We start from the raw sequence: 56,497 nt of genomic DNA, 5'->3' as shown, positions 1-56,497 counted from the left end.
CAGCATTCCGAACTCCGGCATCGCGGTCACGACGAGCGGGATTCCGAGCCCGACCGCACCGATCAGCCACCACACCCATGCGTCGATGTCGTTCACATGGTCATGGTAGGTCCGCGGGTCCTGTCGCCGACAGGGCGCCGATCAAGTTGGCACAGGTGTTATGGGTGTTGTGGACTGTCAGGACAGCGGCAGGCCCTGGGCCGTCCAGCGGTCGCCGACCTGTTCGACGACGAGCGGCAGCCCGAAGCAGAGCGACAGGTTGCGCGAGGTGAGTTCGAGCTCCAGCGGTCCGGCGGCGAGCACCTTGCCCTGACGGATCATCAGGACGTGGGTGAAGCCGGGCGCGATCTCCTCGACGTGGTGCGTGACCATGATCATCGAGGGCGCGATCGGGTCGCGGGCGAGGCGGCCGAGGCGGCGTACGAGGTCCTCGCGGCCGCCGAGGTCGAGGCCGGCGGCGGGCTCGTCGAGCAGCAGGAGCTCCGGGTCGGTCATCAGGGCGCGGGCGATCAGGGTGCGCTTGCGCTCGCCCTCGGAGAGCGTGCCGAACCTGCGTTCCAGGTACTCGCTCATGCCGAGGCGGTCGAGGAAGGCGCGGGCGCGCTGCTCGTCGATGTCCTCGTAGTCCTCGTGCCAGCCGGCGGTCATGCCGTACGCGGCGGTCAGTACCGTCTGCAGGACCGTCTGGCGCTTGGGGAGCTTTTCCGCCATGGCGATGCCGGCCATGCCGATGCGCGGGCGCAGGTCGAAGACGTCGACCTTGCCGAGAGTGTCGCCGAGGATGGTGGCGGTGCCCTGGCTGGGGAAGAGGTAGCTGGACGCGACATTCAGGAGGGTCGTTTTCCCGGCGCCGTTGGGGCCGAGGATGACCCAGCGCTCGCCCTCCTTGACCGACCAGGAGACCTGGTCCACCAGAGCCCGGCCCTCGCGGACCACGGATACGTCCTCCAGCTCCAGAACATCGCTCATGAGCGCGCTGTCTCCCAAATGCAGTCTCGGCCGTCGCCTGCGCCTTGTGGACGCAGCCCCCAGGGAAATCTACGCCACCGGTCGGCCGGTCCATTCCATCGGTCCGGTCCTTAGGGTGGGGGCATGCTTTCGGAACCACGCTCAGGACGGCTGGCAGCATGGGGAAATGCCCTTTTGGCCGGGCTCGTTTCGCCGGACGACGCGGTCCTCGCCATGGTCGGCGAGGACGCCCTGCACCGGGTGGAGGGGCTGCCCGGCGAGACGGGGCCCGTCGGGCTCACGCTCGCGCTGGGACGGTTGCGTGCCCTCGGCGTGACGGGTCTGCGCGTGGCGCTGCCCGCGCCGGGGCATCCACTGGGCCTGAGCGGGCCGCCCGAGTTCAACGCTCGCGCCCTGGACGCGGAGGAGGCGGTCGTCTGCCACGGCGGCGCGCTGGGTCTGGTGCCGGAGGTGTCCGAGGCCGGTCCCGAGGGCGACGTACATGTGGAGGTCGTCTGGCACTGTCTGGAGGTGCGCGAGGCGCCGCCCGCCGATGTGCCCTCGCTCGGCGAGGCCGAGCGGGAGCTCGCGGAGGCGCTGCGCGAGGCCACCGATGTGCTGTCACGGCTCGACGTGGCCGGTTCGGGTCCGGTCGCCGAGGCGGCGGTCGACGCGTACCGGGCGCGGGCCGAACGGGGCGGCGAGGTACTGGCTCCCGGCTATCCGCAACGTGCGGTACGGGTCCTGGAGCTGGCGCAGCGCGTCGGGCTGCTCATCTCGGTGGCGTACGAGAACGGCCACGGCGGAGCCGTGAGCGCCTCGGAGATGGCCGCGCGCTCCGAAGCCCTGCGCCCGGTCGAACGCACGGCCAGGCGAGCACAGGTGGCCGCGTACAACGCGTTCGTGGAGGAGCGGGAGCGGGGCGCGCGCTGAGATCCGGTCCGCGCAAGGGGAAGGCCCCGCGGACCGGAAGGTCCGCGGGGCCGGTGGCCGGTGAGGCCGGTGGCCGGTGGCCGTGAAGCCTCAGCCGTTCGTGACAGAAGCGCCGGACACCGGGTTCAGGAGTCCGATCACGTTGGCGGTGTTGCCGACGACGGCAGCGGGGACGTCGACGGGAACCTGGACCACGTTGCCCGAGAGGACCCCCGGAGACCCCTCGGCCGCGCCGTTGGCGCCCGTGTCGGCGACAGCCGTACCGGCGGAGGCACCTGCGGCGAGTCCGGCGACAGTGAGGGCCATGGCGGCCTTCTTGGCGATGTTCATAAGAAGCATTCCTCCTGCGTTTGCGTATCCGACCCGGCCGCGGGTCGTACCCTGAGCAACGCACGGAATGCCTGGACGGCACGGGAAGCCGTGCCCGTTTTGCCCGTTCGGGCCAATGACCCGACGAGTCGACAACCGGACCGGCCCCCCAAGGCGTCCTGGGAGGCCGGTGGTCGCCGCCGATCCGGGCGTACGTCAGCCGTTGAAGCCCTGGTTGCCGAACGTCGGGTTCAGGGCGCCGACCACGTTCACGGTGTTGCCGACGACGTTCACCGGTACGTGGACCGGGGTCTGGACGAGGTTGCCCGAGGCGACGCCGGGCGAGCCCACGGCCTGGCCGCTCGCGTGCGCGCCGTCGGTGGCGGAGGCGAAACCGGCACCGGCGACCACCAGGCCACCGGCCACCATCGTGACGGCAGCGGCCTTCTTCAGGTTCTTCACTTCTGAGCTCCTCCTTGCGATCGCTGCGGCAAGGCGCCGCAGCACGCAATGGAGAACGGCGCGGATCCACGATGGATGCGCCGACTGGGGGACATTCCCACGACGGTATGAATCTCGGCCCGGAAGGGAACCATCCGTGGTGCCGCCGCGGTACAAGTGCGGGGCCCGCGGTCAGCCGGTCACACCATGACGTACGGCCCAGAGCGCGGCCTGCGTCCGGTCGGCGAGGTCGAGCTTCATCAGGATGTTCGAGACATGCGTCTTGACGGTCTTCTCGGAGAGGACGAGGGCGCGGGCGATCTCGCGGTTGGACCGGCCATCGGCGATCAGGCCGAGGACCTCACGCTCCCGTTCGGTGAGTGAACCGCCTCTCCCCTGGCCGAGGTTGGCCTCCTCCTGGGACAGCAGCGCGTCGGCGACCTCGGGCTGCAGCAGGATGTGTCCCGCGTGCACGGAGCGGATGGCGCCCGCGAGCGCGTCGGGGTCCACGTCCTTGTAGACGTATCCGGCGGCGCCGGCGCGCAGGGCCGGGACGACCGTGCGCTGCTCGGTGAAGCTGGTGACGATGAGCACGCGCGCGGAGTTGTCGAGTTCGCGCAGCTTGCGCAGCGCCTCGACGCCGTCCATGCCCGGCATCTTGACGTCCATGAGGACGACGTCGGGCTTCAACTCCTGGGCGCGGGCGACACCTTCGGCACCGTCGGACGCCTCTCCCACGACCTCGATGTCGTCCTGTATCTCCAAGAAGGTGCGCAGACCGCGACGGACCACTTGGTGGTCGTCGACGAGCAGCACCTTGATTGTGTCAGCCACCAGGGACCTCCATCTCGATGGTGGTGCCCTTCCCGGGCGCCGATTCCACGGTCAGCCGGCCGCCGACACCGCTCGCCCTGTCGCGCATCGACACCAGCCCCAGGTGACGTCCCGCGCGGCGTATCGCCTGGGGCTCGAAGCCGCTGCCGTCGTCGGTGACGCGCAGGACCGCTCCTGGGCCGCGCCTATCGAGGGTGACGTCGACTCGGGCCGCTGCGGAGTGCCGCAGCGCGTTGTGCAGGGCCTCCTGGGCGACGCGGAGCAGGGCCTCCTCCTGGGCCGCGGGCAGTGCGCGTACGCCTCGGCCGGTGAAGGTCACGCGGGCGGAGTGGGCGCGGTCGAGGACCTGTATCTGGGTGCGCAACGTGGCCACCAGACCGTCCTCGTCGAGGGCCGCGGGGCGCAGCTCGACGACGGCGGCGCGCAGTTCGTCGGCGGCCTCCGCGGCGAGCGCGGCCACCTGCTGCAGTTCGCCCTTGGCGCGGCCCGGGTCGCGGTCGACCAGGGCGGCCGCGGCCTGGGCGGTGAGCCGCAGGGAGAACAGCTTTTGACTGACGGCGTCGTGGAGCTCATGGGCGAGCCGGGAGCGTTCCTCGACGATCGTGAGCTCCCGGCTGCGCTCGTACAGGCGGGCGTTGGTCAGGGCGATCGCGGCGTGCTGGGCGAGGATCGTCAGGAGTTCCTCGTCGTCCTCGGTGAAGCCGCAGGTGCCTTCCGGCTTGGGGCATTTCTTGTTGGCCAGGAAGAGTGCGCCGATGGTCTCGTCGCCGTCGCGGACGGGCAGGCCCAGGAAGTCGGACATGTCGGGGTGGGCACTCGGCCAGCCCTCGAAGCGGGGGTCCTTGCGCACGTCGGCGAGGCGCTCGGGCCGGTCCTCGTGCAGCATCGCGGCCAGGATGCCGTGCTGACGCGGCAGCGGGCCGATGGCCTTCCACTGGGCGTCGCTGACGCCGTCGACCACGAACTGGGCGAAGCCGCCGTGATCGTCGGGGACTCCGAGCGCCGCGTACTCGGCGTCGAGCAGCTCGCGGGCCGAGGCGACGATCGTCTTGAGGACGTCGCGCACCTCGAGGTGTCTGCTCATGGCCAGCAGTGCGGAACTCACCGCGGCCAGGCCCGACGGGGTTCCTTGGCTCATGACCTCACGGTACCGGCGGGGGGTGACAGCGCGTATCGGACCTGTGGTGGGCCCCTGCCTGGGACGGAGGGCCTAGGTCGAAGGGCCCCGCTGCTTTGCTGCCCGCGGACGAGGCGTCGTGGCGAGCCCTGTCCTTACGTTGAAGTCACTGCCGATCGCGGCAGCCACGCCCGACGGACGTGAGGGACGAGGGGACGGATGTCATGCCGGTAGCGATCATCACGGGGGCTTCGAAGGGGCTGGGGCGGGCGCTCGCCGAGGCCCTGGCGGGGCGCGGCTGGGATCTGGTGCTGGACGCCAGGACGGCGGAGGTTCTTCAGGAGACGGCCGCGGCCCTCGGCAAGCACGGAACCCGGGTGGAGGCGCTGCCCGGGGACGTCTCGGACGCGGCGCACCGTGCCGCGCTGGTGGCGGCGGCACGGCGGCTCGGTGGCGTCGACCTGCTGGTGAACAACGCGAGCGCGCTCGGCGCGGAACCGCTCGTACGGCTGGAGAACCTGGCGCTGGACGGGCTGAGGCATGCCCTGGAGGTCAATGTGGTCGCGGCGCTCGGGCTCGTCCAGGAGGCACTGCCGCTGCTGCGGGAGTCGGCGGCGGGGACGGTGATCGACATCAGTTCGGACGCGGCCGCCGAGGCATACGAGACCTGGGGCGGCTACGGCGCGTCGAAGGCGGCGCTCGACCATGTGTCGGCGGTCCTCGGCGCGGAGGAGCCCGGGCTGCGGGTCTGGGCGGTCGACCCGGGCGACATGGGCACGGACCTGTACGCGGCGGCCGTACCGGACGACGACGATCCACGGCCGGCTCCTGCGAGCGTCGTGCCGGCTTTCCTGCGCCTGCTCGACGAGCGCCCGGTGAGCGGCCGCTATGCGGCACCGGCACTCCTGGAGGTGGCCCGGTGACCGGCGCTCCTGAAGGCGGTCCGAGGGCCGGAGCCCCTCACTGCGGAGCCGGAGCCCCCACGCCCCTGGAGGGACGATGAGGACTGCCGTGAGGGTTCCGGAGGAGCTGTCGGCGCGGGTGCCGGCCGAACAGCGAGGGACCGGGCTCGACCGCGACGCGGTGCGGCTGCTGGTCTCGCGCGGTACGGAGGTGTCCCATCACACGTTCGCGGATCTGCCGGGGCTGCTGACGGCCGGGGACCTGCTCATCGTGAACACGTCGCCGACGCTGGCCGCGGCGGTGGACGGCAGGATCGGGCACGCGCGCGTGGTGGTCCATTTCTCGACCCTGGGCGATGACGGACGGTGGGCCGTCGAGGTGCGGGACCCCGACGGAGCGGGCACCACGCGCGCGCGTGCGGGCGGGCCCGCGGGTACGGAGGTACGCCTTCCCGGGGACGTACGACTCGTCCTGGAGGAGCCCCTCACTACGGGGAGCCTCCGGCTGTGGTGGGGGCAGGTGTCGGAACCGGACGTCCTGGGACTGCTGCGGCGGTACGGCAGGCCCATTCGTTACTCCTATACGGAGAGGGACCAGCCGCTGTCCGTGTACCAGACGGTGTTCGCGCTGCCGTCCGCCGACGGTGCGGGCAGCGCGGAGATGCCGAGCGCCGCGCGGCCCTTCACGTCTCGTCTGGTGGCGGAGCTGGTGAGCCGGGGGGTGCAGTTCGCGCCGGTCAGGCTGCACACCGGGGTCGCGTCCACCGAGGCGCACGAGCCGCCGTATCCGGAGCGCTTCGCGGTGCCGGAGGCGTCGGCGCGGCTGATCAATGCGGCGAAGGCAAATAAAACAAGGCGCGCAGCGCTTCCTTGGAAGGGTGGTGGTGGGCGACGGGAGGGCGGCAAGGTCATCGCGGTGGGGACGACCGCCGTGCGGGCCGTCGAGTCGGCCACCGGTGCCGACGGCGTCGTACACGCCCGTCAGGGCTGGACCGATCTCGTGGTGACCCCGGAGCGCGGTGTGCGGGTGGTCGACGGCCTGCTGACGGGGCTGCACGAGCCGGAGGCCTCGCATCTGCTGATGCTGGAGGCGATCGCGGGACCGGCGGTGCTCGGCCGCAGCTATGGCGAGGCGCTGCGCGGCCGCTACCTGTGGCACGAGTTCGGCGACGTGCACCTCATCCTGCCCGCCGAGGTCTCTCACGCAATGCATTGCTCCAGCAACTACCGGTGAGACCTCCACCCCCTCGATGTGAGCCCGGGCATAGGACCCACATCACGTACGAAGGCCGCTAGGAGACAAAGGGCTCCCGATGAGCGGGGCAGACGTGCCATTCTGTCACGTTTTGCCCTTCCTGTGTCCACTACCTCGGGTCGTACGTCACACCTTTGCCACAGGATTTTGCGGCCGCTAAGAATGGCTCCCGTCGCTCGGTGCCGTGGGTTCTCCCGCGGCGTTTGTGCCGGAACCCCCCAAGTCCGCATCCGGCTCGAGAGCGGCCTCCGCGCTATTCGAAGAGGTCCTTCAGCATGCCCCTGAACATCGACGTTTTTCGCCGCTATCGCCCCAGCTTCACCAAGAACCACAAGCACAAGATCGGTGTGGCCGGTGTCGCCTCGGTCGGTGCCGCCGCCCTCGCCTTCTCCCTCGCACCGGGCAACTCCGAGGCGGCGAGCGCCGAGTCCGTCCCCGCCGCTCCGGTCTCTTCGGTGGCCTTCGGCTCCGAGCAGGTCAAGGACGTGAAGGCCGGCATCAACGGTCAGCTGGCCGCCGCCAACGTGCAGGCCAAGATCGACGCGGCGAAGAAGAAGGCGGCCGACGAGGCCGCCGCGCAGAAGCAGGCCGCCGCAGCCGCCGCGGCGAAGAAGAAGGCAGCCGAGGCCGCCGCCAAGCAGAAGGCCGAGCAGGCGCGCAAGGCGAAGGAGGCCGCGAGCCGGGCCGCCCAGCGCGCCCAGGTCAAGCCGGTCCCGAAGAAGTACGCCAACAACCTCGACGGCTGGATCCGCGAGTCGCTCGACATCATGAAGAAGCGGGGCATACCGGGGTCGTACAACGGCATCAAGCGCAACATCATCCGTGAGTCCTCCGGCAACCCGAACGCCATCAACAACTGGGACATCAACGCCATCAACGGTGTGCCGTCGAAGGGCCTGCTGCAGGTCATCCCGCCGACCTTCTCCACCTACCACGTATCTGGCACGTCCTGGAACATCTACGACCCGGTCGCCAACATCACCGCCGCCTGCAACTACGCGGCCGACCGGTACGGCTCCATGGACAACGTCAACAGCGCGTACTGAGACTCGCGCGGACCTCTGGGTCTCAGTACGAACGCCGAAGGGCGGCACCCGACGGGGTGCCGCCCTTCGGTACTTGACCGGAGTACCGCTACTTCCGCATGACCTCGGGCTCGTGGCGGCGCAGGAACCGGGCCACGAAGAAGCCGCAGATCACGCCGAGGGCGATCAGCGCGGCCATGTCCATGCCCCAGGCCGAGGCCTCATGGTCCCACAGCGGGTCCGTGCTGCCCGGGTCGTCCGTGTTCGGGCTGATCTTGTTGAAGTCCAACGTGGTACCGGCGGCGGCGACCGCCCAGCGCGACGGCATCAGGTACGAGAACTCGTTGACGCCGACCGTGCCGTGCAGGATGAACAGGCAGCCGGTGAACACGACTTGGATGATCGCGAACATGACCAGCAGCGGCATCGTCTTCTCGGCGGTCTTCACCAGCGAGGAGATGACCAGGCCGAACATCATCGAGGTGAAGCCCAGCGCCATGATCGGGATGGAGAGTTCGAGCATGACGGCGGTCTTGCCCGTGCCGAAGATCAAGCCCTCGTCGGGGATCGTCCTGCTGGAGAAGCCGATCGCGCCGACCATGGCACCCTGCAGCACCGTGACCACGCCCAGGACGATCACCTTGGACATCAGGTACGCGGAACGTGACAGGCCGGTCGCCCGCTCCCGTTCGTAGATCACCCGTTCCTTGATCAGCTCACGGACGGAGTTCGCGGCGCCGGCGAAGCACGCGCCGACCGCGAGAATGAGTAGGACCGTGGTGGCCGTGCCGTTCGGGACGGGGATGCCGGTCTTCGAGTTCGGCGGGTTCACCAGCAGGGTCTTGTCCGCGTCGATGAGCAGGCTCACCGCGCCGAGCACCGCCGGCAGGATCACCGTCAGCGCCAGGAAGCCCTTGTCGGACGCGATCACCGACACATAGCGGCGGACCAGGGTGATCAGCTGCGAGCCCCAGCCCTGTGGCTTCGGTGGACGCATCGACTGGACGGGCGGCATCTGCGTCGATTGCGGGGCGACCGCGTCAATGTCCGCGGCGTACATCTGGTAGTGCTGCGAGCCCTTCCAGCGGCCCGCCCAGTCGTAGTCGCGGTAGTTCTCGAAGGCGGAGAAGACGTCGGCCCATGTGTCGTAGCCGAAGAAGTTCAGCGCCTCCTCGGGCGGGCCGAAGTAGGCGACTGAACCACCGGGCGCCATCACGAGGAGCTTGTCGCAGATCGCCAGTTCGGCCACGGAGTGCGTGACGACGAGGACCGTACGACCGTCGTCGGCGAGGCCGCGCAGCAGCTGCATGACATCGCGGTCCATGCCCGGGTCGAGACCGGAGGTCGGCTCGTCCAGGAAGATCAGCGAGGGCTTCGTCAGCAGCTCCAGGGCGACGGACACGCGCTTGCGCTGACCACCGGAGAGGGAGGTGACCTTCTTCTCCTTGTGGATGTCCAGCTTGAGCTCGCGCAGCACCTCGTCGATCCGGGCCTCGCGCTCCTGCCCCGTGGTGTCCGCGGGAAAGCGCAGCTTGGCGGCGTACTTGAGCGCCTTCTTGACGGTCAGCTCCTTGTGCAGGATGTCGTCCTGCGGGACCAGACCGATGCGCTGGCGCAGCTCGGCGAACTGCTTGTAAAGGTTCCTGTTGTCGTACAGGACGTCGCCCTGGTTGGCGGGGCGGTAGCCCGTGAGCGCCTTCAGGAGCGTCGACTTGCCGGAGCCGGACGGGCCGATGACCGCGATGAGCGACTTCTCCGGAACGCCGAAGGAGACGTCCTTGAGGATCTGCTTGCCGCCGTCGACCGTCACCGTCAGATGGCGGGCCGAGAAGGAGACCTCACCGGTGTCGACGAACTCCTCGAGGCGGTCGCCGACGAGGCGGAACGTCGAGTGGCCGACGCCGACGATGTCGTTCGGGCCGAGCAGCGCGGAGCCGCCCTTGGCGATCGGCAAACCGTTGACGTACGTGCCGTTGTGCGAGCCGAGGTCACGGATCTCGTAGCGGCCGTCGGGCGTCGCGTGGAACTCGGCGTGGTGACGCGAGACCTGCAGGTCGGAGACGACCAGCTCGTTCTCCAGGGCACGGCCGATGCGCATCACGCGGCCGAGCGCCATCTGGTGGAACGTGGTCGGACTGCGGTCACCGTAGACCGGCGGCGCCCCCGCGCCACCACCGGGCACTTTCTGCGCGTACGAATCGGCCGCGCCCTGCTGCTGCGGAACCTGCGCCTGTTGCGGTTGTTGCTGCCAGCCCTGCTGCGGGTTGGCCTGCTGCGGCGGTGCCTGCTGGGCCCAGCCGGCCGCTCCCGCGCCCTGCGCGGCGTACGGCTGCTGCTGGGGCTGTGCCTGCGGAGCCGCGGCGGCGCCCGAGAAGCTCAGACGCGGGCCGTCGGTCGCGTTGCCGAGGTGCACGGCCGAGCCCGGGCCGATCTCCATCTGATGGATCCGCTGGCCCTGCACAAAGGTGCCGTTGGTGCTGCCATGGTCCTCGACGACCCAACTGCGGCCGCCCCAGCTGATCGTGGCATGACGCCAGGAGACCCTGGCGTCGTCGAGCACGATGTCCCCCTGCGGATCACGTCCGAGGGTGTATGGCCTGGACGCATCGAGCGTCCAGGTCCGTCCGTTGAATTCCAGTACGAGTTCCGGCACTCCATGCCCCACTGAGTTGTCCCCCGAGTTACCCCCATCACAGGGAGTCTAGGGATGTCGAACATCGTGGGGAACTATTTCAGTAGGAGCCCTCTGACCGAAAGTCGGGCCTCGGGACGCCTAGGTACGGGTGTCTTGTCCGTTTCCGTTGACGGGGTTGAAACCGGCCCGGAGAGTGGTAATCCCACGCGAGGGGGACATCCGCGGTGGAGACGTCGCGGCGCGCATCCGGGGGGCTGAGGATGAGCTACGAGACCGCAAGGGGCGGCAGGCGTCTGCCGGTTGGCGAGGTGCTCCTGTCCTCGATCGCCGCCGTGAGCTGGGCGTTGATCGGCATGGCGGGCGTGGCGGCGCTGGGGCTGCATCTGCTCGAAGCGGACGCGGCGGGCTCGCTCGGGTCGATGACGGCGGCGGTTGTGGCGCTCGGGGCGGGTGGTTCGGTGACACCGTCCGGCGATGTGTCGGCTTTCGGCCTGGAGGGCGCACAGGCCGACACCGCCCTCCAGATCACGCCACTGGGCGTGAGCCTGGTGGGCGCGCTCCTGCTCTCCTGGTTCTTCCTGCGTTCCTTGCGCGGAGCGGGAGTTGTGATCCCGCTTGGCGAACTCCTCGCGCGCGCGGGCACGGTGGTGGTGCTCTTCGTCGCGATGCTGGGCGGGCTGGCCTGGGCGGGGCACGATGTGATCACGATCGACGGCGGTTCGCTCGGGCTCGACGAACTACCCGGCGGCGGGCTGCCGGACGGCATCGAGGTACCCGGACTCGGTGACGTCGGCGGGCTGCTGCCCGACCGGCTCGGGGATCTCGCGGACGTGAACGCGAAGGTCGGCTTCACGGTCGACACCGCGCCGACGCTGCTCGGTGGCCTGGGATGGGTGCTCGGCGTGCTGCTGATCGCCCTGCTGGCCTCGCGCCGGACGCCGTTGCCGCGCGGCTGGGCGGGGGTGCACCGGGTGGTGCGGCCGGCCGCCTCCGCGCTGGTCACGGTGGTACTGGTGGCCGTCGTGGCGGGGCTCGCGGCAGCGGCGTACGCGGCGATCGGAGACGACCATCCGAAACGGATCGCGGGCGCCGCGCTGCTCGGGGCGCCCAACGGGGTGTGGCTGGGCATCCCGATCGGGCTCTTCGTGCCATGGGACGGCAAGGCCACGGGCGAGCTCGCCCAGCTTCTTCCCGACCCCCTGGACGAACTGCTGCGTGTTTCCTCGGACCAGCCGGTCACGCTGGGGCGGTTGGCCGAACTGGACGGCATGGTCTGGTTGTTGGGGGTCGCGGCCGCGCTGATGATGCTGTACGCGGGCGTACTGACCGCGGCACGGACGCCCTTCGTACGCGCCGTACACGCCGTACGCGAGCAGGGAGCCGTCGGCTTCGCCGGGCGCTGCGCGCTGCGGCTGGGCGTCGTCACGGCGCTCACGCTGCCGCTGCTCTCCTGGCTGACGGAGGTGTCCGTGGGCGCCTCGCTGTCCGTCCTGGGTGTCGACGCGTTCGGAGCCGGCATCGAACTCCACGGACAGCTGGGCATGGCGCTCCTGCTCGGCGCCCTCTGGGGTGCCGGTGCGGGGGCGGCCGGGGCCCTGCTCGCGTATGCCTGCGGGGCCGCCGGACGCCGCGCGGCACCGCTGGCATGGGGTGACGCGGACGCCCACGGCGCACCGACCGCGGAGCCGTCGGCGGAGACCTCCGAACAGCCGGGGCCCTACAGCCCCGCCGCCCCGTACCGACCGGCGAACCCCGACACGAACCCGTACCTGCGGCTCCCCCACGACCTGCGGGATTCCCGGGACGAGCGGCGCCGCCCCGGCGTGCGGCCGCCAGGGGGCGCACCGTCCTCCGGCGACGGGCGGCCACCCGACGTGTACGGCACCCCCACCGTGGCCGGCCCCCTCCCACCACCGTCGGCTCCGCGGCCCCGGCCGAGGCCTGGGCCCTCCCAGGACGGGCCCCCTCCCCCACCGGACGAACGACCACCCCCGCCACCCCCTCCGGGGAGGCCTCGGGGAAGGCGGTGAGCCAAGAGCTCGGGAGCTCCCGGCCCTGTCCGTTCCCTGTCCGTCAGTCGGACCACAGGGGCGGGAGGCACTCGGTGCCGGATACGGTGGGAACACCATGAGTGCTTCGCAGACCTCAGACGTTCCCACTCTCCTTGTCAAGATCTTCGGCAAGGACCGCCCCGGCATCACGGCCGGGCTCTTCGACACCCTCGCCGCCTACTCGGTCGACGTGGTCGACATCGAGCAGGTCGTCACCCGTGGCCGGATCGTGCTGTGCGCGCTCGTGACCCAGCCGCCGAGCGGTGTCGAAGGCGAGCTGCGGGCCACGGTGCACAGCTGGGCGGACACCGTGAAGCTGCAGGCCGAGATCATCTCCGGCCGCGGCGACAACCGGCCGCGCGGCCACGGACGGTCGCTCGTCACCGTGCTCGGACACCCGCTCACGGCGAAGTCGACGGCCGCGATCGCCGCCCGGATCACCGCGACCGGCGGCAACATCGACCGTATCTTCCGGCTGGCCAAGTACCCGGTGACGGCGGTCGAGTTCGCCGTGTCCGGTACGGAGACCGAGGACCTGCGGACCGCCCTGGCGACCGAGTCCGCGGCACTCGGCGTCGACGTCGCCGTCGTCGCGGCCGGGCTGCACCGGCGTGCCCAGCGCCTGATCGTGATGGACGTGGACTCGACGCTCATCCAGGACGAGGTGATCGAGCTCTTCGCGGCCCACGCCGGCTGCGAGGACCAGGTCGCCGAGGTGACGGCGGCCGCGATGCTGGGCGAGCTGGACTTCGAACAGTCGCTGCACGCGCGCGTGGCGCTCCTCAAGGGGCTCGACGCCTCCGTGGTGGACAAGGTGCGCAGCGAGGTGCGGCTGACGCCCGGCGCGCGCACGCTGATCCGTACGCTGAAACGACTCGGCTACCAAGTCGGCGTCGTCTCGGGTGGGTTCACGCAGGTGACGGACGATCTCAAGGAGCGGCTCGGGCTCGACTTCGCCCAGGCCAACACGCTGGAGATCGTCGACGGGAAGCTGACCGGCAAGGTCACCGGTGAGATCGTGGACCGGGCGGGCAAGGCGCGGCTGCTGCGCCGGTTCGCCACCGAGGCGGGCGTACCGCTCGCCCAGACCGTGGCGATCGGGGACGGCGCGAACGACCTCGACATGCTGAACGCGGCCGGTCTCGGCATCGCCTTCAATGCCAAGCCGGTCGTACGCGAGGCCGCGCACACCGCGGTGAACTTCCCCTTCCTGGACACGGTCCTGTATCTGCTGGGCGTCACCCGCGAAGAGGTCGAGGCGGCGGACATGCACCTGGACTGAGGCCTGCCGGAAGCAGGCGGGACCGATGCCCCGCCGGCAGCGCCCTCAGAAGTCGTCGGCAGCCCCGTCAAGAAAACGGGCCCGGCACCGCGCGGTGCCGGGCCCGTCCACGTAGGGGTGAGGTCACTCGGTCGGCGCCCAGTAGTCGAGCAGCGTGCCCACGCCGGGCTCGAGGCTCTTCCAGGAGGTGGTGAAGGAGACCACGGCGAACGCGGCGGCGGGGAAGCCGTGGCGGCTCATCCGCTCCTTCGTGTCGCCCTCCGACTGGCCGGACAGGATGTCGGCGAGGCCCTGAACGCCGGGGTTGTGGCCGACCAGGAGCACGTTCTGGCTGTCGTCCGGGGTTTCGTTGAGCAGGGCGATCAGCTCACCGGGCGAGGCCTCGTAGAGCCGCTCCTCATAGACCGTTTTCGGCCGGTGCGGAAGCTCCTGGACGGCGAGTTTCCATGTCTCGCGGGTACGGGTCGCGGTCGAGCAGAGGGCCAGATCGAAGGGGATGCCGGTGTCGGCCAGCTTGCGTCCGGCGACGGCGGCGTCCTTGCGGCCCCGCTCAGCGAGCGGCCGCTCATGGTCGGGTACCTGGGGCCAGTCGGCTTTCGCATGCCGGAAAAGGACAATCCTGCGGGGTTCTGCGACGCTCATGGGTCCCAGCTTCGCATGAAAACACGCCACGGGGCGCAGGGAGTTGACCCGCCGTCCCGACACGGGGCACGGGAGCTCAGGAGCCCTGGCGCAGCACCGTCTCCTGGATGCGCTCGAAGAGGTGACCCACCGCGGGGTCGCCGCCGGTCGCGTGAGCGTCCGCGGGGTTGAGGATCACCAGGAGCAGCATCGCGAAGGCGAGTGCGGGCAGAACGAGGGCCCACCAGGGCAGCCGGACCTCGACGCCGCCCCTGATCGCCGAGTGGGGCCGGGTGTGCGTAGGGGCCGACATGCCGCCTCCGTGGGTCTTCGAAGGGTTCGTGATCCGCGTCGTCGCGGCCACACTTCGAAGCTACGGATTCGGGAGCCCTCAACCCATCCGGTGATCCACCCACTTGACCCTGACACTCACCCCCTAGGGGATGGTGGGGCTAGCCCCACCATGCCGTGGCGGAGCCACGCACCGGGTCACGGTCACGGCGAAGCGATCGTCGCGATGATGCCGATGATCACGAATACGGCGAGAAACGTGCCGAAGACGAGCAGCATCTTCTTCTGGCCGTTCTGGGGGTTCGGGTCGAGCACGGGCATACGGCCAGTCTCGCACCCTTCGTCCGCCCCCATCCCGGTGGGGTCGGTTCCGGGTCGGTTCCCCGCAGGTCGCTCACCGGGGGGTGCGGCGCGCGGCCTCGTCCTCCACGGTGCGGTCACGCCCGGCCAGGATGCCCGTCACGATCTGCGGGATCATCAGGGCAGCCATGAGCGCGATGGGCAGCCCCCAACCGCCGCTGTGCTGGTAGAGCACGCCCACCAGGAGCGGGCCGGGGACCGAGATCAGATAGCCGGTGCTCTGCGCGAAGCCCGAGAGCTTCGCGACCCCCGCACCCGTCCTGGCCCGCATGCCGACCATGGTGAGGGCCAGCGGGAAGGCGCAGTTGGACACGCCCATCAGCAGGGCCCAGGCCCAGGCGCCGCCCGCCGGGGCGAAGTAGAGGCCGGCGTATCCGGCGAGGCCGCAGACCCCGAGGGCGATCACGATCGGTCCCTGGTGGGACAGGCGCGTGGCAAGCCGCGGGATGACGAAGGCCAGCGGCACTCCCATCGCCATCGTGACGGCCAGGAGCACTCCGGCCGTGCCCGCGGCGACACCCGCGTCACGGAAGATCTGCGCCATCCATCCCATCGTGATGTACGCGGCGGTGGCCTGGAGCCCGAAGAAGATGGCCAGCGCCCAGGCGGTACGGCTGTGGGCGATGCGCAGCGTGTCCTGCTCCGGGCGTGCCACGGGAGTCGATGCCTCACCGGCACGAGAAGCCTCGCGGGGCGCCGAAGCCTCGCGGGGCGCCGAAGCCTCACCGGCAGCCGAAGCGCCGCCGGCAGCCGAAGCCCCACTGAGAGCCGAAGCCGCTCCCCGTTCCCGTATGAGCGGGAGCCACGGGACCACGGCCACGGCCGCGATACCTGCCCACACCGCGAGGCCGGACTGCCAACTGCCGCCCAGGACCTCGGCCGCGGGCACCGTGACGGCGGCCGCCGCGGAGGTGCCGAGCGCCAGAGCCATGGAGTACAGGCCGGTCATGGAGCCGACCCGGTCCGGGAACCAGCGCTTGACGATCACCGGCATCAGGATGTTGCTGACCGCGATGCCCATCAGCGCGAGGGCGCTGGCGGCCAGGAAGCCCGTCGTACTCCCGGTGAAGGGCCGGATCGCGAGCCCCGCGGTGATGGCCACCATGCCGGCGCAGACAACGGGGACGGGCCCGAAACGGCGGGCGAGACGCGGTGCCATGACGCCGAAGACCGCGAAGCACAGCGGCGGCACGGAGGTGAGCAGTCCGGCGACGCTGCCGCTCATACCGAGGCCGTCGCGCACCTCTTCGAGGAGTGCCCCGAGGCTGGTGATGGCGGGGCGCAGATTGACGGCGGTGAGGACGAGACCGACGATCACCAGGCGCGTCATCCACGCGCGCGTGGCGGTTTCCTGGGAGTCGTCGGCGGTTCCGGATGAGCTGCGTATCGATGTGGATGTGGATGTGGACTTGGGTGCGGACCTCGTCCGGGTTTCCTCGCTAACCATGCACCCATCATAGAATCATGGGATGATTGATTGTCCACCGCCCCACGGAGGAGCAACATGCCGCTGAGCCACCCCCGCCGATCTGCGCTGTCCGAGCAGGTCATCGCCGAGCTGCGGAACCAGATCACCTCGGGCGAGTGGCCGGTCGGCTCCCGCATCCCCACCGAGCCCGAGCTGGTCGAGCAACTGGGCGTCGCCCGCAACACGGTCCGGGAGGCCGTGCGCGCGCTCGCGCACAACGGCCTGCTCGACATCCGCCAGGGTTCGGGGACCTACGTCGTGGCGACCAGTGAGCTGGCGGGCGTGATGCACCGCCGCTTCGCGGACGCCGATCAGCGGCACATCGCCGAGCTGCGCTCCACGCTGGAGTCGGGCGCCGCGAAACTGGCCGCCGAGCGTCGCACCGAGCGCGACCTGAAGCAGCTGGACGCGCTCCTGGTGCGCCGCGAGGTGGCGTGGGAGTCGGGCGACGCGGAGGCCTTCGTCACCGCCGACACGTCGTTCCACATGGCGGTGGTGGCCGCGTCCCACAACGACGTCATGACGGCGATGTACGCGGACCTGAGCGAGGTCCTGCGCGACTGGCTGCGCGACGATGTGGGCGAGGAGCTGACACCCGAGACGTACATGGACCACATGCGCCTGGTGGACGCGATTCGCGCGGGCGACACGGAGGCGGCCGCCACGGAGGCCGCGAGCTATCCGTTCCTCTGCCTCCCGAGGCGGTCGGTCACCTCTGGTGACTGACCCACGCCCCGTCACCTCCGGTGGCTGACCCACGCCGAACGGACCTCCTGCCAGCAGCGGCCCGTGAGGCGCACGGTCTGTGCGGGCCCGGCCTCGACCGAGCCCCCGTCGCTGTCGATGTCCCACCATCGCTCGCACTCGATGTGCAGGCCGACGCGGTCGACCTCGGGGTACGGGTTGTGGCAGTACGCGGTCACATACGAGCCGTCGACCGCGATCCGGCACTCGGCTCCGGAGGGCCTGTCGACGTGCACGCGCGCGTGGGGCGCCGTTTTCGTGGGGTGCGAGGCGGCGCGATGCGGAAGGGCGAACACGAGAGCGAGCGCGAGAACGAACACGAGAAGGAGCGCGGCCGGCAGCGGGGCGAAGCGCGGGGACAAGCGCACAAGGGGGACCTCCTCGGCCGTGCTGGGGAGGGGAACTCCTCTTCCAGGGTGCGCAGTTACCGCCTCTCACCGCCCGGCCGGTGGGCCGAACGGGTGACGCCCCGCCGCCCGCAGTGCGGGAAACGGGGCGTCGGGAACGTAAGACACGTGAACGCAAGACGCGTGAAGGTGCGAACGTAAGTCCGATCAGACGTCAGTCCGAACCGGCATCACGCGCCGATCGCGTGCAGACCGCCGTCCACGTGGATGATCTCGCCCGTGGTCTTCGGGAACCAGTCGCTCAGCAGGGCGACGACACCGCGGCCGGCCGGCTCGGGGTCCTTGAGGTCCCACTCCAGGGGTGCGCGGCTGTCCCACACGGCGGCCAGCTCGCTGAAGCCCGGGATGGACTTGGCGGCCATGGAGGCGAGGGGGCCCGCGGAGACGAGGTTGCAGCGGATGTTCTGCTTGCCCAGGTCGCGCGCCATGTAGCGGCTGGTGGCCTCCAGGGCGGCCTTGGCCGGGCCCATCCAGTCGTACTGCGGCCAGGCGTACTGCGCGTCGAAGGTGAGGCCGACGACGGAACCGCCGTTCTGCATCAGCGGCATGCAGGCCATGGTCAGCGACTTCAGGGAGTACGCCGAGACATGCATGGCGGTGGCGACGGACTCGAACGGGGTGTTGAGGAAGTTGCCACCGAGCGCGTCCTGGGGGGCGAAGCCGATGGAGTGGACGACGCCGTCGAGGCCGCCGAGCTCCTCGCCGACGATGTCGGCCAGCCGCCCGAGGTGCTCGTCGTTGGTGACGTCGAGCTCGATGACCTTGGTGGGCTTGGGGAGCTTCTTGGCGATGCGCTCGGTCAGCGTGGGCCGCGGGAACGCGGTCAGGATGATCTCGGCGCCCTGCTCCTGGGCCAGCTTCGCGGTGTGGAAGGCGATGGAGGACTCCATCAGCACACCGGTGATCAGGACGCGCTTACCCTCGAGAATTCCGCTCATGGTGATCAGTGACCCATGCCCAATCCGCCGTCAACCGGAATGACGGCTCCAGTGATGTACGAGGCGTCGTCCGAGGCAAGGAACCGCACGGTCGCGGCGATCTCCTCGGGCTGCGCGTACCGGCCGAGCGGCACCTGCTTCACGATGCCCTCGCGCTGGTCGTCGCTGAGCGCCTTGGTCATGTCGGTGTCGACGAAGCCGGGCGCGACGACGTTGAAGGTGATGTTGCGCGAGCCGAGCTCACGGGCGAGCGAGCGCGCGAAGCCGACCAGGCCCGCCTTGGAGGCGGCGTAGTTCGCCTGCCCGGGCGAACCGTACAGCCCGACGACCGACGAGATGAGCACGACGCGGCCCTTCTTGGCGCGCAGCATGCCCCGGTTGGCGCGCTTCACCACGCGGAAGGTGCCGGTGAGGTTGGTGTCGAGAACGGACGTGAAGTCCTCCTCGGACATGCGCATCAGCAGCTGGTCCTTGGTGACGCCGGCGTTGGCGATCAGCACCTCGACCGGACCGTGCTCGGCCTCGATCTCCTTGTAGGCCTGCTCCACCTGCTCGGCATCGGTGATGTCGCACTTGACGGCGAGGAAGCCCGCCGGGGGCTCCCCCGAGCGGTACGTGATCGCGACCTTGTCGCCCGCGTCGGCGAAAGCGCGGGCGATGGCGAGGCCGATGCCCCGGTTTCCTCCGGTGACGAGAACCGAGCGGCTCAACGGATCACCCTTTCGATAGCCGGTCTGGTACCTCGAAAACCTATCGGTCCGGCCCGCCCCGCGGAGAATCCACCATCGACAGTGGCTCCGCCCGGCTCCTGTCGGGTCTCTACAGTCGAGAGCCGCGCCTCGTCATGTGAGAGCCGGGTTCCCACAGCACTTCTTGTACTTGCGCCCCGACGCACACCAGCAGGGGCCGTTGCGCGGCGGCGGCCAGGCCTCGGCCCGTCCGGTACGCACGAGTTCGGCGGCGTATGCGGACCGTGTGCCCGGAAAGTCCGGAGATCCCCCGTTCGTCGCCGCGTACGCCTCCACGCCCCGCACCGTCGCCCGGCCGACCGCCAGCTGGGTCGCTCCCTCTTCCGACAGGTCCCGCAAGGTCCGTTCGACCTGCCGCAGATGACCGGCGTGGTCGTCGCCGTAGGCCTCGGCCGCCTTGGGCCAGCGTTCCAGCAGTCCGGAGAGCTCGTCCCGTGGCCAGTACAGAACGCATGTCGCGCGCGGACCGGCACGGACGGCATGGTTCTCCGACGACGCAGGGTCCAGCGCCTCGCCGATCTCGCGCTCCAGCATGTCGGGGCCATGCCCCTCCAGCCGCTTGAGCCGCAGCGGGTCGTGGAGTTCGTCGAGCGGGCGGACGCGGCCGAGCAGCGCGGACGCCCGGCGCTCGTGCAGTGCGTCGGCCACCGCGTCCCAGTCGTCGTGCGGCTCACCGAGCAGCCGCCGTACCCGGTGGCGGCCGGTCAGGAGCGTCTCCACGTCGTAGCCCTGGACGTGCGCCTCCACCACGTCCACCGTCACGGCGCTGCCCGCGCCGAGCACATGCGTCACGCCGGCCGTGTACCACTCGGCGGCCGTGGCGGTCGCGTCCTGCGCCTCGAAGGCCTCGGCGACGAAGGTCCAGGCGCCGGCGTGCCGCGGGTGCCGCCTGCGGAACCCCGCCGCCGCGGCGCGCGCCTCTTCGTCGCGCCCGGCGTCCCACAGCGTGCTGATCCGGTAGGCGTCCACCAGATCCCGTTCCTCGACGGCGTCGTCTCCGCCGCGCTCCAGCAGACGCTCGTACAGGGCCAGCGCGCTGTCGTACTCCCCCGCTTCGTTCCACGCGTCCGCTGCTTCCAGGAGCAGCTCTTCGCGATCCTCGGGGTGGCGTCCGGCCAGCCGCTCGTACTCCTCGGCGACCTGGGCGGGCTCGGGCGGAGGTGCGCCGGTGTGTCGTGCGGGAGTGGGCCCGTTCCCGCGCGCGCTCTTGCCGTTCCTACCGGCCGGGCGAGGACGCTTGCTGGACATGGGTTCACCGTATGAGCCCGGTGTGCGGGCCGCAGCCGCAGCGCGAAGTCCCGCCCGGACGCACGCCGGTGGAGGACCGCACGTTTTCCCGGGAAACCGACCGACGAGTCATGATTCACTGCCCGTGACGGTCAATAACAGGAGAGCCCTCCCACTCCCGAAGGGACCCACCCGTGCCCCACGAAGTCGATCAGTCATTCCTGGCACTACCCCTGAGGGCCCTGGCCGACGCCGCGCTCGCGCGGGCCCGGGCGCTGGGCGCCGAGCATGCGGACTTCCGGTTCGAGCGGGTGCGCAGCGCGGCCTGGCGGCTGCGGGACGCCAAGCCCGCGGGGTCGTCGGACACGACCGATCTGGGGTTCGCGGTGCGGGTGGTGCACGGCGGGACGTGGGGGTTCGCGTCCGGCGTGGATCTGACCATGGACGCCGCCGCGAAGGTCGCGTCGCAGGCCGTGGCGATGGCCAAGCTGTCGGCCCAGGTGATCAAGGCGGCGGGCTCCGACGAGCGCGTCGAACTCGCCGACGAGCCGGTGCACGCGGAGAAGACCTGGGTCTCCTCGTACGAGATCGACCCCTTCTCCGTGCCGGACGACGAGAAGGTGGGGCTGCTCACGGACTGGAGCGCGCGACTGCTGGCGGCCCAGGGGGTCAGCCACGTGGACGCCTCACTCCTGACCGTGCACGAGAACAAGTTCTACGCCGATACCGCGGGCACCGTCACCACCCAGCAGCGCGTGCGGCTGCATCCGCAGCTCACGGCTGTCGCGGTCGACGAGTCGAGCGGCGAGTTCGACTCCATGCGGACGATCGCGCCGCCGGTCGGGCGCGGCTGGGAGTACCTGGTCGGCACCGGCTGGGACTGGGACTCGGAGCTGGGGCGGATCCCTGAGCTGCTCGCCGAGAAGATGCGGGCGCCGAGCGTCGAGGCGGGGGTGTACGACCTCGTCGTCGACCCGTCCAACCTGTGGCTGACGATCCACGAGTCCATCGGGCACGCCACCGAGCTGGACCGCGCGCTCGGTTACGAGGCCGCGTACGCGGGAACCTCCTTCGCCACCTTCGACAAGCTCGGCAAGCTGAGGTACGGCTCCGAGCTGATGAACGTCACCGGCGACCGCACGGCCGAGCACGGGCTCGCGACCATCGGGTACGACGACGAGGGCGTCGAGGGGCAGTCCTGGAACCTGGTGAAGGACGGGACTCTGGTCGGCTACCAACTGGACCGCAGGATCGCCAGGTTGACCGGGTTCGAGCGGTCCAACGGGTGCGCGTACGCCGACTCCCCGGGCCATGTGCCGGTGCAGCGCATGGCGAACGTGTCGCTCCAGCCCGATCCCGGCGGCCTGTCCACAGAGGATCTGATCGGCGGCGTCGACCGTGGGATCTACGTCGTCGGCGACCGGTCGTGGTCCATCGACATGCAGCGCTACAACTTCCAGTTCACCGGGCAGCGCTTCTTCAAGATCGAGAACGGTCGGATCGCGGGCCAGCTGCGGGACGTCGCGTACCAGGCGACGACCACCGACTTCTGGGGCTCGATGGCAGCGGTCGGCGGTCCCCAGACGTACGTCCTGGGCGGCGCCTTCAACTGCGGCAAGGCCCAGCCCGGCCAGGTCGCGGCGGTCTCGCACGGCTGCCCGTCGGCCCTCTTCAAGGGCGTCAACATCCTCAACACGACCCAGGAGGCCGGGCGATGAGCACCGCTTCGTCGACGACTACGAACAAGCCGCACGAAATCGTCGAGCGCGCCCTCGAACTGTCCCGGGCCGACGGCTGCGTCGTGATCGCCGACGAGCACTCGACCGCCAATCTGCGCTGGGCCGGCAACGCACTGACCACGAACGGGGTCACGCGCGGGCGCACGCTGACCGTCATCGCCACCGTCGACGGCCGCGAGGGCACCGCCTCCGGGGTCGTCTCGCGCTCGGCCGTGACCGCGGAGGATCTGGAGCCGCTCGTACGGGCCGCCGAGGCCGCGGCGCGGGGCGCGGGCCCGGCCGAGGACGCGCAGCCGCTGGTGACCGGGGTCGCCCAGTCCCCCGACTTCGCGGACGCACCCGCCGAGACCTCGTCGGCCGTCTTCACGGACTTCGCCCCGGCCCTCGGCGAATCGTTCGCCCGCGCGCGTGAGGGCGGGCGCGAGCTGTACGGCTTCGCCAACCACGAACTCGTGTCGAGCTATCTCGGTACGTCGACGGGGCTGCGCCTTCGGCACGACCAGCCCAACGGGACGCTGGAGTTGAACGCCAAGTCGCCGGACCGGATGCGCTCGGCGTGGGCGGGCCGTTCGACGCGCGACTTCAAGGACGTGGACCCGGCGGCGCTCGACGCGGAGCTGGCCATGCGCCTCGGCTGGGCGCAGAGGCGTATCGAACTGCCCGCCGGGCGGTACGAGACGCTGCTGCCGCCGACCGCCGTCGCGGACCTGCTGATCTACCAGATGTGGTCGTCGTCGGCCCGGGACGCGGCCGAGGGCCGGACGGTGTTCAGCAAGCCCGGCGGCGGGACGCGCGTCGGCGAGAAGCTCACCGAGCTGCCGCTGACGCTGCGCAGCGACCCGAACGAGCCCGGCCTGGAGTGCGCGCCCTTCGTGCTCGCCCACTCCTCCGGGGACGACTCCTCGGTGTTCGACAACGGGCTGCCCGTGCGGCCCACCGAGTGGGTCCGTGAGGGCGAGCTCGCGCATCTGACGAGCACCCGGCACAGCGCGGGTCTGACCGGGCTGCCGGTGGCCCCCGCCATCGGCAACGTGATCCTCGACGGCGGCCAGGACCGCTCGCTGGAGGAGATGGTCGCGGACACCGAGCGCGGGTTGCTGCTCACCTGCCTCTGGTACATCCGCGAGGTCGACCCGGCGACGCTGCTGCTGACCGGGCTGACCCGGGACGGCGTCTATCTCGTCGAGAACGGCGAGGTCACCGGGGAAGTGAACAACTTCCGGTTCAACGAGTCGCCGGTGGATCTGCTGGGGCGGGCGAGCGAGGCGGGGCGGACGGAGAAGACGCTGCCGAGGGAATGGAGCGACTGGTTCACCAGGGCCGCGATGCCTGCCCTGCGGGTGCCGGACTTCAATATGAGCTCCGTCAGTCAGGGCGTATGACGGTCGTGAAGCGTGCCGGTCGGGCGGGTCGGCCGGGACGCATGAGCGAGTGAGCTCTGTCGGTGGGGGCGTATAACCTCGTAGTCGGCTGTCACACGACCGCCCGAAGATCATCCAAGGAGATACGAGAACCGTGACGGACATCGTCGACGAGCTGAAGTGGCGCGGGCTGATCGCCCTGTCCACTGACGAGGACGCTTTGCGCAAGGCGCTCGCGGACGGTCCCGTCACGTTCTATTGCGGCTTCGACCCGACGGCCGCCAGTCTGCACGTCGGCCACCTGGTGCAGGTCCTCACCATGCGCCGCCTCCAGCGGGCGGGCCTGCGCCCGCTGGCCCTGGTGGGCGGGGCGACCGGCCAGATCGGCGACCCGCGCCCGACCGCCGAGCGCACGCTGAACGACCCGGAGACGGTCGCCAACTGGGTCAACCGGCTGCGCGCGCAGATCGAGCCGTTCCTGTCCTTCGAGGGTGAGAACCCCGCGGTGATGGTGAACAACCTGGACTGGACGGCCGGATTGTCGGCCATCGAGTTCCTGCGGGACATCGGCAAGCACTTCCGCGTCAACAAGATGCTCACGAAGGACTCCGTCGCCCGGCGCCTGGAGTCCGAGGAGGGCATCAGCTACACGGAGTTCAGCTACCAGCTGCTGCAGGGCATGGACTTCCTGGAGCTGTACCGCAGGTACGGCTGCACGCTCCAGCAGGGCGGCAGCGACCAGTGGGGCAACCTCACGGCGGGCCTGGACCTGATCCACCGCCTGGAGCCGCACGCCGAGGTCCACGCGATGGCGACGCCGCTGATGACCAAGGCGGACGGCACCAAGTTCGGCAAGACCGAGGGCGGCGCCATCTGGCTCGACCCCGAGATGACGACGCCGTACGCGTTCTACCAGTTCTGGCTGAACGCGGACGACCGGGACATCTCGTCGTACATGCGGATCCTCTCCTTCAAGTCCCGCGAGGAGCTGGAGGAACTGGAGAAGGTCACCGAGGAGCGCCCGCAGGCCCGGACCGCCCAGCGCGCGCTGGCCGAGGAGCTCACGACGCTGGTGCACGGAGCCGATCAGACGGCCGCGGTCATCGCCGCTTCCAAGGCCCTCTTCGGGCAGGGCGACCTGGCGGAGCTCGACGAGGCGACGCTGAGCGCGGCCCTCTCCGAGGTGCCGCACATCCAGGTCGCCGAGCTCGGCCCGGTGGTCGACCTCTTCGCCGGGGTCGGCCTGGTGCCCAGCAAGTCGGCCGCGCGCCGCACGGTCAAGGAGGGCGGCGCGTACGTGAACAACGCCAAGGTCGCCGGCGAGGACGCCGTCCCCGCCAAGGAGGACCTGCTGCACGGTCGCTGGCTGGTGCTGCGCCGGGGCAAGAAGAACCTGGCGGCGGTGGAGGTCACCGGGGGCTGAGCGCGGCGCGCACCTGCGCGGGTGAAGGGGGTGGCCGGACGGCCACCCCCTTCGTCGTACGTCAGGCGCCCTGTTTCATCTGGGGGCCTTCTGTCTGCCGCCCCGGATCGCTGTGTACATCATGTCGCCGAAGAAGACGACGACGATCGCGGCGGCGAGCTGGAGGCCGTGCCGGCCCCAGTCGATGCCGTCGGTCTCGGCGATCCCGATGCCCCGGGCGATGGAGTTGCCGACGACGGCACCGATGATCCCGAAGATCGTGGTCAGCCAGAGCGGGCTGTGCTGCCTGCCCGGAATGATCGCCTTGGCCAGCAGGCCGAGCACGAACCCCACGATGATCGCCCACAACCAGCCCATGGCTGCCTCCTGTACGGCTCCGCGTGAGCACTACACCCAGTTTCGTCCGGTCCGCCATACGGTGCATGTCGGGCGCGCCCGTACGCGGTGTGGCGCAAGGGCTCCGCGCGGAGGAGAGGGGCGACCCGGTCTCGTAGGAGGCGCGGCCGCGGCGTAACGTGGTCCTTGTTCGGGCCCGGTTCTCCTTGCTCTTGACCGGGTGCGGACCTGGTACGGGCAGGGGAGCGTCCGATACAGGCAGGCGGTGGAACGTGATGCGGAAGCACAGCAACGTCGAGGTCTTCCGGATCACCGGAGCCCGGCAGGGACTCGCCGACGACGTACGCGGACGGCAGCGTCGCTATGTCATCTCCATGTCCGTCCGCACGGTCGCCGTGATCCTCGCGGCCACTCTCTGGAACGTCGAGCGGCCCGTCGCCATCGTCGCCCTCGTGCTCGGCGGCATCCTCCCGTACATCGCCGTGGTGATCGCCAACGCGGGCCGTGAGAACGCACCCTCGCTGCCGTCGACGTTCGTCACCACGCCGACCCGGCCGATGCTCACCCCGCCCCCGGCGGGCGGCCCCGCGGAATCCGTTCCGGAGGATGCCGGGAAATCCGTTCCGGGAGACGGGGCGGGGTCCGTCCCGGAGGACGTCGCGGCCGATTCCTCGGCAGGGTTCCGGAGCGGGCAGCACGACCGGACCTGACCACGGCGGATCCGCTGCGGCCCGGGTCAGGGACGGCACCAAGCTCAAGAAAAGCTCAGATCAATCATGTTGTTCAGGTGCCGGGCACGGGGTTACCCGTGACATACTTCGTACGCGCTCCGCATCCCCCGTCGGAGCGACGGACCGACGCCGGGCAGCTCCCCCCGTGGCTGCTCGGCGTCGCCTTTTCCCGGGTTAGGGTCGGGGGCGTGATTCTGAACCTGCCCGGCTCCGATCCGTCCTCGCCCATCTGCTCGGCCAAGGGCTGCCGGGCCGACGCGGTGTGGGTGCTCGCGTGGAACAACCCGAAGCTGCACACACCGGACCGTCGCAAGACCTGGCTCGCGTGCGAGGAGCACCGCGAGCACCTGTCCAAGTTCCTCGCCATCCGCGGGTTCTTGAAGGACGTCGTGCTCCTGGAGGAATGGGAGCCCCAGGAGCCCCAGGAGCCCCAGGAACATCAGGAGCCCCCGACGTCCCCCTAGGCCCTGTCGGCCTAGCCTCCGATCGCCGACATCGGTCGCTCCGGCTGGACGAACGACGGGTCGTCGAGGCCGGCGCCCGCTTTCTTGCCCCACATCGCCAGCTTCCAGATGCGGGCGATCTCCTCGTCCGGCGCGTCCGAGCGCAGGGCGGCCCGCAGGTCGGTCTCCTCCGTGGCGAACAGGCAGGTGCGGACCTGGCCGTCGGCCGTCAGCCTCGTGCGGTCGCAGGCCGAGCAGAACGGGCGGGTGACGGAGGCGATCACGCCGACGCGGTGCGGCCCGCCGTCGACCATCCAGCGCTCGGCGGGCGCGGAGCCACGCTCCTCGGATCCCTCGGCCGTGAGCGCGAAGCGCGTACGCAGCGAGGCCAGGATGTCGCCCGCGGTGACCATGCCCTCGCGCTTCCAGCCGTGCTGGGCGTCGAGGGGCATCTGCTCTATGAACCGCAGTTCGTAGTCGTGCTCCACGGCCCAGGCGAGCAGGTCCGGGGCCTCGTCGTCGTTCAGCCCCGGCATCAGGACGGAGTTGACCTTGACCGGGTCCAGGCCGGCGTCGCGGGCGGCCCGGAGGCCGTCGAGGACGTCCTTGTGGCGGTCGCGGCGTGTGAGGGTCTTGAAGACGTCGGGGCGCAGGGTGTCCAGCGAGACGTTGACCCGGTCCAGGCCCGCTGCCTTCAGGGCGGTCGCCGTGCGCTTGAGGCCGATGCCGTTGGTCGTCAGGGACATCTGGGGGCGCGGCTCCAGGGCGGCCACGCGCTCCACGATGCCGACGAGGCCGGGGCGCAGCAGGGGCTCGCCGCCGGTGAAGCGGACCTCGGTGATGCCCAGTTCCCGTACCGCGATGTCGATGAGGCGGACTATCTCGTCGTCCGTGAGCAGGTCGGGCTTGGCCAGCCACTGCAGGCCCTCCTCGGGCATGCAGTACGTACACCTCAGATTGCAGCGGTCCGTCAGTGACACACGCAGGTCGGTTGCCACCCGGCCGTAGGTGTCGATGAGCACGTCGGCCCCTCCCTGAATGCGGATTGATGCGGATCAGATACAGGCGAGCCTACGTGACGGGACTGACAACGACAGCAGCCAGATCCCACGAGACGCGAAACGGCCGCGTCGTAGCTCTCTACGACGCGGCCGCGGTGCGAGATCTCAGAGAGGCCTCAGTGGGCCCCGGTGCCCGTGAGCGAGCGCACCTCCAACTCGGCGTACTTGCCGGTGTCCGGCTCCTCCTTGGACACGAGCGTGCCGATCCAGCCCAGCAGGAAGCCGACCGGGATCGAGATGATGCCCGGGTTCTCCAGCGGGAACCAGTGGAAGTCGACGTCCGGGAACATCGAGGTGGCCTTGCCGGAGACCACCGGCGAGAACAGCACCAGGCCGACCGCCGTGACGAGGCCGCCGTAGATCGACCACAACGCGCCCTGGGTGGTGAACCGCTTCCAGAAGAGGCTGTAGAGGATGGTCGGCAGGTTGGCGGACGCGGCGACCGCGAAGGCGAGCGCGACCAGGCCGGCCACGTTCAGGTCACGGGCCATGGCGCCGAGGGCGATGGAGACGATGCCGATGGCGACCGTCGCGTACCGGGCGGCGTTGACCTCTTCCTTCTCGGTGGCCTTGCCCTTCCTGATGACGTTCGCGTAGATGTCGTGCGCGAACGAGGAGGACGAGGCGAGGGTCAGGCCCGCGACGACCGCGAGGATCGTGGCGAACGCGACCGCGGAGATGGTGGCGAGCAGGATCGCGCCCCAGGCCGAATCGACGCCGCCGAGATGCAGGGCGAGGAGCGGCGCGGCCGTGTTGCCCGCGGGGTTGGATTCGACGATCTCTGCCTTGGAGATGAGGGCCGCCGCGCCGAAGCCGAGCGCGATGGTCATCAGGTAGAAGCCGCCGATGATGCCGATCGCCCAGTTCACGGACTTACGGGCGGCCTTGGCGTTGGGCACCGTGTAGAAGCGGATCAGGATGTGCGGCAGGCCCGCGGTACCCAGTACCAGCGCGATGCCCAGGGAGATGAAGTCGATCTTCGAGGTGGTGGTGAGGCCGTACTTCAGACCGGGCTCCAGGAAGGCCGATCCCCCACCGCTGTTCTTGGCCGCCTCGCCGAGCAGGTCGGAGACGTTGAAGTTGAACTTGAGCAGCACCAGGAAGGTGATGAGCAGGGTGCCGCCGATGAGCAGCACGGCCTTGACCATCTGGACCCAGGTGGTGCCCTTCATGCCGCCGATGGTGACGTACACGATCATCAGGATGCCGACCAGGGCGACGATGCCGATCTTCCCGGCGTCGCTGGTGATGCCGAGCAGCAGCGAGACCAGTACACCCGCGCCCGCCATCTGCGCCAGCAGGTAGAAGATCGAGACGACGATCGTGGAGGTACCGGCCGCCGTACGCACCGGGCGCTGGCGCATGCGGTACGCGAGGACGTCGCCCATCGTGTACCGGCCGGAGTTGCGCAGCGGCTCGGCGACCAGGAGCAGCGCCACCAGCCAGGCGACGAGGAAGCCGATGGAGTAGAGGAAGCCGTCGTATCCGAAGAGGGCGATCGCGCCCGCGATGCCCAGGAAGGACGCGGCGGACATGTAGTCGCCGGAGACGGCGAGCCCGTTCTGGAACGCGCTGAACTGACGGCCGCCCGCGTAGAAGTCGGCGGCGTCCTTCGTCTGCCGGCCGGCCCACACGGTGATGACGAGGGTGGCGACGACGAAGACGGCGAACAGGGAGATGATCAGCGGCCGGTGCTCGCTGGCCTCCCCCGCCGCAAGCTGGAAATGGGTGATCGCGGGGCTCATGCGCCGCCCTCCATCCGGGACTTGATCGCCTCAGCCTTGGGGTCGAGCTTGGCGGAGGAGTGCCGCTCGTACCACCAGGCGATGAGGAACGTGGTGAGGAACTGGGCGAGGCCCAGGATGAACGCGACGTTGAAATTGCCGACGACCTTGGTGCCCATGAAATCGCCCGCGTAGTTCGACAGCAGGACGTACAGCAGGTACCAGGCGATGAAGCCGATGGTCAGCGGGAAGGCGAAGGAGCGATGGGAGCGGCGTAGTTCACCGAACTCAGCGCTCTCCTGCACCTCGACGAACTCCTCGGTGGTGGGGAGCTGAGGTTGGGATTTCGAGGGGGGCGGTGCGTCGGTAGCCACGGAGTCTCCTCGCGTTGCGGATGCGGTTGCCGCTTGGGAACCGGGTGAAGGTGAGTTGGCGGACGGGCTCGGTACGGACATTGCTTTCTTTCTGACCTCACGAAGTCGTGGATCATGTGGGCCGGGTCGCGATGCTAGGGCTTCCCGAACGTGATCCGACAGGGGCTCGATGGTGCTCGGGCTCCCTGTCCAACGTCACGGCGCCACGCGAGGACCGGTTCAACTCCGGTCACTTCTTTCGGAAGTCATTTCCGGAAGTCGTTGCTGGCCAGGGATGACGGGAGATAACTTCGCCCTGCACCACCTAGTCATGTACCTGCCCGGGCACCACCTGTGTTCGGGCTGGTTACTTTTCCCGGATGATGTGGAGATCCCATGGTTCATCTGCGCTCCAGACGCCGTCTCGCGCTGGCCGTGCCCGTCGTGCTGTCCCTCACCGCCTCGCTCGGCTTCCTGCCGGGTGTCGCCTCGGCCGCGCCTCAGGACGCCCCCGCGGTGTCGGCGGCGGACGGCCCGAAGCTCGCCTACGTGGTCAACACCAAGGCGGACCACCGCACGATCGAGTCGGTGAAGAAGGCGATAGCGAAGGCCGACGGCACGGTCGTCACCACGTACCAGAAGATCGGCGTCATCGTCGTCCACTCTGCCAACCCGGACTTCGGCAAGCAGATCCGTGCCGTGCGCGGGGTGCAGTCCGCGGGGGCGACGCGCACCACGCCGCTCAAGGCGGCGGGGACGACGGACGAGGGCGGGGCGCAGTACCTGTCGGCGGCCGAGGCCGCGAAGGTCGCCTCGAAGAGCACCGCCGCCGGTCAGGAGCCCCTCGAGGCCGACCAGTGGGATCTGCGGGCGATCGGCGCCGACAAGGCCGCGGAGATCAACCCGGGCAGCCGAAAGGTCACGGTCGCCGTGATCGACACGGGAGTCGACGACACCCATCCGGACCTGGCCCCGAACTTCTCGGCATCGCAGTCCGCGAACTGCGTGGGCGGCGTTGCCGACACGAGTGAGGGCGCCTGGCGTCCGTACACCGCCGAGGACTACCACGGCACGCATGTCGCCGGTGAGATCGCGGCCGCGCGCAACGGCATCGGTGTCGCCGGTGTGGCGCCCGGCGCGAAGGTCGCGGGCATCAAGGTGAGCGACCCGGACAACGGCCTCTTCTACCCCGAGAGCGTCGTCTGCGCCTTCGTGTTCGCCGCCGACCACGGCGTGGAGATCACGAACAACAGCTACTACGTCGACCCGTGGCTCTACAACTGCATGGACGACCCCGACCAGAAGGCGATCGTCGACGCGGTGAACCGGGCCCAGCTGTACGCCCAGAAGAAGGGCACCCTCAACCTGGCCTCGGCGGGCAACTCCAACCACGACCTCGACTCGGACGCGATCGTCGACGACTCCAGCCCCGACGACTCGACCCCGGTCACCCGCACCATCGACCCGCACGAGTGCTTCGACGTGCCGACCCAGCTGCCGGGTGTCGTCACGGTCAGTGCGACCGGCGTCACGAGCGCCAAGTCGTACTACTCCACCTACGGCAAGGGCGTGATCGACATCGCGGCGCCGGGCGGAGACAAGTACCAGACCCCGGACACCCCGTCGAAGAACGGCCGGATCCTGTCCACCATGCCGAACAACGAGTACGCCTTCCTGCAGGGCACGTCGATGGCGTCGCCGCACGCCGCCGGTGTCGCCGCGCTACTCAAGTCCAAGTACCCCAAGGCGACTCCGACCCTGCTTCAGGCGCTGCTGAAGGCTCAGGCGGACAACCCGGGGTGCCCGACCGACCCGTACGACGGGGACGGCGACGGTGTCGTGGACGCCACCTGCGAGGGCGGCAAGCGCGTGAACGGCTTCTACGGTTTCGGCATCGTCAACGCGCTGCGAGCGGTCAAGTAGGCGATCCTGTACGCCCCTTCGGAGGCGGGCCGGCTCACACCCGGCCCGCCTCGGACTGCCCGCACGGCCCGTACCACCCGCACAGCCCGTACCACGCGCACAGCCCGCACGGCCCGTACCGCTCGTACAGCGAACGAACTGGAGACTCCATGACAGCGCCTGACCCGCGCTCCCGCCGTGCCATAGCGATTCCACTCGGGATGGCCATGGCGACGGCACTCGCCTTCCTTCCGAACGTCAGTGCGTCGGCGGCCCCCGCCGCGCCCGCGGCCGACAGCGTGCCGCTGCTGTCGGCGGAGGCGAACTCCCTCAGCTATGTCGTGAACGTCCGTCCCGGGTACGGCACTTCCTCGTACGTGAAGAAGGCCATCACCAAGGCGGGCGGCACGATCGTGACGTCGTACGACCGGATCGGCGTCATCGTCGTCCACTCGTCGAACGCCGACTTCGCGAAGACGATCCGTAAGGTGCACGGGGTGGAGTCGGCGGGCGCCACGCGCACCGCGCCGCTTCCCGCACAGTCCACGACCGATGTCGGCACCCCCAAGGTGCTCACCGCCAAGCAGGCGGCGAGCGTCGAAGCCGAGGCCGGGCAGGACCCGCTGGAGCCGCTGCAGTGGGATCTGCCGGCCATCAAGGCGGACAAGGCACACGAGAAGTCACTGGGCAGCCGGGACGTCACCGTCGCCGTGATCGACACCGGCGTCGACGACACGCACCCCGACATCGCTCCGAACTTCGACCGCGACGCCTCGGTCAACTGCGTGTCGGGCAAGCCGGACACGGCCGACGGGGCATGGCGGCCGAGCGCCTCCGAGAGCCCCCACGGCACACATGTCGCGGGTGAGATCGCGGCCGCGAAGAACGGCGTCGGCGTCACCGGGGTCGCGCCGGGCGTGAAGGTCTCCGGCATCAAGGTGTCCAACCCGGACGGCTTCTTCTACACGGAGGCCGTCGTCTGCGGCTTCATGTGGGCCGCCGAGCACGGTGTGGACGTCACCAACAACAGCTATTACACCGACCCCTGGTACTTCAACTGCAAGAACGACCCCGACCAGAAAGCCCTCGTGGAGGCCGTCACCCGTGCCTCGCGGTACGCGGAGAAGAAGGGCGCGGTCAACGTCGCGGCGGCGGGCAACGAGAACTACGACCTCGCGGCGGACGAGATCACCGACCCGGTCTCGCCGAACGACTCCACGCCGTCGGACCGCGTGATCGACCCGTCCGAGTGCCTGGACATCCCGACCCAGTTGCCGGGGGTCGTCACGGTCGCGTCGACCGGCGCGAAGGGCATCAAGTCGTCCTTCTCCAACCACGGCCTGGGCGTCATCGACATCGCGGCCCCCGGCGGCGACTCGACGGCGTACCAGACCCCGGCGCCGCCCGCCACCAGCGGCCTGATCCTGGGCCCTGTTCCCGGCGGCAAGTGGGGCTACATGGCCGGTACGTCGATGGCCTCCCCGCACGTCGCGGGCGTGGCCGCGCTCATCAAGTCGACGCACCCGCACGCCCCCGCCGCCCTGGTCAAGGCGCTGCTGTACGCCGAGGCCGACGCCACGCCGTGCACCGACCCGTACGACATAGACGGCGACGGCAAGATCGACGCGGTCTGCGAGGGCGGCAAGAACCGCAACGGCTTCTACGGCTGGGGCATCGCCGACGCCCTGGACGCCGTGAGCAAGTAGTGGGCGACAAGCAGTAGGCATGCAGGCAGGCAAGCAGTAGGAGGCAAGCAGTAGCTCCCGCGGGGAGTCGAGCCGGGCGGCCGTGGGCCGCCCGGCTCTCGTACGCGCGCTCGGTTACGAGAGGATCCTCTGCCATGGACGTGTACGAAGATCCCGCCACGTGGACCCCCTTGCCGACGCGCCCTCGGGGGCTGCTCATTGTGCGGTTCGCCGCCACGGTGGTGTTCCTTCCGGTACTGATCGTGCTCTGGATCGTGGCCGCGCTCGGCTTCATCGCCGTCGGCCTCTTGACGGAGGTGATCGCGGCCGTCAGCTCCTCGTACGAGAAGGGGCTGCTGAAACTGATGGAGCGGACGCTGGACCGCCTGTCGGGGGTGCCCGCGTGGGGCGTGACCTGGAGCGAGCTGCGGCACGAAGGGGACGCCGCGTACTACGGGGCGCGGGTGGACAAGGTGGTCGCCGACTGGACGCGCAAGGCGTCGGCCCCGCGCCGGCCCAAGAAGTCGCGGCCACCCGTCGAGTGCGCGATACCGGTACGGGACTACCGGGGCGTGGGCGGGCGTCACGTCGCCGAGGTCGCGCTCGCGCAGGGGTGGGAACTGCGGCCCACCGATGTGCGCAAGGAGGTGCGCCTGTGGTGGTCGGCCGCCTCCCGTGTTGACTGAGTACACCCGGCATAGTGCCGGATATGACGAGTTCAGGGGTGACGGGTACTGGGGTACCGGGTTCAGGGGTGACGGGTACCGAGTTCGCGTGGGCCGCGCTGGGCGGAGCGCCTCACCTGGTGTCGCGTGTTTCGGCCGTGGCGCGGGACGGGGCGCTGGACTCACGGTTGCCGGTACGGGAGTTGGCGCGGGCCTGTGTGGGAGCCTGTGCGCTCGCGGGCGCGGAGCTCGCCGCGCGGCGGAGCGGGCGGCGTGCCGGGCGGGAAGTGCCCCGGGTGCGGGTCGACGACGGGGCCGTCGCGACCGCGTTCGTGAGCGAACGGCATCTGCTGGTGGACGGACGGGCGCCGGTCACGTTCGCGCCGCTGTCCCGGTTCTGGCGTACGGCGGACGGATGGGTGCGTACGCACGCGAACTATCCGCATCACCGGGCACGGCTGCTGAGGGCTCTGGGATTGCCGGCGGACGGGTCGGCGGAGGCCTCGGTGGACGCCGTGGGCGCCGCTCTCGTGGAGCGGTCGGCCGTGGACGTGGAGAGCGCGGTGGGCGCGGCCGGAGGGCTCGCCGTGGCGCTGCGTACGCCCGAGGAGTGGGCCGCGCACGAGCAGGGCGCGGCGGTGGCCCGGCGCGGGCTGCTCGAGCGGGGGTGGTTGGACTCCTCGGCGGTACGCGTCCTCGCGCCCCTCGCCGGTGATCCGCTGTTGCCCGCCGCCGGCCTGCGCGTGCTCGATCTCACCCGCGTCATCGCCGGGCCCGTCGCGACCCGGACACTGGCGCTCCTCGGCGCGGACGTCCTGCGGGTCGACCCGCCCGGGCTGCCCGAACTCGCCGACCAGCACGCGGACACCGGCTTCGGCAAGCGGTCCGCCACGCTCGATCTCACCACCGATCGGCGCGCCTTCGAGGAACTGCTCGCCTCGGCGGACGTCGTCGTCACCGGCTACCGTCCCGGCGCCCTGGACCCCTTCGGGCTCACCGCACAGGCGCTGGCCGAGCGCAGGCCGGGGATCGTGGTGGCGCAGCTGTCGGCGTGGGGTGCGTACGGGCCGTGGGGCGGGCGGCGCGGGTTCGACAGCCTGGTGCAGGTGGCGACCGGCATCGCGGCGTTCGAGGGGTCCGAGGAGCGGCCCGGTGCGCTGCCCGCCCAGGCCCTCGACCACGGCACGGGATATCTGCTCGCTGCCGCCGTACTGCGCGCGGTCACCGAGCAGTTGGACGAGGGCGGGACGCGGTTCGCGCGTCTGGCGCTGGCGCAGACGGCGGCGTGGCTGGTGAACGGGGTCGGTGGGGGCGAGCGGCGGCCACCCGGGGCCTCGCAGGCCGACTCGTACGACGGTCCCGAGCCCTGGCTCACCGAGGCGGGCAGTGGGCTGGGGCGGCTGCGGTACGCCCTTCCGCCGGTCTCCTTCGCGGGTGGTCCGGCGGACTGGTCGCGTCCGCCCGGGCCTTGGGGCGAGGATGCCGCACGGTGGAGCTGAGTCACCTGGCGGCCGGATGCGTATGCATGGGCGGAATGCCGTTCCGTCAGTTGTTTTCCAGCACTTGCCCTGATCTGTGGCGCCTGGTGAAGATCTCGAGGTGAGTCCGATAAGACCGAGTGCCGACGCCGGTGGTGAGGCGGGCGCCACCCCGGTGACCGAAAACCCGGTGACCGCGACCCGTGTGACCGCGATCCGAGTGACCGCGGCCGGTGGCCGGCGTGCCGCCGTCGTGCTCGCCCTGGTGGCCCTCGCCGCGCTGATCCCGCTCCTCGGACCGCCCACGGCGCTGCGTGGCACGGGTGAGGCCGCGGCGCCCGGCGTCGGCGGGATCGCCCTGCTGCGAGCGGTCCTGTTCGCGGCGGTGTGCGTCTCGGCGGGCGAACTCTTCGCCGCCCGGCTGGCCCGCCGGGTACCCGGCGCTCCCCTGGAGGACGCGCCTCGCAGCTGGGCCCCCGTCGCGGCGGCCGCCGGCTTCGTCGCCGCACTCGGCCTCGCCTCGGTCGTGGCGACGGGCAACCTTCTGCCGCGCCGGCTCTCGGACATGGACATCGGCGGCCTCTACCAGACCCGGGACGGCACGCTCGCGCTCCTGGAGGTCAACGCGTTCGTCGTGGCGGGCCTGTGCGCCCTGTCGCGCCGGCCGGCGACCCAGGTGTGGCCGCTCGCCGCGGTGGCCGTCGCGGAGGCACTGCGCGTCCACCCCACCACCGAGGACAGCCCGCTGATCGGCTCGGGCCTGACGCTCGTTCATGTGACGTGCGCCGCCCTGTGGGTCGGCGGTCTGCTGCACGTCCTGCGCATACTGCGGAGGTGGCGGGCCACCGCTCCCGGGGAGGGCATCGCCGTATTGGGCCTCTACGCGCGCGTGGCGGCCCTTCTGTTCGCCGCGATCACCGTGACGGGCGTGTGCAGCACTCTGCGCCGGATGCCCGCCGGCTCGGTCCTGGAGCAGCTGACCGCGACGGCCTACGGCCGCACCCTGCTCGCCAAGGTACTCCTCGTGGGCGCCGTCGCCGTCCTCGCCCTGTGGGCACGCCGTCGGCTGCGGCGGTCGTCCGACCCGCTCACCGCCTACTCCCCCGCCCGCGCGGAGGTCGTCGTCCTGGGAGCGGTCGTCGCGCTGTCGGCCGCGCTCACGGCACTGCCGGTGCCGATCCGCTGGTGACGAGCATCAGGTGGTGACCATGGCCTCGCGGTCGGTGCGCCGGTCCATCACGCCACGCACCAGCAGGAGTTGTGCGGCGATGTAGGTGAGCATGATCCAGAAGTCGGGTCGCGGGAGCTGCGGCCACTCGGCGACTCCGGTCGCGATGAGGGTGTCCGAGAGCATGAACAGGACGCCGCCGAGGGCGGCGGTGGGCCCGAGCCGGGTGGCTCGGTACGCCATGGTGGTGAGCAGCACGCTGTAGGCGGTGACGGGGACGCGCAGCTCCGGAGGCAGGTCCGGCCACAGCAGCGTGACAGTGGTGACGAGGGCGAGGCCGTAGCAGCCCGCGAGCCGGGCTCCGGGTGGCGTCCCCTTTCCCGCGTGCCGCTCGGGGGGCGTCCCGTATCGCCTGAAGAGAAGCAGGTAGCAGAGGTGCCCGCAGGCGAAGGAGCTCATCCCCGCCAGGAACGCCGCGTCGTGGTGGGAGAGCAGGAGCGTGTCACCGCCCCACCCGAACAGGAGCGCGGCGACGAGGAGCCCAGGGCCACCGCACAGGCCCGCGTGGGCGGCGAGCAGCGGCATGAGGAGGGGCTTGGCGACGGCGTGGCCGATGCCGGAACCGGCCGCCAGACAGACGAGATCGGCGAGGGCGACCAGACCGAAGGCGACGAGCGGCACGCGGGCGCGCCGCTCGCGGGCCGCCGGATCGCGGCTCTGTCTCACGCGGCCGTCTCCGTGGCGGGCTCGGCGCGCGTCTTGTCGATGCCGTCCGGCGTCGGATGCCAGCCGGGCCCCCCGAACACCCGCCCCGCCCGCTCACGCCAACTGCTCGCCGCTCTCAGGTCCCTGGCGATGGCGGCGTACTCGTGCGTGGCGACCCTCAGCGGGTTGTATGTGTCGATGTTCTTGGTCAGGCCGTACACCGGCCGCTCGGTCTCCGGGACGAACGAGCCGAAGAGCCGGTCCCAGACGATGAGGATGCCGCCGAAGTTCCGGTCCAGATAGCCCCCTTGGGAGGCGTGGTGGACCCGGTGGTGCGAGGGCGTGTTGAAGACGAACTCGACGGCGCGGGGCAGCTTCCCGATGCGCTCGGTGTGGATCCAGAACTGATACACGAGATTCGCGGACGAACAGAACGCGAGCGCCGCCGGATGGACACCTACGGCGACGAGAGGAACGTAGAACGGCCAGACGGTCCAGCTGGTCCACGGCTGCCGCAGTGCCGTGGTGAGGTTGAACCGTCGGCTGGAGTGGTGCACCACGTGACAGGCCCAGAGGATCCGGATCACGTGATGCCCGCGGTGCGACCAGTAGTAGAAGAAGTCCTGCGCGAGCAGCATCAGCGGCACGGTCCACCACAGGACGGGCACGCGCAGCGGTGTCAGCGCGTAGATCGCCGTGTAGAGGGCGACGATCGGGATCTTCCACAGGAAGTCGAAGGCCAGACTGCCGAGCCCCATGCCCACACTCGTCAGGGAGTCCTTCGTCTCGTACCCCGCGGCCTCCTCGTCCGGATGGATCCGGACGCTCACCACCTCGATGACGGTGAGCAGCACGAAGGCGGGTATCGACCACAGCACGACATCGGGGAGGTTCGGCATGGATGCACCGTAGGACCCCTGGTGAACTGCGGCTAGACGTTGTTACCCACAAGTATTACCGGGGGTACGCGCTTGCTTCTTGGCCATCTCCACCAAGAGCCGGTGGTCAGCACGCGCGAACGGGAGTGATGGAGAGGACCTGGTCGGCGGGAATGCTCCGTCTCACGCCTGCCGACCCCTTCTTCCGCCCCGAGCCACTCTTTCCGTCGATCCTGAGGGTCAACGCCCGGGTGTCGCTCACCAGGAGCTCTCCGCAGCGGGGGCCCTGGACCGTCATGACCAGCACCTGCGGCACCGCGGTTCCGGACTCCTTGCCGGACTCCTTGCCGTCCTCCACGGGCACCACCCAGGACACCCCGATGGCCGCGACGATCGCGCACAGACCCGCGACGGAGCATCGGCGTGCGGTGGTCAGAGCGTCTTGGGTCCGCTCGACCTCGTCCAGCACGGCGGCGAAGAGCTGGTCCCCGGTCAGCCAGGTCTGCTGCCCCACCTGTCCGTGCGCGGCGCGCACCGCGCCGAGAGCACCCGCCAGCAACAGGAAGAAGGCGGAGACGAGCAGCCCCGCCGTGGTCCAGCGCCAGACGGCCGACATCCCGGCCACACTCTCCCGGCCCTTGAGCACGAAGACCACACCCACCAGGCCGGTGAGCCCGGTCAGCCCGTTCCGCCACCCCTCGGCCTGACGGCGCACGGCGGTGAGCTGATCGAGTTGCAGCTGCTGCCCGAGCTGCGCGAACCGCTTCTTGGTCAGGTCGGTCACGGAGTCGGTCCCTGGGTGGGTGGAGGCACGGGTACGTCCCAGAAGGCGCCGCAGCCCGCGTCGGGCGACTCCGGGGGCTTCTCCGCGTGGGGGTAACCGCACATGCAGTAGACGAGGATCGTGCCGGTGAGGGGCTCGGGCCTACGTCGCCTCCGGCCGAACAGGCCCTTGGCCGGACCGAGTACGCCGGACGAGACACGGAAGACCGTGGTGACCCGGCAGACCGGGCAGGGCCCCGTCACCGTGTACCAGCGGCCGTCGTCCGACAGCTCGACGGTGAAGGGGGCAGTGGGCTGGACTTCCACTTCGCGGAAGTCGGTGTGCTCGTGGTCGGACACCCCGGTGCCTCTCAGTCGGTGTCGGCCCGGTAGGGCTCAGCGGTGGGGGTCGGCGCCGGTTCGGCGGGACAGACCTGCGGCAGGGCGAGCCCGAACAGTTGCGCATACAGGGCCAGTCGGTCTCGCACCCAGTGGGTCGGCCGCTCCAGCTCCCGGGCCGCGACGGCGATCCGCTCGGCCGTCACCTCCCCGGAGAGCGCCGGGGCTCGGCCCGTGTACTGCTCTGTCAGCAGGATGAGGTCCTCCCAGCCCGGAATGATGTCCAACTCCGGTCGTGACACTTGGAGTTCGAGCCCGAAGGGCAGGTAGAGCGCAAGGCGGTCCCAGGCACGGTCCATCGGCCAGCCGAAGCGCGCCGCCACGCGGAGGAGGTCGAGGGGGCCCACCGGGCGGTCACCGACCAGGTCCCGTTCGAACAGCTCGACGTCGTGTGGTGTGGGGCGGTGGGCGCGCCAAAGAGCGTCGGCGTCTTCGGTCTCGCGCCAGAGGGCGCCGAGAGGGGCGTAGCGGCTCAGGGCCGCGACGCTCTCGCCGAGAGTCCAGCCACGGGCTCGGGCATGGGCCACGAGCAGGTCCGGGGCAGGGATGTTCCAGCCCGCAGGGGCGTCGTCGCCGCAGCACGCCTCGACGTCCGCCTCGGTGGGATACATGTCCGCGAGATCCTCCGGGAACGGGCCGGCAAGCTCGGACATGTCCAGATCGACCAGAGGGCCCAGCGCGACCAGCCGCGTGAACGCGGCACCGAGCGACATCTCCGCGTATCCCGCAACGGCGAATCCGTAGGCTCCGCCGACGCCGTCCACGACCTCAGCCTCGCCCGAGTGCTCCGGCAGCAAGTCCCAGTCCCTCTCCGAGAGGGCAAGCCAGTCCTCAACGAGACTCGCGGCCCGTTCCTGCACGAGGCCCGCGGCGGCGAGTGCCGTGAGGCTGTCCACCATCTCCTCCGCGTCCGCCTGCACTCCGCACACCGCGATCGCGGTGTCGAGAAGCGGAACAGGGGTCACCGAGGGGTCGGCCCGGCCCCCCTCGTAGGGACGCTGGGAGGGCACGGCCGCGCCCAACAGGTCGCTGTCCAGCCTGCTGAAAGTGCGTGCGGCGCAATCGCCCGGATCCGGAACCGGTAGCTCCATGGCTTCGAATATCTTGGCGTAGCGGTCCAGGACTTCGGAGACACTGATCGACAACATGCCCGAGGCACGGGCCAGTTGACGGAGCGTGAGCCGGTCATTCCTGGAATTGACGGGGACACCGAAACACCGTTCGAACTCTTTCCCCTGTTCCCTCGTCCAGCCGTCGGGAAGCCACCCTCCCACTGGCATCGAGGGATCCCGCACGGCCGGTTGGGATGTCAGCCCCAGCCAGCCATACCGGCGCGTGACCTCCGCGTACTCCTCCTCGGAAGGAAACGGTTGGAACCCCGGGGCTCCATCCCCTCCCACGACCTGCGGGTGCCAGCGGAGAACCCCGACATCCCGCTTTGTGGCCACCACGCCCCGAGGGGCCTCGGAAACAGCCTCAGGGATCTCCAGGTTGAATCCGACCGCCGCGAAACGCCGTGCCCGGCCGAGTGCTTCGGCCAGCGGAAGTTCCGGCCGCTCGCTGAACCGTTCGAGTACGGAGGAGAGGTCACTGGTCTGGCCCTGAGGACCCCACAGGGAGAACAGGGACTGGTCATCGCGCTCAGCAAGGATCGCCCTGTCCACGGGGTCGAGCAGCACGCGATGCACCGCTTCCAGATCAGGCACAGCCGGCACCGCCATCCCCGCGATGGCATAGCGTCGCAGCCGCCGCAGCACGCCGCCGAGCGTCTGCGCGGCGTCCTGGGACCGCGACACGGCCGCCCTCCGGACAGAGGCGAAATTCGGTCCCTGCCAGTCCACGCGGGACTCCCACGCCTGGGGCCCCGGATAGCCCGCCGTCGACTCGGGTATCGGCAGAGACGACCAGTTCGCCGACAGTTCGATCCGTGCGGCTCGCAGCACGGCGGCCCGCCAGGCGAACAGACCCGTGTCCATGTGGCCACGGCCCATGGAGATGAGACCGCCGTCTTCGTCCCTCAGCGCCGCCATGACCGTATCGGAGGGGAAACAGCCCACCTGTCGAATGGCGACTTCGACGATCCGGTCCCAGCTGAGCCTGCTGGCGACACGAGCTCCAGCGGCCAGCAACTGCTCCGAGATGCGCACAGCGGCTTCGGGACTCGACTGGGAGAAGGCCCACAGCCACTCCAGCTTGAACCACTCGGGCAGGGGGAAGCGGGTGCACGCGTCGAGGATCTGCTGCTCGACCCACGCCCGGTCGTACGAGATGATCTCGGTTCTGCTGGTGCTGATCTCCGGCTTGTGGGTCTCCCGAAGGTCCACCACCGTGCCGAAACCCTCTCGCCCATGATGCTGAATCCAGTCGTACGCGGACCTTTTCCTCGTGTCGGTCCTGACGCTGTCCCCAACGGCCACACCGTCCGCCAGCAGGCCTCCGTGCCCTGGCACCCACCACAGGTCCCGGCCCGCCCGCACCGGGGCGTCAGCATCACCCCCGTAGTAGAGGACGTCGCTCTTCCAGGTGCGTCGAACGCTTCGGCCGTCCTCGACACGCATGGCGAAGTCCGACCGCCAGATCTGTTTGCCGAGTTCGTCCGCGACATCGACGTCGTCTCCCTGAAGGTAGAGCCGCACCCGGGTCCCACCGTTCGGCTGTGACTCCTCCCCCGGCCGCACGCGGAACAGACTCCCGCTCGAGGCGATGTCCACCCGCAGCCCCTGCCCCGACTCGGCGTGCCCGTACTCGTCGGTGGGCCGGGTCCAGATGCTGATCTCGTCGGCCAGCATGAAGTAGCTGAAGACGCCCACTCCGAAACGGCTGTTGGGATAGATGCGCAGGTCCGGATCGGCGCGCCGCCATCGAGCCTGTTCCCTGCGGTACTCGCGGGACTGCTCGAAACGGCGTCCCGCGCGGGAGAAGGTGCTGCGAAGTGCCTCGCGCCCCATACCGACGCCGTTGTCCTCGCACTCCACGTAACGGCGTCCCTCCTCGTCCACGTCCTGCCGGAAGACGATCTCGCCCTCCCAGCTGTACGGAATGTTCCGGCCGGTGCTGCCGTAGCGCAGGCGGGCCTGCCGATAGCGGCAGGCGTCCAGGGCGTTCTGGTAGAGCTCGCGCAGGGCCAGTGTCTTGTCGCCGTACAGCTGTGTGCCCATGAGGAGTTCGCGCATCTCGTCCTCGGCGAGGCCGAAGCGCATCAGGGGCACACCGTAGGCGTCGCCCTTGGTCACCGGGTCGTACTGCGGCCCCAGTTTGCGGCAGGTGATCCGCTCGGGAAGATGAGCCAGCAGTTCGGCGGCGCCGGCGTACCGCCCGATGCGCTGCACGGCGTCGTCCGTCCAGTCGACCAGCACCTCCAGTGCCGCGTGAACGGCCGGGTGCGGGCACTGGAAGTCGAGGTCGAGGGTCCGGGTGAACCGGTCCCTCCTCCAGCGCAGGGCCTGCAAGCTCTCCACGGCCTCAGCGGGTTTGAGGCCGTTCGTGACGCCGACGTTGTCCACCAGGACGCCGGGCAGTTCCCTGAGATCACAGCCGAGGAGCCCGGCCACGGAGATCAGGCAGGAGAGTTCGCCGGGGCGCCAGCGCTCCGTCACCGTGTCCGAGGAGTGCACGAGTTCGTCCAGGCGCCAGCGCGCGTCGGGTATCTCCCTGTCACTCTCGTACGCCTGACTGGGAATGACACCGGTCTGGCGGCAGATGCGCACCAGTTCGTCGGTGAGCTCACCGATCCGCGCGGACGGAGCGTCGTCGCCGATCATCGCCTTGGCGAGCGGGAGGAGCAGTTGCGGGGCGTATGTGTCCCACAGTTCCTCCTTGCCGCTGATATGGCGGTGCAGCAGCCAGGCGGCGACGGCCCGGGCATCCTCCCCCCGTTCGCGGTCCTCCACTCCCCGTTGGCGGTCGGCCAGTTCGCGGCCCTTGCGCCAGATCAGGGAGTGCGCTGCGAAAGTGTGCTCAAGGTCGACCCGCTCCGGTACGCATCCGGCGGCGCCGGTGGCCGGGTCGAGCCGGAGGGGGTCGACCCGGCTGACGTCCTTGGCTCCCATCGCGTACACGGCTTCCCGCACGAAGGGAGCCGCGGCGAGGATCGCGAACTCTCCTGGGTCGAGCAGGGGCCCGCCCTCGGTCTGCTGGGGCGCGAGCAGAGGCTTGAGCCCCTTGCTCAGGACACGCACGGGGTAGTCGTCGTCCGCCCAGGGGTCCGGGAGTTCCGCCTGCACGGAGCTGTGCCACTGGGCACATTCCCCCGTGAGCCGCACCAGGGCCTCCTGAAGCCGCTCGCGCCGGTCCTCACCGCACCGCACGCCCTCCCACAGCTGTGGATCGCGGACCGCGACGGTCCAATCCTCCTGAAGGGTCCGCCCCGAGCAGAGCTCGACCTTGGAAATGACATGGGAACCGCTGGTCGACCAGTGCGGGTTGGGCGTCTGCTCCTCCCCTGCGGCCCGGGCCAACTCCGCGGTCCTGCGGATGGTGTGGGTGATGACATCGCCCACGGTGCGCGGGGAGGTGTCGGCGTGCAGGGCGTCGGCGAGCGCCCGCGTGAAGTGGCTGCCGTGTTCCTCGTCCGAGCCACAGGTTTGGCCGGGGCCACAGCCGAACAACACGGCCACCCGGCCGGGTGAGGAGGGGAAGCTGGTCGTAGGCCCTCCGTTCGCCGCACCGTCCGGGCCGGCGGAATCACGGCACGCGTCGACGGTGAGCAGGACGGTGTCCGCCTTGCAGCCCTTCAGCAGTTCGGCCAGGTCCAGGCCGATCAGGTCAGCGAGGGCGACCTCCGGCGGGTCGGTGGCCCAGCTCAGCTGTGCGTCCGCGGGGACGAGGAGATCGGCGCCGTCGACGGACTGACCGTGCCCGGTGAAATGGATGAGGACCGTACCGTCCTCCGGCGGGGTGCAGCACACGCGGCTGATCGCACTGCGTATGCGCGACTGGCTGGCGACCTTGTCGGGGGTGAGACCGATGAACTCGACGTTGTATCCGGAGGAGTCGAGGGCATCGCCGAGTAACGCGGCGTCCTTGCGTACGACTGCGGTCAGGTCCGGGAAGCGGTCGGCCAGTTCATACTGCGGAACCCCGATGATCAGTGCCCGTCTGTTCTCCCCCATGGCGGCCGCCTCCCCCTGTGGTGTCCCGCAATGCAGGTCAGGATGTCACAAGGGGGGCGTACGGTTCCCAGTGTTCGCAGGTCCGCACGGGAAAGTCATGGTCCGTCAGCCAGCGGCGGCCCACCTCGCGCGAGCGCGCCCACGACGCACCTCCACCGCCGACTGGTCGTCCTGTCGGCCGAGTTCGGCCGGCGAGGACGGCGAGGACGGCGAGGACGGCGACCGTGCGCGCCGTGGTTCGCCCCCGTCTCGAACAGGTGACCTCGGCAGGGTCAAGTCCCGGACTCCGGCGGCAGGACTGTCAGTCGGGCCCTTTATCCTCGGTGACCATGCTCGAAGACCTTACGACCGCAGCGTCCGCAGCCTCGTGGCCGGCCGCGTATCCGCAGGGATACGCGGTCGTCGATGTGGAGACCACCGGCCTGGCCCGCGACGACCGCATAGTGTCGGCCGCGGTCTACCGGCTGGACGCGCACGGCGAGGTCGAGGACCACTGGTACACCACGGTGAACCCGGAGCGGGATCCCGGCCCGGTGTGGATCCACGGTCTGACGAGCGAGGCGCTCGAAGGTGCCCCTCTTTTCCCGGACATCGCCGAGGAGTTCGCGTCCCGGCTCGACGGCCGCGTGCTCGTCGCGCACAACGCCGTCTTCGACTGGTCGATGATCGCGCGGGAGTACGCGCGCGCGGAGCGTGAGGCGCCGGTCCGTCAGCGGCTGTGCACCATCGCTCTCTCCAAGGAACTGGGCCTGCCGCTGGCCAACCACAAACTGGAGTCCCTCGCGGCGCACTTCGGCGTCGTACAGCGGCGCGCGCACCACGCACTCGACGACGCGCGCGTACTCGCCGAGGCGTTCCGGCCGAGCCTGCACGCCGCGGCGCGCGACGGTGTACGACTGCCGCTGCTGGAGTGCCGGCCGCTGACGGAGTGGACGGACCGTTCCGCGCCGGGGATCGGCCGGCAGGCGGGCGGCGGGGGCTATGGCGGTTACCGGCCCGGGAGTTGGCGCCCCTCGCGCAAGCGGCCCGCGTGCCCTTATCCCAACCCCGGGCGATATGAACCGGGCAGGCCGCTCAAGCAGGGCATGCGGGTGGCGTTCTCCGGGGACACGTCGGTCGAACGCGATCTCTTGGAGGACCGCGCCGTCGAGGCGGGCCTGCATGTCGCGACGAGCCTGTCCCGGCTCACCAGCCTCCTCGTCACGAACGACCCGGACTCCGGTACGTCCAAGGCGGTGAAGGCCCGCCAGTTCGGGACACCGGTGGTCGACGAGGCGGCGTTCGGCCAGCTGCTCCAGGACGTGGAGCCGGCCTCGGAGGCATGACGAGGCGTACGGGTGATTGGCGGGCGACTCGCCCGGCGACCGCTCGCCCGCACCACCGCCGCGGCCCACCCTGTGGCGCATGACACGTTGCGAGGTCTGCGGGAACGACTACGGCATGACGTTCGAAGTGCACGCGCAGGGCGCGGTGCACGTCTTCGACTGTTTCGCCTGCGCCATCCACCGCATGGCGCCCATCTGCGAGCACTGTCGCGTCCAGATCATCGGCCAGGGGGTCGAGGCCGAGGGCCGCTGGTTCTGCGGGGCGCACTGCGCCCGCGCGGAGGGGAAGGTGGGAATCGTCGACAAGGTCTGACCCCCTGCGCCCCCGAGGGCCGGAGCCGATGGGCCCATCGGCTCCGAGTCACCCCCTGACCGTCGGCACCCCATGACCGAGTTGTACGGTCGTGGGGTGTACCGCTTCCTGTTGTCCCGGCAGTGGGTGATCCTCACCCTCATCATGCTCGCGCTCATCCCCACGATGATCGAGCTGGGCTTCTGGCAGCTGCACCGCCACGAGCAGCGGGTCGCGCTGAACACGGTGATCTCCGACTCGCTGGCGGCGAAGCCGGTCCCCGCCGAGTCCCTCACCGCGCCGGGCAGCACCGTCCCCCACCACGACCTGTACCGCAGGGTGACCGCGCAGGGCACCTTCGACACCGCACACGAGGTCGTGGTCCGCCGCCGTACCAACTCCGACGAAGAGGTCGGCTTCCACGTCCTGACCCCGTTCGTCCTGGACGACGGCCGGGTGCTCATGGTCAACCGGGGCTGGATCCCCGCGAACGGCGCGCAGACGGAGTTCCCCAAGATTCCCGCGCCCCCGAAGGGCGAGACCACCGTCACCGGCCGGCTCATGGCCGACGAGACGACCGCCGACAGCGGCATCAAGGACCTGCGCGGCCTCCCCGAGCGGCAGGTCATGCTGATCAACAGCAAGCAGCAGGCCAGGTCCCTCGGCAAGCAGGTCCTCGGCGGCTACATCGAGATGACGGCCCCCGGGCCGAAGGGCGGCAGCCCCGAGCTGCTCCCCGACCCCGACCACAGCAGCATCGGCCCTCACATGGCGTACGCGGTCCAGTGGTGGCTCTTCGCCGCCGGCGTGCCCGTGGGCTGGGTGATCCTGGTCCGCCGCGAGCGTCAGGAGCGGGCGGAGGCGGCGGACACGGCGGACGCTTCTGAGACACAGGGAACGCCGGAGACACCGGACACGACACCCGCTGCCGTATAGCCGACCCCAGGAGGCAGGATAGGGGCCATGGATCTTGGACTGAGGGACCGTGTCTACGTCGTCACCGGAGCCACCCGCGGCCTGGGCAATGCCTCCGCGCGTGAACTCCTCGCCGACGGCGCGAAGGTGATCATAACGGGGCGGGACGAGAAGACGGTGGCCGAGGCCGCCGCGGGACTGGGCCCGAACGCGCACGGCGTCGCCGTGGACAATGCCGACCCCACGGCCGCGACGGGCCTGATCGCGGCCGCGCGCGAGCGCTTCGGCGGCTTCGACGGCATCCTGATCAGCGTCGGCGGCCCGGCGCCCGGCTTCGCCGCCGACAACACGGACGAGCAGTGGCAGTCGGCGTTCGAGTCCGTCTTCCTGGGCGCGGTCCGGCTGGCCCGCTCGGCGGCCGCCGAGCTGGACGAGGGCGGTGTCATCGGCTTCGTGCTCTCCGCTTCGGTGCACGAGCCGATCCCGGGCCTGACCATCTCCAACGGACTGCGCCCCGGCCTGGCGGGCTTCGCCAAGTCGCTCTCGGACGAGCTCGGCCCCCGTGGCATCCGCGTCGTCGGCCTGCTCCCCTCCCGCATCGACACGGACCGCGTCCGCGAGCTCGACGGCTCCTCCCCCGACCCGGAGGCCACGCGCGCGGCCCAGGAGTCCCGCATCCCGCTGCGGCGCTACGGCACACCGGAGGAGTTCGGCCGCACGGCCGCTTTCCTGCTGTCACCGGCGGCGTCGTATCTGACGGGAATCATGCTGCCGGTGGACGGCGGGGCGCGGCACGGCTTCTAGGCAGCAAGCAGGCAGCACGCCATGGGCCCCGGTCAACTCACCCGCTCGGCCCCGTGCTTGACCGCACGCAGGCGCACCTCCGCCGGGAGCGTGGCCAGGCCGGCGGAGTCCCGGGCATGATCGAGCGCCTCCGTCGTCAGACGGTACAGCGCGTCACCGGGATCGACATGCGGCTCCAGACGCAACTGAACCCGCGCCTGGGGGGTGCTGCGTCGACCGGTCAGCGCCACCTGCGCGCGCTCGACGCCGTCCAGCGCGCCCGCTTCGGCGGCAAGGACACCTTCCAGTGCCCGCCCGCGCAGCAGCGCGCCCTCGCCGTCGCCGGTGTCGACGAGCACTTCCGCGAGCCGGCGGCGGCGCAGCACCGCGATCAGCCACCACAGGGCGAGCAGTACGACGACGGCGAGTACGGCGATGACGGTGGGCCACCACCAGCCCTCGTCCCGCCACTTTGTCCGGTCCGCGTCGCTCAGCAGCACGTCCCGCTTCCCGTCGTGGATCCACCACGAGGGCGGCTCCAGGCCCAGGCCGACAGCGAGCACGGAGCCGCCGAGCACGAGCAGGATCAGCCCGGCGAGACCCAGCAGGACACGGTTCACGATTCTCAGCACCGCCGTCACCCCTTCCGTCCCGGCCGCGCGACCCGCACCGACAGGGCGGGGCGCCGGGCCAGCCCGAGCTGCCTGATGCCGTCGGCGAGCGTGGCGTCCATGTCGGCGCGTACGTCGTCGAGTTCACGGAAGTGCGACACCGCGCGCACGGTGACCTTCCTGCGCCGCACCCGGACGCGTACCGAGCGCACGCCGGAGACCTCGATGGCCCGGTCGCGCAGCACCATGGCGGCCGCGCCGCGGTGCAGTCCGGCCCGTACGTCGGGGTGGGCGCGGCGCATCGGCAGCACATCGCGCAGTCCGGGTGTCACGGCCAGCACGAGCAGCCAGACGCCCAGGGCCGCCGCGACCCCGGCGCCGACGAGCACCCATGTGTCGTCGAGGGGCCGCTCGGCGAGCTCCCGGGCCAGGGTCTTGCGCCATGCCATGGCGTTCCGGTCCGCGCGCACGGCGACGACGTCGTACAGCAGGAGGCCCAGGCCGGCCAGGGTCAGCAGCGCGAGGATGCCCGCGGGGACGCGGCGCGCCGACCAGAAGCGGCCGTCGCCATGCTCCCCGGCGTCGGCGGTCGGCAGCGGTTCGTACGCCGCCGAGGACGCGGACTGGCCGAGTTCGTTGTCGGCCTCCTTCTCCATGACAGGCAACCGCTGCGTGCCCTCGGGGCCCTGGGACTCGCTCATTGCGTCCTCCCCTGTGCCGCACCGCGTGTCTGCATCGAGTGCAGCCGCTCCACCTGGACGGTGACCTCCGGCACATTCATTCCCGCCAGCATCTTTACCCGCCGGGCGACCTGGCGACGCACGGCGGCGCACTGACCGCCGATGTCGGAGGGGTAGTCGAGTTCGAGGCTGACCCGGACGCGGGCACTGTCGTGGCGCACGACGACCGTGGCGCGGGGAGGCCCGGCGTCCGGAGGCAGCACGACAAGGGCCTCGCGCGCCGCGCGCGAGGCGATCTTCGCGACGACCCGGTCGGCGATCCGGGTCGCGCCGCGCTCGGCCGCTGCGACCCTCCCGCCTGGCTCGGCGGGATCGACGGGATCGCCGGGCCCAGGGGGCGCGGCGGCCGGGACGCGTTCATCGGGCACGGTGTCACCGCTGCCGGTCGCGACGGGTACGGAAGTCGCCACGGGAACGGAAGAAGTCCCCGAGTTCCCAGTCGCCCTCCAGGAACCGGCCGACCACGAAGCCGATGGCGCCGAGAGCCGCCACCAGGACGAAGGCACCGAACCCGCCGAAGTATCCGGCGAAGCCCAGCGCCATTCCGGCGATCATGCCGATCGCGGCCATGCTCATGCTGCGCTCCTCTGCGCGTCAAAGGGGGCTGATGCTATTGGAGCCGGGTCTCCTCTTCCTCTTCCTCTTCTTCCGGCAGTTTGACATCGCTGACCGCGATGTTGACCTCGACGACCTCGAGGCCCGTCATGCGTTCGACGGCCGAGATGACGTTCTCGCGCACGGCACCGGCGACCTCGGTGATCGAAACGCCGTAGTCGACGACGATCTCCAGGTCGAGCGCTGTCTGCACCTCGCCGACCTCGGCCTTCACACCCCGGGTCACGGACTTCGTACCGCCCGGGACTCGGTCCCTCACCGCTCCGAAGGTGCGCGAGAGCCCGCTGCCCATCGCGTGCACCCCGAGCACATCGCGGGCCGCGAGCCCGGCGATCTTCTCCACCACCCCGTCCGCGATGGTCGTACGTCCCCGGGATGCCGGGTCGCCTCCACCGCGCTTGGTCACACTGGGCCTACGGGGCTGTACATCCGGCGCCTCTTTCTCGCGCTCGGGGTTCTCCGTCCGGTTCCGCTGCGTCGCTTCGGTCATCGCCATGCGTCCCTTCCGGCTTGTACTCCTTCCTTCACATTAAGTGTGGTTGCACGGCCTCGCAGCCTGTGATGCGGCAGGCTGGAGGAATGACGGCGGATCAGTGGACCCGGGCAGTACGACATCAGCTCGGCCTCGGCAGACTCCTGCCCCTGGGCGGGCCACAGGACGGTGCCTGGCTGACGGAATCGGCGGCGGACTCGTTCCTGCGCCGCGCGGCGCGCGACGTGCCGGGCGTGCGCCTGGGCACGCTACGGCTCGCGCTCGCCGACCCGGAGCAGACCCAGGTGGCCGCCGTACCGCCTCCGCCGAGCGCGCTGCCGCCGGGGCCGCTGCGGATCAGCGGCGAGTTCGAGGCCACCCTCGCCAACGGCGACCCCCTCCCGTCGCTCGCGGCCGTCCTGCGCGCGGCCCTCGCCGCTGCGGCGACGGAGCGGCTCGGGCTGACGGTCACCGAGGTGGATCTGCGGGTGACGGGGTTGCTGGAGGAAGACGAGACCGACGTACGCCCCAATGGGCCACAGCACCCCGAGGAGCCGAAACCGGAGCCGGGCACGGAGCCGGAGCCGGGCGACGACGAGTCCCGCGTGGCGGCCGCCGCCCTGGCCGTCCCGGGCGTGGCCCGGCTGACCGGCGCACTCGGCGGCCTGGCGCGCCCGGTGCACATCACGGAGCGCGCGGCCGACGCCGCGCTGCCGCGTCGCCACGTCCGCGTGGAGATCGCGGTGCACTCGGACCGGCGAACAGTGGACGTGGCCCGCGAGGTCCGCGCGGCAGCGAGCGATGCCCTACCGGACCACCCGACGGTGGCAGTACTGGTCACAGAGGTAAGCGCCCCTTCAGGGGCGCGGGGAACCGCGCGACCAGCCACAACCAACCCGCAGCCGTAGTCCTCCTCAGCCCCCGGAGCCGTTCGCGGAACGGCTCGCGGCTAGGGCCTGTCCGGCGGATCATGGCGACTCCGGCTGACGGTGCCTAATGACCATGGGTGAGCGGGGTCTGGTGCGTGCAGCTGCAAGGCAGAGGAGGGAGTCGACGCGGAGCGTCGGCGACTGACGACAACGCCGCAGATGTGCGTGCCAGACCCCGCGGCCCCGGCATGATCCGCCGGACAGGCCCTAGTCGCCCACGCCCGCCAGATCCCGCAGCCGCCGCGCCTGAGCGGCACGCTCGGCGACCCGCTGCTCCTCGTACGTCCGCTCCTGCGCCCCGCGCAACAACGTCTTCGTCTCGATCAGGGCATCCCGCGGCGCGGCCAGCAGCACAGAGGCCAGGTCGCGTACGGCGTCATCGAGCTGGTCGGCGGGCACGGCGAGGTTCGCGAGGCCGGTGCTCACGGCCTCCTCGGCCTGGACGAAGCGTCCCGTCGCGCAGATTTCGAGCGCGCGGGCATAGCCGACCAGCCCCACCAGCGGATGCGTACCCGTGAGGTCGGGAACCAGGCCCAGGCTCGTCTCGCGCATGGCGAACTGCACGTCGTCCGCGACAACGCGCAGATCGCAGGCGAGGGCAAGCTGGAAGCCGGCCCCGATCGCATGTCCCTGGACGGCGGCGATGGACACGATGTCGCTCCGCCGCCACCAGGTGAATCCTTCCTGGTATTCGGCGATCGTCGCGTCGAGCTCGGTGTCCGAACCGCGCGCCAGATCGATGAACGACGGCTCGCCGTCGAAGCCCTCGGGCGTGAACGCCCGCCGGTCGAGCCCCGCGGAGAAGGACTTGCCCTCGGCGCGCAGCACGACGACACGAACGGTGCCCGGCAGCAGCTGTCCGGCCTCGGTCAACGCACGCCACAGAGCGGGGCTCTGCGCGTTGCGCTTGGCCGGGTTGGTCAGCGTCACCGTGGCGATCGTCTCGTCGACGGTGAGCCGTACGCCGTCCTTGTCGAGTACCGGGTCGAGCGAAGCCATGGGGCGCCTCCGATGGGTGCGGTCAGAGTGGGTGCGGTGTGAGAACACCGGCACCCATAAGTGACTGCACAGTAACCACCCGACCGATCGCCCGACCGACCGGGTGGTCACCATCGAGGAACGATGAGCCGCCCTGGTGTCAGGCCGACGCGGCCTTCTTGCCCCGCGTCGCTCCGCCACGCCCTCGAAGCGTGACACCCGACTCGCTGAGCATCCGGTGGACGAATCCATACGAGCGGCCGGTCTCCTCGGCCAGCGCCCGGATACTCGCACCGGAGTCGTACTTCTTCTTCAGGTCTGCCGCGAGCTTGTCGCGCGCGGCGCCGGTCACCCGGCTGCCCTTCTTCAGAGTCTCGGCCACCCGTGCCTCCTCATGGGAAGTGCGCTCTGGACTTCTCATGATCACCCCTCAAGAGCTTCCTGGCCACCCATTCGGCAAGGTCCGTGAAACAAGGTTTGTGCCGCAGCAGCCCGCGGCCATGAGCGGAATCTCGAATTCCGGGTGTCCGCGTTCGTTCCGCCGAACGGGTTTATCGACGAAGGTCCAGGTCAGCGGCGCGATATGGCCGAGCCGTCGGAAAGTGAGAACTCGGCCGCGAAATCGATGTAGGACACACCTCAGTACGAGGAGATCTCACACAGATGATGGATCACGGATGAGCCGAATGATCCATATGGAGTTGATCATTCTTCGATCAAGCACCGCCGCCCCCGCTCCGGGCCGGGGCGACGGCCTCAGGCGAGCGCCACCAGGTCGGCGTAGTCCGCGCCCCACAGGTCCTCGACGCCGTCGGGCAGCAGGATGATCCGCTCCGGCTGGAGTGCGTCGACCGCGCCTTCGTCGTGGGTGACGAGCACGACGGCGCCCTTGTAGGTGCGCAGCGCGCCCAGGATCTCCTCGCGGCTGGCCGGGTCGAGGTTGTTCGTCGGCTCGTCGAGGAGGAGGACGTTCGCGGACGACACCACGAGGGTGGCGAGCGCGAGCCGGGTCTTCTCACCGCCGGACAGGACCCGGGCCGGCTTGTCGACGTCGTCGCCGGAGAAGAGGAACGAGCCGAGCACCTTGCGGACCGCGACGAGGTCCATGTCGGGCGCGGCCGAGCGCATGTTCTCCAGGACCGTACGATCGGGATCGAGGGTCTCGTGCTCCTGCGCGTAGTAGCCGAGCTTGAGTCCGTGGCCCTCCATGACCTGGCCGGTGTCGGGCTTCTCCACGCCACCCAGGAGCCTCAACAGGGTCGTCTTCCCTGCGCCGTTGAGGCCCAGGATGACGACGCGCGAACCCTTGTCGATGGCCAGGTCGACGTCGGTGAAGATCTCCAGGGAGCCGTACGACTTCGACAGGCCCTCGGCGGTGAGCGGTGTCTTGCCGCAGGGCGCGGGCTCGGGGAAGCGGAGCTTGGCCACCTTGTCGGACTTGCGCTCGGCCTCCAGGCCGGCCAGCAGCTTGTCCGCGCGGCGGGCCATGTTCTGCGCGGCGACGGTCTTGGTGGCCTTGGCACGCATCTTGTCGGCCTGCGAGTGGAGCGCCGAGGCCTTCTTCTCGGCGTTCTGCCGCTCACGCTTGCGGCGCTTCTCGTCGGCCTCGCGCTGCTGCTGGTAGAGCTTCCAGCCCATGTTGTAGACATCGATCTGGGAGCGGTTGGCGTCCAGGTAGAACACCTTGTTGACGACCGTGTCGACGAGGTCGACGTCGTGGGAGATCACGATGAAGCCGCCGCGATAGGTCTTCAGGTAGTCGCGCAGCCAGACGATCGAGTCGGCGTCGAGGTGGTTCGTCGGCTCGTCGAGGAGCAGCGTGTCCGCGTCCGAGAAGAGGATGCGGGCCAGTTCGATGCGACGGCGCTGACCGCCGGAGAGGGTGTGCAGGGGTTGCCCGAGCACCCGGTCGGGCAGATTGAGCGCGGCGGCGATGGTGGCGGCCTCGGCCTCGGCGGAGTACCCGCCCTTGGTCAGGAACTCGGTCTCCTGCCGCTCGTACTGCTTGAGCGCCTTGTCACGGGTGGCACCCTGGCCGTTTGCGATGCGCTGCTCGTTCTCGCGCATCTTGCGGATCAGGGTGTCCAGGCCGCGCGCGGACAGGATGCGGTCACGGGCGAGCATGTCGAGGTCGCCGGTTCGCGGATCCTGCGGGAGGTATCCGACTTCGCCGGAGCGCGTGACGCTGCCCGCGGCGGGGATGCCCTCGCCGGCGAGGACCTTTGTGAGGGTCGTCTTGCCGGCGCCGTTGCGGCCTACCAGGCCGATGCGGTCGCCCTTGGCGATACGGAAGGTGGCGGACTCGATGAGGACACGGGCGCCGGCGCGCAGCTCGATACCGGAGGCGGAGATCACGGACAGACTCCAGGGCAGGGTCGATGACGGGGTGGGCGGCTGAGGTCGTTCACGCCGTCTAATGCGCGAGGAGAATGGCCATGGGCCAAGTCTAACGGCGCCGTGCAAGCACTTTTTCTGCGTACGGATGTTCTACGTCACCTTCACGACGCAGGAGTTCGTAGCCCGGGCGAGCATGTGGTGGTCGGCTCGGGAGGCGCTGTCGGTGCCGGGTGCAAGACTGTGGGGCAGGTCACATTCTTCCGACGAAACGACGGGAAGTGGTTGGTGTGACAGGCATGGACGGCGGACGCCCGAGCATCTACCCCACGCTGCTGTACGCGGACGCGAAAGCCGCGATCAGGCAACTCACGGAGGCCTTCGGGTTCAGTGAGGCGTCGGTGTACGAGGGCGAGGACGGCTTGGTGCTGCACGCGGAGCTGGTGCAGGGCAATGGCGCGGTGATGCTCGGCTCCCGGGGCCGCGGCGGCCGCTTCGACGAGGCGATGAAGGGCGCGGGTCCGGCCGGGGTGTACATCGTCGTGGACGACGTGGACGCGCACCACCAACAGGCCGTGGACCACGGGGCGGAGATCCTCATGCCGCCGACGGACCAGGAGTACGGCTCGCGGGACTACATGGCCCGGGACATCGAGGGCAACATCTGGAGCTTCGGCACATACGCCCCGGAGCTAAGCGCCCCCTAGGGCCTATCCGACCCTGATCCGCCGGACAGGCCCTAGCTGCCTCCCGTGTGCACCTGGAAGGCGGCGCGGCGTACGGCCTTGGCCAGGGCCGGGTCGGGGTGTGCGGCGGCGAGGGCGACCAGGACCTGCACGGTGCGGGGGTGCCCGATCGCGCGCACCTCGTCGAGCAGGGCGGGCACGGTGGGCTGCACCGCGGACTCCAAGTGCCGTACGAGGAGCGGGGCTTCGCCATGGTCGGCGACCGCCGCGGCGGTGTCGACCCACAGCCAGGTGGCCTCGTCGCGCGTGAGCACCTCGTGGGCGTCCTCGGGGTCGTGACCGTCGTGCTCGGCGAGCCACAGCAGGGCGTACGGGCGCAGGTGGGTCTCGTCCACGACAGCGCGCACGTCCGGCTCGGCGGGCGCGCCGACGACACGCAGCGCTTCGAAGGCGAGTCCGCGCAGGAGGGCGTCCTCACCGCGCGCCGCGTCGAGGAGCTCGGTGACGGCGCTGCCGACGGGACGGGCGGCGAGCCAGGCCCGGTACTCGGCGCGGGCCGCGTTGGGGCGGAGCTGGGCGCAGCCGCGGAGCATGTCCTCGGCGGCCTGCTCGATGTTCCCGGCAGGGCTCTGTGCGGCGACGCAGATCTGCTCCAGCTTGACCCAGACGGCCCAGCTCCCCAGCGGGGTGAGCGTGGCCTGGCCGTCGGCGCAGGTGAGGGCGCCCACGTCGGCGAGGGCGTGCAGGGCCCAGTCGAGCAGGGGGGCCAGCGGGGTGTCCTCGGCCTGGTCCTCGACGGGTTCGGGATGCGGTCCGTAGGGGATCTCGCAGCGCTCGGTGCGCAGCTCCGTGACGCGCTGTTCGAGCAGGTCGAGGAGTTGTGCGACGGGGACGGGGCCAGCGGAGAGCTGGAGGAAGGAGAGGACCTGGGGCATGGCCGAGACGACCTCGCCGACGGCGGCGGGCTCGCGGCCGTCGGGACCGGAGTGCGCGATCGACCAGGCGTCGAACAGGGCGACCCAGCCGCGTAGTACGGCGCTGTCGTCGCGGTCCCAGGCACGCAGCCGCCAGCCCGGGCGCGCGCTGTCGCCGTGCACCTCGATGAGGCCCGCGAGACGCGCGGTGTCCCAGTCCTCGCGGACCTGAACCGGAGTCAGGGCCAGCTCTGTGGCGGCCCGTTCGGCGGTCGCGTCGGAGAGGGTGCCCTTGCCGTCGGATGCCGCGCCGTCGCGGTCCCTGCCGGGGCTCAGGGCGGCGTCGGCCCAGCGGGCGACGCGAGCCGCGCCGGCGAGTTCGGCGCGCGCCATGCGAGCCAGCTCCGCGGGCGCCGGGGTGCCCTCGGGCGGGCGGGGTGCG

56 protein-coding genes (1 of these 56 cut by a window edge) are annotated in these 56,497 nt (G+C 70.4%); 23 read left to right on the top strand and 33 right to left on the bottom strand.

The window, feature by feature from the left end; all coding sequences use genetic code 11:
- Both FE633_RS36430 and FE633_RS36425 read right to left on the bottom strand, forming a co-directional pair.
- A protein-coding gene (locus FE633_RS36430; protein WP_138049452.1) for an NfeD family protein crosses the window boundary here: on the bottom strand, positions 1–96 show its 5' end (the start). It extends 336 nt beyond the left edge of the window; 96 of the gene's 432 nt are visible here — the first part of the coding sequence; it begins with the start codon at positions 94–96; its stop codon lies beyond the left edge, outside the window.
- Positions 97–177: 81 nt separating this feature from the next.
- Positions 178–969: an ABC transporter ATP-binding protein gene (locus FE633_RS36425; RefSeq protein WP_138049451.1), complete on the bottom strand. Its 792-nt coding sequence runs from the start codon at positions 967–969 to the stop codon at positions 178–180.
- A 123-nt stretch (positions 970–1,092) separates the two neighbouring features.
- On the opposite strand from FE633_RS36425, the gene FE633_RS36420 reads away from it, so the two are divergent.
- A complete protein-coding gene (locus tag FE633_RS36420; protein ID WP_138049450.1) occupies positions 1,093–1,881 on the top strand; it encodes a hypothetical protein in 789 nt (262 codons plus the stop codon).
- Positions 1,882–1,971: 90 nt separating this feature from the next.
- Here FE633_RS36420 and FE633_RS36415 read toward each other — a convergent pair whose 3' ends face one another.
- The 4 genes from FE633_RS36415 to FE633_RS36400 form a co-directional block, all read right to left on the bottom strand.
- Positions 1,972–2,211, bottom strand: a complete 240-nt coding sequence (locus FE633_RS36415) for a chaplin (RefSeq protein ID WP_138049449.1) — start codon at positions 2,209–2,211, stop codon at positions 1,972–1,974.
- A gap of 195 nt (positions 2,212–2,406) precedes the next feature.
- Complete coding sequence (locus FE633_RS36410) at positions 2,407–2,652, bottom strand: chaplin (protein WP_138049448.1); 246 nt, start codon at positions 2,650–2,652, stop codon at positions 2,407–2,409.
- Positions 2,653–2,823: 171 nt separating this feature from the next.
- Complete coding sequence (locus FE633_RS36405) at positions 2,824–3,465, bottom strand: response regulator (RefSeq protein ID WP_119102352.1); 642 nt, start codon at positions 3,463–3,465, stop codon at positions 2,824–2,826.
- Positions 3,458–4,603 (bottom strand): GAF domain-containing sensor histidine kinase, encoded by a 1,146-nt coding sequence (locus FE633_RS36400; RefSeq protein WP_138049447.1) that lies wholly within the window; start codon positions 4,601–4,603, stop codon positions 3,458–3,460. Before FE633_RS36400 ends, FE633_RS36405 begins: the two co-directional genes overlap by 8 nt.
- Positions 4,604–4,806: 203 nt before the next feature.
- On the opposite strand from FE633_RS36400, the gene FE633_RS36395 reads away from it, so the two are divergent.
- The 3 genes from FE633_RS36395 to FE633_RS36385 all read left to right on the top strand — a co-directional run bounded on the left by FE633_RS36395 (position 4,807) and on the right by FE633_RS36385 (position 7,785).
- A complete protein-coding gene (locus FE633_RS36395; protein WP_138049446.1) occupies positions 4,807–5,505 on the top strand; it encodes an SDR family NAD(P)-dependent oxidoreductase in 699 nt (232 codons plus the stop codon).
- 76 nt (positions 5,506–5,581) lie between these two features.
- Positions 5,582–6,718, top strand: coding sequence for an S-adenosylmethionine:tRNA ribosyltransferase-isomerase (locus FE633_RS36390; RefSeq protein WP_138049445.1), 1,137 nt, complete (start codon positions 5,582–5,584; stop codon positions 6,716–6,718).
- A 296-nt stretch (positions 6,719–7,014) separates the two neighbouring features.
- A complete protein-coding gene (locus FE633_RS36385) occupies positions 7,015–7,785 on the top strand; it encodes a transglycosylase SLT domain-containing protein (protein WP_138049444.1) in 771 nt (256 codons plus the stop codon).
- 88 nt (positions 7,786–7,873) lie between these two features.
- On the opposite strand, the gene FE633_RS36380 is transcribed toward FE633_RS36385, so the two are convergent.
- Entirely contained in the window at positions 7,874–10,417 is a 2,544-nt protein-coding gene (locus FE633_RS36380; RefSeq protein WP_138049462.1) for an ABC transporter ATP-binding protein/permease, read from the bottom strand.
- A 242-nt stretch (positions 10,418–10,659) separates the two neighbouring features.
- Between FE633_RS36380 and FE633_RS36375 the strand changes: the two genes are divergently transcribed.
- Entirely contained in the window at positions 10,660–12,429 is a 1,770-nt protein-coding gene (locus FE633_RS36375) for a streptophobe family protein (protein WP_138049443.1), read from the top strand.
- 97 nt (positions 12,430–12,526) lie between these two features.
- Positions 12,527–13,732, top strand: a complete 1,206-nt coding sequence (gene serB / locus FE633_RS36370; RefSeq protein ID WP_138049442.1) for a phosphoserine phosphatase SerB — start codon at positions 12,527–12,529, stop codon at positions 13,730–13,732.
- Between the two features lie 123 nt (positions 13,733–13,855).
- Here serB and FE633_RS36365 read toward each other — a convergent pair whose 3' ends face one another.
- From FE633_RS36365 to FE633_RS36350, 4 genes are all read right to left on the bottom strand, one after another.
- Positions 13,856–14,374 carry a SixA phosphatase family protein gene (locus FE633_RS36365; protein WP_138049441.1) on the bottom strand — a complete coding sequence of 173 codons (519 nt, stop codon included), beginning with the start codon at positions 14,372–14,374 and terminating at the stop codon, positions 13,856–13,858.
- Positions 14,375–14,450: 76 nt separating this feature from the next.
- Positions 14,451–14,666, bottom strand: coding sequence for a hypothetical protein (locus FE633_RS36360; RefSeq protein WP_138049440.1), 216 nt, complete (start codon positions 14,664–14,666; stop codon positions 14,451–14,453).
- A gap of 182 nt (positions 14,667–14,848) precedes the next feature.
- Positions 14,849–14,965 (bottom strand): SGM_5486 family transporter-associated protein, encoded by a 117-nt coding sequence (locus FE633_RS49360; RefSeq protein ID WP_138049439.1) that lies wholly within the window; start codon positions 14,963–14,965, stop codon positions 14,849–14,851.
- Positions 14,966–15,038: 73 nt separating this feature from the next.
- Complete coding sequence (locus FE633_RS36350) at positions 15,039–16,451, bottom strand: CynX/NimT family MFS transporter (protein WP_138049438.1); 1,413 nt, start codon at positions 16,449–16,451, stop codon at positions 15,039–15,041.
- Between the two features lie 57 nt (positions 16,452–16,508).
- Between FE633_RS36350 and FE633_RS36345 the strand changes: the two genes are divergently transcribed.
- A complete protein-coding gene (locus FE633_RS36345; protein WP_138049437.1) occupies positions 16,509–17,198 on the top strand; it encodes a FadR/GntR family transcriptional regulator in 690 nt (229 codons plus the stop codon).
- Between the two features lie 11 nt (positions 17,199–17,209).
- Here the strand turns inward: FE633_RS36345 and FE633_RS36340 are convergent, their stop codons facing one another.
- From FE633_RS36340 to FE633_RS36325, 4 genes are all read right to left on the bottom strand, one after another.
- Positions 17,210–17,584: a hypothetical protein gene (locus tag FE633_RS36340; RefSeq protein ID WP_138049436.1), complete on the bottom strand. Its 375-nt coding sequence runs from the start codon at positions 17,582–17,584 to the stop codon at positions 17,210–17,212.
- A gap of 209 nt (positions 17,585–17,793) precedes the next feature.
- On the bottom strand, positions 17,794–18,561 hold the full coding sequence (gene fabI / locus FE633_RS36335; protein WP_138049435.1) for an enoyl-ACP reductase FabI: 768 nt from the start codon (positions 18,559–18,561) through the stop codon (positions 17,794–17,796).
- 5 nt (positions 18,562–18,566) lie between these two features.
- Positions 18,567–19,271 (bottom strand): 3-oxoacyl-[acyl-carrier-protein] reductase, encoded by a 705-nt coding sequence (gene fabG / locus FE633_RS36330; RefSeq protein ID WP_138049434.1) that lies wholly within the window; start codon positions 19,269–19,271, stop codon positions 18,567–18,569.
- Between the two features lie 132 nt (positions 19,272–19,403).
- Positions 19,404–20,558, bottom strand: coding sequence for an SEC-C domain-containing protein (locus tag FE633_RS36325; protein ID WP_138049433.1), 1,155 nt, complete (start codon positions 20,556–20,558; stop codon positions 19,404–19,406).
- A gap of 173 nt (positions 20,559–20,731) precedes the next feature.
- On the opposite strand from FE633_RS36325, the gene FE633_RS36320 reads away from it, so the two are divergent.
- The 3 genes from FE633_RS36320 (at position 20,732) to tyrS (ending at position 25,060) form a co-directional block, all read left to right on the top strand.
- On the top strand, positions 20,732–22,255 hold the full coding sequence (locus FE633_RS36320) for a TldD/PmbA family protein (protein WP_138049432.1): 1,524 nt from the start codon (positions 20,732–20,734) through the stop codon (positions 22,253–22,255).
- Complete coding sequence (locus FE633_RS36315) at positions 22,252–23,658, top strand: metallopeptidase TldD-related protein (protein WP_138049431.1); 1,407 nt, start codon at positions 22,252–22,254, stop codon at positions 23,656–23,658. Before FE633_RS36320 ends, FE633_RS36315 begins: the two co-directional genes overlap by 4 nt.
- 133 nt (positions 23,659–23,791) lie before the next feature.
- On the top strand, positions 23,792–25,060 hold the full coding sequence (gene tyrS, locus FE633_RS36310) for a tyrosine--tRNA ligase (RefSeq protein WP_138049430.1): 1,269 nt from the start codon (positions 23,792–23,794) through the stop codon (positions 25,058–25,060).
- Between the two features lie 75 nt (positions 25,061–25,135).
- On the opposite strand, the gene FE633_RS36305 is transcribed toward tyrS, so the two are convergent.
- Positions 25,136–25,417: a GlsB/YeaQ/YmgE family stress response membrane protein gene (locus tag FE633_RS36305; RefSeq protein WP_119102772.1), complete on the bottom strand. Its 282-nt coding sequence runs from the start codon at positions 25,415–25,417 to the stop codon at positions 25,136–25,138.
- A 254-nt stretch (positions 25,418–25,671) separates the two neighbouring features.
- Here FE633_RS36305 and FE633_RS36300 point away from each other — a divergent pair, with 254 nt between their 5' ends.
- Together FE633_RS36300 and FE633_RS36295 are read left to right on the top strand one after the other, a co-directional pair.
- Positions 25,672–26,106, top strand: a complete 435-nt coding sequence (locus FE633_RS36300; RefSeq protein WP_138049429.1) for a DUF3099 domain-containing protein — start codon at positions 25,672–25,674, stop codon at positions 26,104–26,106.
- 209 nt (positions 26,107–26,315) lie between these two features.
- Positions 26,316–26,591, top strand: a complete 276-nt coding sequence (locus tag FE633_RS36295; protein ID WP_138049428.1) for a hypothetical protein — start codon at positions 26,316–26,318, stop codon at positions 26,589–26,591.
- A gap of 11 nt (positions 26,592–26,602) precedes the next feature.
- On the opposite strand, the gene moaA is transcribed toward FE633_RS36295, so the two are convergent.
- The 3 genes from moaA to FE633_RS36280 form a co-directional block, all read right to left on the bottom strand.
- Positions 26,603–27,592 carry a GTP 3',8-cyclase MoaA gene (gene moaA / locus FE633_RS36290; RefSeq protein WP_138049427.1) on the bottom strand — a complete coding sequence of 330 codons (990 nt, stop codon included), beginning with the start codon at positions 27,590–27,592 and terminating at the stop codon, positions 26,603–26,605.
- A 155-nt stretch (positions 27,593–27,747) separates the two neighbouring features.
- Positions 27,748–29,376 carry a solute symporter family protein gene (locus FE633_RS36285; RefSeq protein WP_138049426.1) on the bottom strand — a complete coding sequence of 543 codons (1,629 nt, stop codon included), beginning with the start codon at positions 29,374–29,376 and terminating at the stop codon, positions 27,748–27,750.
- Entirely contained in the window at positions 29,373–29,729 is a 357-nt protein-coding gene (locus FE633_RS36280; protein WP_138049425.1) for a DUF485 domain-containing protein, read from the bottom strand. The genes FE633_RS36285 and FE633_RS36280 overlap by 4 nt, the downstream gene beginning before the upstream one ends.
- Before the next feature lie 375 nt (positions 29,730–30,104).
- Between FE633_RS36280 and FE633_RS36275 the strand changes: the two genes are divergently transcribed.
- The 5 genes from FE633_RS36275 (at position 30,105) to FE633_RS36255 (ending at position 36,627) form a co-directional block, all read left to right on the top strand.
- Positions 30,105–31,631 carry a S8 family peptidase gene (locus tag FE633_RS36275; RefSeq protein WP_138049424.1) on the top strand — a complete coding sequence of 509 codons (1,527 nt, stop codon included), beginning with the start codon at positions 30,105–30,107 and terminating at the stop codon, positions 31,629–31,631.
- A gap of 149 nt (positions 31,632–31,780) precedes the next feature.
- Positions 31,781–33,316, top strand: coding sequence for a S8 family peptidase (locus FE633_RS36270; RefSeq protein WP_138049423.1), 1,536 nt, complete (start codon positions 31,781–31,783; stop codon positions 33,314–33,316).
- Positions 33,317–33,450: 134 nt separating this feature from the next.
- Positions 33,451–33,981 carry a hypothetical protein gene (locus tag FE633_RS36265; RefSeq protein WP_138049422.1) on the top strand — a complete coding sequence of 177 codons (531 nt, stop codon included), beginning with the start codon at positions 33,451–33,453 and terminating at the stop codon, positions 33,979–33,981.
- Between the two features lie 23 nt (positions 33,982–34,004).
- Positions 34,005–35,459, top strand: coding sequence for a CoA transferase (locus tag FE633_RS36260; protein WP_138049421.1), 1,455 nt, complete (start codon positions 34,005–34,007; stop codon positions 35,457–35,459).
- A 169-nt stretch (positions 35,460–35,628) separates the two neighbouring features.
- Positions 35,629–36,627, top strand: a complete 999-nt coding sequence (locus FE633_RS36255; protein ID WP_138049461.1) for a CopD family protein — start codon at positions 35,629–35,631, stop codon at positions 36,625–36,627.
- 6 nt (positions 36,628–36,633) lie between these two features.
- Here the strand turns inward: FE633_RS36255 and FE633_RS36250 are convergent, their stop codons facing one another.
- The 5 genes from FE633_RS36250 to FE633_RS36230 all read right to left on the bottom strand — a co-directional run bounded on the left by FE633_RS36250 (position 36,634) and on the right by FE633_RS36230 (position 44,461).
- On the bottom strand, positions 36,634–37,332 hold the full coding sequence (locus FE633_RS36250) for a lysoplasmalogenase (protein ID WP_138049420.1): 699 nt from the start codon (positions 37,330–37,332) through the stop codon (positions 36,634–36,636).
- Positions 37,329–38,210 carry a sterol desaturase family protein gene (locus tag FE633_RS36245; protein ID WP_138049419.1) on the bottom strand — a complete coding sequence of 294 codons (882 nt, stop codon included), beginning with the start codon at positions 38,208–38,210 and terminating at the stop codon, positions 37,329–37,331. The genes FE633_RS36250 and FE633_RS36245 overlap by 4 nt, the downstream gene beginning before the upstream one ends.
- 106 nt (positions 38,211–38,316) lie before the next feature.
- Complete coding sequence (locus tag FE633_RS36240; protein ID WP_138049418.1) at positions 38,317–38,973, bottom strand: hypothetical protein; 657 nt, start codon at positions 38,971–38,973, stop codon at positions 38,317–38,319.
- On the bottom strand, positions 38,970–39,311 hold the full coding sequence (locus FE633_RS36235) for a hypothetical protein (protein ID WP_138049417.1): 342 nt from the start codon (positions 39,309–39,311) through the stop codon (positions 38,970–38,972). The genes FE633_RS36240 and FE633_RS36235 overlap by 4 nt, the downstream gene beginning before the upstream one ends.
- 11 nt (positions 39,312–39,322) lie before the next feature.
- Positions 39,323–44,461 carry an HD domain-containing protein gene (locus tag FE633_RS36230; RefSeq protein WP_138049416.1) on the bottom strand — a complete coding sequence of 1,713 codons (5,139 nt, stop codon included), beginning with the start codon at positions 44,459–44,461 and terminating at the stop codon, positions 39,323–39,325.
- Positions 44,462–44,790: 329 nt separating this feature from the next.
- On the opposite strand from FE633_RS36230, the gene FE633_RS36225 reads away from it, so the two are divergent.
- The 4 genes from FE633_RS36225 to FE633_RS36210 all read left to right on the top strand — a co-directional run bounded on the left by FE633_RS36225 (position 44,791) and on the right by FE633_RS36210 (position 47,797).
- Positions 44,791–45,786, top strand: a complete 996-nt coding sequence (locus FE633_RS36225) for a DEDDh family exonuclease (protein ID WP_138049415.1) — start codon at positions 44,791–44,793, stop codon at positions 45,784–45,786.
- 79 nt (positions 45,787–45,865) lie between these two features.
- The gene (locus FE633_RS36220) at positions 45,866–46,099 is read left to right on the top strand and encodes a hypothetical protein (protein WP_138049414.1); all 234 of its coding nucleotides are present in this window, start codon (positions 45,866–45,868) and stop codon (positions 46,097–46,099) included.
- 96 nt (positions 46,100–46,195) lie between these two features.
- Complete coding sequence (locus tag FE633_RS36215) at positions 46,196–47,014, top strand: SURF1 family cytochrome oxidase biogenesis protein (RefSeq protein ID WP_138049460.1); 819 nt, start codon at positions 46,196–46,198, stop codon at positions 47,012–47,014.
- Positions 47,015–47,041: 27 nt separating this feature from the next.
- Positions 47,042–47,797, top strand: coding sequence for an SDR family oxidoreductase (locus tag FE633_RS36210; protein WP_138049413.1), 756 nt, complete (start codon positions 47,042–47,044; stop codon positions 47,795–47,797).
- 32 nt (positions 47,798–47,829) lie between these two features.
- On the opposite strand, the gene amaP is transcribed toward FE633_RS36210, so the two are convergent.
- From amaP to FE633_RS36185, 5 genes are read right to left on the bottom strand one after another with little or no spacing between them, the layout of a single operon-like run.
- Positions 47,830–48,408 carry an alkaline shock response membrane anchor protein AmaP gene (gene amaP, locus FE633_RS36205; RefSeq protein WP_138049412.1) on the bottom strand — a complete coding sequence of 193 codons (579 nt, stop codon included), beginning with the start codon at positions 48,406–48,408 and terminating at the stop codon, positions 47,830–47,832.
- A 5-nt stretch (positions 48,409–48,413) separates the two neighbouring features.
- Entirely contained in the window at positions 48,414–49,088 is a 675-nt protein-coding gene (locus FE633_RS36200; protein ID WP_138049411.1) for a DUF6286 domain-containing protein, read from the bottom strand.
- The gene (locus tag FE633_RS36195; RefSeq protein WP_425473273.1) at positions 49,085–49,495 is read right to left on the bottom strand and encodes an Asp23/Gls24 family envelope stress response protein; all 411 of its coding nucleotides are present in this window, start codon (positions 49,493–49,495) and stop codon (positions 49,085–49,087) included. Before FE633_RS36195 ends, FE633_RS36200 begins: the two co-directional genes overlap by 4 nt.
- Before the next feature lie 4 nt (positions 49,496–49,499).
- The gene (locus tag FE633_RS36190; protein ID WP_138049410.1) at positions 49,500–49,703 is read right to left on the bottom strand and encodes a hypothetical protein; all 204 of its coding nucleotides are present in this window, start codon (positions 49,701–49,703) and stop codon (positions 49,500–49,502) included.
- 34 nt (positions 49,704–49,737) lie between these two features.
- Entirely contained in the window at positions 49,738–50,232 is a 495-nt protein-coding gene (locus tag FE633_RS36185) for an Asp23/Gls24 family envelope stress response protein (RefSeq protein ID WP_138049409.1), read from the bottom strand.
- Between the two features lie 89 nt (positions 50,233–50,321).
- Between FE633_RS36185 and FE633_RS36180 the strand changes: the two genes are divergently transcribed.
- Positions 50,322–51,122: a nucleopolyhedrovirus P10 family protein gene (locus FE633_RS36180; protein ID WP_138049408.1), complete on the top strand. Its 801-nt coding sequence runs from the start codon at positions 50,322–50,324 to the stop codon at positions 51,120–51,122.
- 228 nt (positions 51,123–51,350) lie between these two features.
- Here the strand turns inward: FE633_RS36180 and FE633_RS36175 are convergent, their stop codons facing one another.
- The 3 genes from FE633_RS36175 to FE633_RS36165 all read right to left on the bottom strand — a co-directional run bounded on the left by FE633_RS36175 (position 51,351) and on the right by FE633_RS36165 (position 54,476).
- Entirely contained in the window at positions 51,351–52,142 is a 792-nt protein-coding gene (locus tag FE633_RS36175; RefSeq protein WP_138049407.1) for an enoyl-CoA hydratase/isomerase family protein, read from the bottom strand.
- Between the two features lie 139 nt (positions 52,143–52,281).
- Positions 52,282–52,503: a helix-turn-helix domain-containing protein gene (locus tag FE633_RS36170; protein WP_006123601.1), complete on the bottom strand. Its 222-nt coding sequence runs from the start codon at positions 52,501–52,503 to the stop codon at positions 52,282–52,284.
- A gap of 374 nt (positions 52,504–52,877) precedes the next feature.
- Positions 52,878–54,476, bottom strand: coding sequence for an ABC-F family ATP-binding cassette domain-containing protein (locus FE633_RS36165; RefSeq protein WP_138049406.1), 1,599 nt, complete (start codon positions 54,474–54,476; stop codon positions 52,878–52,880).
- Positions 54,477–54,754: 278 nt separating this feature from the next.
- On the opposite strand from FE633_RS36165, the gene FE633_RS36160 reads away from it, so the two are divergent.
- Positions 54,755–55,162, top strand: a complete 408-nt coding sequence (locus tag FE633_RS36160; protein WP_138049405.1) for a VOC family protein — start codon at positions 54,755–54,757, stop codon at positions 55,160–55,162.
- A 32-nt stretch (positions 55,163–55,194) separates the two neighbouring features.
- On the opposite strand, the gene FE633_RS36155 is transcribed toward FE633_RS36160, so the two are convergent.
- On the bottom strand, positions 55,195–56,497 hold a 1,303-nt coding region (locus tag FE633_RS36155; protein WP_246113987.1), incomplete at its 5' end, for a hypothetical protein.

The sequence above is a fragment of the Streptomyces montanus genome (assembly GCF_005786655.1).
Taxonomy (GTDB): domain Bacteria; phylum Actinomycetota; class Actinomycetes; order Streptomycetales; family Streptomycetaceae; genus Streptomyces; species Streptomyces sporangiiformans.
Note: the sequence above shows the minus strand (reverse complement) of the source record. Positions and strands in the feature narration are given on the sequence as shown.

Bases quoted from the DNA above. Each gene is read 5' to 3' on its own strand.
- FE633_RS36400 (WP_138049447.1), bottom strand. From the start codon at position 4,603: ATGAGCCAAGGAACCCCGTCGGGCCTGGCCGCGGTGAGTTCCGCACTG.
- FE633_RS36260 (WP_138049421.1), top strand. From the start codon at position 34,005: ATGACGAGTTCAGGGGTGACGGGTACTGGGGTACCGGGTTCAGGGGTG.
- FE633_RS36185 (WP_138049409.1), bottom strand. From the start codon at position 50,232: ATGACCGAAGCGACGCAGCGGAACCGGACGGAGAACCCCGAGCGCGAG.
- FE633_RS36175 (WP_138049407.1), bottom strand. From the start codon at position 52,142: ATGGCTTCGCTCGACCCGGTACTCGACAAGGACGGCGTACGGCTCACC.
- FE633_RS36345 (WP_138049437.1), top strand. From the start codon at position 16,509: ATGCCGCTGAGCCACCCCCGCCGATCTGCGCTGTCCGAGCAGGTCATC.
- FE633_RS36425 (WP_138049451.1), bottom strand. From the start codon at position 969: ATGAGCGATGTTCTGGAGCTGGAGGACGTATCCGTGGTCCGCGAGGGC.
- FE633_RS36305 (WP_119102772.1), bottom strand. From the start codon at position 25,417: ATGGGCTGGTTGTGGGCGATCATCGTGGGGTTCGTGCTCGGCCTGCTG.
- FE633_RS36275 (WP_138049424.1), top strand. From the start codon at position 30,105: ATGGTTCATCTGCGCTCCAGACGCCGTCTCGCGCTGGCCGTGCCCGTC.
- FE633_RS36360 (WP_138049440.1), bottom strand. From the start codon at position 14,666: ATGTCGGCCCCTACGCACACCCGGCCCCACTCGGCGATCAGGGGCGGC.
- FE633_RS36420 (WP_138049450.1), top strand. From the start codon at position 1,093: ATGCTTTCGGAACCACGCTCAGGACGGCTGGCAGCATGGGGAAATGCC.
- FE633_RS36180 (WP_138049408.1), top strand. From the start codon at position 50,322: ATGACGGCGGATCAGTGGACCCGGGCAGTACGACATCAGCTCGGCCTC.
- FE633_RS36190 (WP_138049410.1), bottom strand. From the start codon at position 49,703: ATGAGCATGGCCGCGATCGGCATGATCGCCGGAATGGCGCTGGGCTTC.
- serB (WP_138049442.1), top strand. From the start codon at position 12,527: ATGAGTGCTTCGCAGACCTCAGACGTTCCCACTCTCCTTGTCAAGATC.
- FE633_RS36395 (WP_138049446.1), top strand. From the start codon at position 4,807: ATGCCGGTAGCGATCATCACGGGGGCTTCGAAGGGGCTGGGGCGGGCG.
- FE633_RS36245 (WP_138049419.1), bottom strand. From the start codon at position 38,210: ATGCCGAACCTCCCCGATGTCGTGCTGTGGTCGATACCCGCCTTCGTG.
- FE633_RS36385 (WP_138049444.1), top strand. From the start codon at position 7,015: ATGCCCCTGAACATCGACGTTTTTCGCCGCTATCGCCCCAGCTTCACC.
- FE633_RS36160 (WP_138049405.1), top strand. From the start codon at position 54,755: ATGGACGGCGGACGCCCGAGCATCTACCCCACGCTGCTGTACGCGGAC.
- FE633_RS36415 (WP_138049449.1), bottom strand. From the start codon at position 2,211: ATGAACATCGCCAAGAAGGCCGCCATGGCCCTCACTGTCGCCGGACTC.
- FE633_RS36200 (WP_138049411.1), bottom strand. From the start codon at position 49,088: ATGAGCGAGTCCCAGGGCCCCGAGGGCACGCAGCGGTTGCCTGTCATG.
- FE633_RS36390 (WP_138049445.1), top strand. From the start codon at position 5,582: ATGAGGACTGCCGTGAGGGTTCCGGAGGAGCTGTCGGCGCGGGTGCCG.
- FE633_RS36375 (WP_138049443.1), top strand. From the start codon at position 10,660: ATGAGCTACGAGACCGCAAGGGGCGGCAGGCGTCTGCCGGTTGGCGAG.
- FE633_RS36365 (WP_138049441.1), bottom strand. From the start codon at position 14,374: ATGAGCGTCGCAGAACCCCGCAGGATTGTCCTTTTCCGGCATGCGAAA.
- FE633_RS36270 (WP_138049423.1), top strand. From the start codon at position 31,781: ATGACAGCGCCTGACCCGCGCTCCCGCCGTGCCATAGCGATTCCACTC.
- FE633_RS36210 (WP_138049413.1), top strand. From the start codon at position 47,042: ATGGATCTTGGACTGAGGGACCGTGTCTACGTCGTCACCGGAGCCACC.
- FE633_RS49360 (WP_138049439.1), bottom strand. From the start codon at position 14,965: ATGCCCGTGCTCGACCCGAACCCCCAGAACGGCCAGAAGAAGATGCTG.
- FE633_RS36350 (WP_138049438.1), bottom strand. From the start codon at position 16,451: ATGGTTAGCGAGGAAACCCGGACGAGGTCCGCACCCAAGTCCACATCC.
- fabI (WP_138049435.1), bottom strand. From the start codon at position 18,561: ATGAGCGGAATTCTCGAGGGTAAGCGCGTCCTGATCACCGGTGTGCTG.
- FE633_RS36220 (WP_138049414.1), top strand. From the start codon at position 45,866: ATGACACGTTGCGAGGTCTGCGGGAACGACTACGGCATGACGTTCGAA.
- FE633_RS36230 (WP_138049416.1), bottom strand. From the start codon at position 44,461: ATGGGGGAGAACAGACGGGCACTGATCATCGGGGTTCCGCAGTATGAA.
- FE633_RS36285 (WP_138049426.1), bottom strand. From the start codon at position 29,376: ATGAGCCCCGCGATCACCCATTTCCAGCTTGCGGCGGGGGAGGCCAGC.
- FE633_RS36300 (WP_138049429.1), top strand. From the start codon at position 25,672: ATGCGGAAGCACAGCAACGTCGAGGTCTTCCGGATCACCGGAGCCCGG.
- FE633_RS36225 (WP_138049415.1), top strand. From the start codon at position 44,791: ATGCTCGAAGACCTTACGACCGCAGCGTCCGCAGCCTCGTGGCCGGCC.
- FE633_RS36265 (WP_138049422.1), top strand. From the start codon at position 33,451: ATGGACGTGTACGAAGATCCCGCCACGTGGACCCCCTTGCCGACGCGC.
- FE633_RS36315 (WP_138049431.1), top strand. From the start codon at position 22,252: ATGAGCACCGCTTCGTCGACGACTACGAACAAGCCGCACGAAATCGTC.
- FE633_RS36325 (WP_138049433.1), bottom strand. From the start codon at position 20,558: ATGTCCAGCAAGCGTCCTCGCCCGGCCGGTAGGAACGGCAAGAGCGCG.